This window comes from Peptoniphilus rhinitidis 1-13, from assembly GCF_000246925.1.
In the GTDB taxonomy this organism is placed as follows: domain Bacteria; phylum Bacillota; class Clostridia; order Tissierellales; family Peptoniphilaceae; genus Peptoniphilus_A; species Peptoniphilus_A lacydonensis.
Genome location: NZ_BAEW01000012.1, coordinates 1 through 43,280 on the forward strand (window position 1 = coordinate 1; position 43,280 = coordinate 43,280).

44 protein-coding genes, 1 tRNA gene and 1 pseudogene are annotated in these 43,280 nt (G+C 26.2%); 3 read left to right on the forward strand and 43 right to left on the reverse strand.

Going from position 1 to position 43,280, the window contains the following annotated elements; genetic code table 11:
- Positions 1-94 precede the first annotated feature (94 nt).
- The 28 genes and pseudogenes from RH95_RS06970 to RH95_RS07105 form a co-directional block, all read right to left on the reverse strand.
- Positions 95-171 (reverse strand) — tRNA-His (locus RH95_RS06970).
- A gap of 68 nt (positions 172-239) precedes the next feature.
- Positions 240-824 carry an RdgB/HAM1 family non-canonical purine NTP pyrophosphatase gene (gene rdgB, locus RH95_RS06975; RefSeq protein WP_010247159.1) on the reverse strand — a complete coding sequence of 195 codons (585 nt, stop codon included), beginning with the start codon at positions 822-824 and terminating at the stop codon, positions 240-242.
- Entirely contained in the window at positions 821-1,537 is a 717-nt protein-coding gene (rph, locus tag RH95_RS06980) for a ribonuclease PH (RefSeq protein WP_010247162.1), read from the reverse strand. Before rph ends, rdgB begins: the two co-directional genes overlap by 4 nt.
- 11 nt (positions 1,538-1,548) lie before the next feature.
- The gene (locus tag RH95_RS06985; RefSeq protein WP_010247165.1) at positions 1,549-2,895 is read right to left on the reverse strand and encodes an N-acetylmuramoyl-L-alanine amidase; all 1,347 of its coding nucleotides are present in this window, start codon (positions 2,893-2,895) and stop codon (positions 1,549-1,551) included.
- A gap of 69 nt (positions 2,896-2,964) precedes the next feature.
- Positions 2,965-3,951 carry an AIR synthase family protein gene (locus RH95_RS06990; protein WP_010247168.1) on the reverse strand — a complete coding sequence of 329 codons (987 nt, stop codon included), beginning with the start codon at positions 3,949-3,951 and terminating at the stop codon, positions 2,965-2,967.
- Between the two features lie 26 nt (positions 3,952-3,977).
- Complete coding sequence (locus tag RH95_RS06995; RefSeq protein ID WP_010247171.1) at positions 3,978-5,252, reverse strand: RNA polymerase beta'' subunit family protein; 1,275 nt, start codon at positions 5,250-5,252, stop codon at positions 3,978-3,980.
- Between the two features lie 3 nt (positions 5,253-5,255).
- Entirely contained in the window at positions 5,256-5,987 is a 732-nt protein-coding gene (locus tag RH95_RS07000) for a prepilin peptidase (protein WP_050992402.1), read from the reverse strand.
- A complete protein-coding gene (locus RH95_RS07005; protein ID WP_010247177.1) occupies positions 5,977-6,354 on the reverse strand; it encodes a prepilin-type N-terminal cleavage/methylation domain-containing protein in 378 nt (125 codons plus the stop codon). Before RH95_RS07005 ends, RH95_RS07000 begins: the two co-directional genes overlap by 11 nt.
- A gap of 11 nt (positions 6,355-6,365) precedes the next feature.
- Positions 6,366-7,535 (reverse strand): type II secretion system F family protein, encoded by a 1,170-nt coding sequence (locus RH95_RS07010; protein ID WP_010247178.1) that lies wholly within the window; start codon positions 7,533-7,535, stop codon positions 6,366-6,368.
- Positions 7,532-8,212 (reverse strand): annotated as a pseudogene (locus RH95_RS07015) (GspE/PulE family protein); the annotation flags it as partial. The gene RH95_RS07010 and the pseudogene RH95_RS07015, both read right to left, overlap by 4 nt.
- A gap of 48 nt (positions 8,213-8,260) precedes the next feature.
- Positions 8,261-9,718: a recombinase family protein gene (locus RH95_RS07020; protein WP_010247184.1), complete on the reverse strand. Its 1,458-nt coding sequence runs from the start codon at positions 9,716-9,718 to the stop codon at positions 8,261-8,263.
- An 18-nt stretch (positions 9,719-9,736) separates the two neighbouring features.
- Positions 9,737-11,365, reverse strand: a complete 1,629-nt coding sequence (locus RH95_RS07025; protein ID WP_010247187.1) for a recombinase family protein — start codon at positions 11,363-11,365, stop codon at positions 9,737-9,739.
- On the reverse strand, positions 11,366-12,991 hold the full coding sequence (locus RH95_RS07030; protein WP_010247191.1) for a recombinase family protein: 1,626 nt from the start codon (positions 12,989-12,991) through the stop codon (positions 11,366-11,368).
- Between the two features lie 105 nt (positions 12,992-13,096).
- On the reverse strand, positions 13,097-13,495 hold the full coding sequence (locus tag RH95_RS09645) for a hypothetical protein (RefSeq protein WP_010247193.1): 399 nt from the start codon (positions 13,493-13,495) through the stop codon (positions 13,097-13,099).
- A 269-nt stretch (positions 13,496-13,764) separates the two neighbouring features.
- A complete protein-coding gene (locus RH95_RS07040) occupies positions 13,765-14,166 on the reverse strand; it encodes an RNA polymerase sigma factor (RefSeq protein WP_010247195.1) in 402 nt (133 codons plus the stop codon).
- A gap of 335 nt (positions 14,167-14,501) precedes the next feature.
- Positions 14,502-15,200: a 4'-phosphopantetheinyl transferase family protein gene (locus RH95_RS07045; protein ID WP_026038611.1), complete on the reverse strand. Its 699-nt coding sequence runs from the start codon at positions 15,198-15,200 to the stop codon at positions 14,502-14,504.
- A 142-nt stretch (positions 15,201-15,342) separates the two neighbouring features.
- On the reverse strand, positions 15,343-16,314 hold the full coding sequence (gene aroF, locus RH95_RS07050; RefSeq protein ID WP_010247201.1) for a 3-deoxy-7-phosphoheptulonate synthase: 972 nt from the start codon (positions 16,312-16,314) through the stop codon (positions 15,343-15,345).
- Between the two features lie 117 nt (positions 16,315-16,431).
- On the reverse strand, positions 16,432-17,781 hold the full coding sequence (locus tag RH95_RS07055; RefSeq protein ID WP_010247204.1) for an MATE family efflux transporter: 1,350 nt from the start codon (positions 17,779-17,781) through the stop codon (positions 16,432-16,434).
- Positions 17,782-18,005: 224 nt separating this feature from the next.
- Positions 18,006-18,986 (reverse strand): radical SAM protein, encoded by a 981-nt coding sequence (locus tag RH95_RS07060; protein ID WP_010247207.1) that lies wholly within the window; start codon positions 18,984-18,986, stop codon positions 18,006-18,008.
- Between the two features lie 18 nt (positions 18,987-19,004).
- Entirely contained in the window at positions 19,005-19,310 is a 306-nt protein-coding gene (locus tag RH95_RS07065; RefSeq protein ID WP_010247210.1) for a phosphopantetheine-binding protein, read from the reverse strand.
- Positions 19,311-19,331: 21 nt separating this feature from the next.
- Entirely contained in the window at positions 19,332-20,009 is a 678-nt protein-coding gene (locus RH95_RS07070) for an MBL fold metallo-hydrolase (protein WP_010247212.1), read from the reverse strand.
- Positions 20,006-21,664 (reverse strand): AMP-binding protein, encoded by a 1,659-nt coding sequence (locus tag RH95_RS07075; RefSeq protein ID WP_010247214.1) that lies wholly within the window; start codon positions 21,662-21,664, stop codon positions 20,006-20,008. The genes RH95_RS07070 and RH95_RS07075 overlap by 4 nt, the downstream gene beginning before the upstream one ends.
- 48 nt (positions 21,665-21,712) lie before the next feature.
- On the reverse strand, positions 21,713-22,822 hold the full coding sequence (locus RH95_RS07080; protein ID WP_036743319.1) for a zinc-dependent alcohol dehydrogenase: 1,110 nt from the start codon (positions 22,820-22,822) through the stop codon (positions 21,713-21,715).
- Between the two features lie 29 nt (positions 22,823-22,851).
- Positions 22,852-24,153 (reverse strand): AMP-binding protein, encoded by a 1,302-nt coding sequence (locus RH95_RS07085; RefSeq protein ID WP_081498006.1) that lies wholly within the window; start codon positions 24,151-24,153, stop codon positions 22,852-22,854.
- 38 nt (positions 24,154-24,191) lie between these two features.
- Positions 24,192-25,517, reverse strand: a complete 1,326-nt coding sequence (locus RH95_RS07090; protein ID WP_010247220.1) for a radical SAM protein — start codon at positions 25,515-25,517, stop codon at positions 24,192-24,194.
- The gene (locus RH95_RS07095; protein WP_010247222.1) at positions 25,514-25,771 is read right to left on the reverse strand and encodes a phosphopantetheine-binding protein; all 258 of its coding nucleotides are present in this window, start codon (positions 25,769-25,771) and stop codon (positions 25,514-25,516) included. The genes RH95_RS07090 and RH95_RS07095 overlap by 4 nt, the downstream gene beginning before the upstream one ends.
- Before the next feature lie 20 nt (positions 25,772-25,791).
- The gene (locus RH95_RS07100) at positions 25,792-26,508 is read right to left on the reverse strand and encodes a thioesterase II family protein (protein ID WP_010247224.1); all 717 of its coding nucleotides are present in this window, start codon (positions 26,506-26,508) and stop codon (positions 25,792-25,794) included.
- Positions 26,509-26,525: 17 nt separating this feature from the next.
- Positions 26,526-27,161, reverse strand: a complete 636-nt coding sequence (locus RH95_RS07105) for an O-methyltransferase (RefSeq protein WP_010247225.1) — start codon at positions 27,159-27,161, stop codon at positions 26,526-26,528.
- 230 nt (positions 27,162-27,391) lie between these two features.
- Between RH95_RS07105 and RH95_RS07110 the strand changes: the two genes are divergently transcribed.
- From RH95_RS07110 to RH95_RS07120, 3 genes are all read left to right on the forward strand, one after another.
- Positions 27,392-28,249, forward strand: a complete 858-nt coding sequence (locus RH95_RS07110; RefSeq protein ID WP_010247228.1) for an AraC family transcriptional regulator — start codon at positions 27,392-27,394, stop codon at positions 28,247-28,249.
- A 419-nt stretch (positions 28,250-28,668) separates the two neighbouring features.
- Positions 28,669-29,037 carry a hypothetical protein gene (locus RH95_RS07115; protein ID WP_010247231.1) on the forward strand — a complete coding sequence of 123 codons (369 nt, stop codon included), beginning with the start codon at positions 28,669-28,671 and terminating at the stop codon, positions 29,035-29,037.
- The gene (locus RH95_RS07120) at positions 29,037-30,407 is read left to right on the forward strand and encodes a relaxase/mobilization nuclease domain-containing protein (protein ID WP_010247234.1); all 1,371 of its coding nucleotides are present in this window, start codon (positions 29,037-29,039) and stop codon (positions 30,405-30,407) included. Before RH95_RS07115 ends, RH95_RS07120 begins: the two co-directional genes overlap by 1 nt.
- Positions 30,408-30,465: 58 nt before the next feature.
- Here RH95_RS07120 and RH95_RS07125 read toward each other — a convergent pair whose 3' ends face one another.
- The 15 genes from RH95_RS07125 to RH95_RS07190 all read right to left on the reverse strand — a co-directional run bounded on the left by RH95_RS07125 (position 30,466) and on the right by RH95_RS07190 (position 43,132).
- On the reverse strand, positions 30,466-31,212 hold the full coding sequence (locus tag RH95_RS07125; protein WP_010247237.1) for an ABC transporter permease: 747 nt from the start codon (positions 31,210-31,212) through the stop codon (positions 30,466-30,468).
- 14 nt (positions 31,213-31,226) lie between these two features.
- Complete coding sequence (locus RH95_RS07130) at positions 31,227-31,919, reverse strand: ABC transporter permease (RefSeq protein ID WP_010247238.1); 693 nt, start codon at positions 31,917-31,919, stop codon at positions 31,227-31,229.
- Position 31,920: 1 nt separating this feature from the next.
- The gene (locus RH95_RS07135; RefSeq protein WP_010247241.1) at positions 31,921-32,835 is read right to left on the reverse strand and encodes an ABC transporter ATP-binding protein; all 915 of its coding nucleotides are present in this window, start codon (positions 32,833-32,835) and stop codon (positions 31,921-31,923) included.
- A gap of 14 nt (positions 32,836-32,849) precedes the next feature.
- Positions 32,850-34,007 carry a metalloprotease gene (locus RH95_RS07140; protein WP_010247244.1) on the reverse strand — a complete coding sequence of 386 codons (1,158 nt, stop codon included), beginning with the start codon at positions 34,005-34,007 and terminating at the stop codon, positions 32,850-32,852.
- Between the two features lie 3 nt (positions 34,008-34,010).
- Positions 34,011-35,318 (reverse strand): radical SAM/SPASM domain-containing protein, encoded by a 1,308-nt coding sequence (locus RH95_RS07145; protein WP_010247247.1) that lies wholly within the window; start codon positions 35,316-35,318, stop codon positions 34,011-34,013.
- Positions 35,319-35,392: 74 nt separating this feature from the next.
- The gene (locus RH95_RS09570; protein ID WP_153604660.1) at positions 35,393-35,557 is read right to left on the reverse strand and encodes a hypothetical protein; all 165 of its coding nucleotides are present in this window, start codon (positions 35,555-35,557) and stop codon (positions 35,393-35,395) included.
- A gap of 382 nt (positions 35,558-35,939) precedes the next feature.
- A complete protein-coding gene (locus tag RH95_RS07150; protein WP_010247250.1) occupies positions 35,940-36,371 on the reverse strand; it encodes a hypothetical protein in 432 nt (143 codons plus the stop codon).
- A 12-nt stretch (positions 36,372-36,383) separates the two neighbouring features.
- Positions 36,384-36,647, reverse strand: a complete 264-nt coding sequence (locus RH95_RS09825; protein WP_010247253.1) for a hypothetical protein — start codon at positions 36,645-36,647, stop codon at positions 36,384-36,386.
- Positions 36,641-37,210 carry a phospholipase A2 family protein gene (locus RH95_RS07160; RefSeq protein ID WP_010247256.1) on the reverse strand — a complete coding sequence of 190 codons (570 nt, stop codon included), beginning with the start codon at positions 37,208-37,210 and terminating at the stop codon, positions 36,641-36,643. The genes RH95_RS09825 and RH95_RS07160 overlap by 7 nt, the downstream gene beginning before the upstream one ends.
- An 80-nt stretch (positions 37,211-37,290) precedes the next feature.
- The gene (locus RH95_RS07165; RefSeq protein ID WP_010247257.1) at positions 37,291-38,952 is read right to left on the reverse strand and encodes an ABC transporter transmembrane domain-containing protein; all 1,662 of its coding nucleotides are present in this window, start codon (positions 38,950-38,952) and stop codon (positions 37,291-37,293) included.
- Positions 38,945-39,211 carry a CXXX repeat peptide modification system protein gene (locus tag RH95_RS07170; protein ID WP_010247260.1) on the reverse strand — a complete coding sequence of 89 codons (267 nt, stop codon included), beginning with the start codon at positions 39,209-39,211 and terminating at the stop codon, positions 38,945-38,947. Before RH95_RS07170 ends, RH95_RS07165 begins: the two co-directional genes overlap by 8 nt.
- Before the next feature lies 1 nt (position 39,212).
- Positions 39,213-41,402: a radical SAM peptide maturase, CXXX-repeat target family gene (locus RH95_RS07175; RefSeq protein WP_010247263.1), complete on the reverse strand. Its 2,190-nt coding sequence runs from the start codon at positions 41,400-41,402 to the stop codon at positions 39,213-39,215.
- Complete coding sequence (locus tag RH95_RS07180; RefSeq protein ID WP_010247265.1) at positions 41,389-41,571, reverse strand: hypothetical protein; 183 nt, start codon at positions 41,569-41,571, stop codon at positions 41,389-41,391. The genes RH95_RS07175 and RH95_RS07180 overlap by 14 nt, the downstream gene beginning before the upstream one ends.
- A gap of 129 nt (positions 41,572-41,700) precedes the next feature.
- Positions 41,701-42,306 (reverse strand): response regulator transcription factor, encoded by a 606-nt coding sequence (locus tag RH95_RS07185; protein WP_010247267.1) that lies wholly within the window; start codon positions 42,304-42,306, stop codon positions 41,701-41,703.
- Positions 42,278-43,132, reverse strand: coding sequence for a sensor histidine kinase (locus RH95_RS07190; RefSeq protein ID WP_235777720.1), 855 nt, complete (start codon positions 43,130-43,132; stop codon positions 42,278-42,280). The genes RH95_RS07185 and RH95_RS07190 overlap by 29 nt, the downstream gene beginning before the upstream one ends.
- Positions 43,133-43,280: the final 148 nt, after the last annotated feature.

The window sequence follows — 43,280 nt, forward strand, 5'->3', positions numbered from 1 at the left end:
CACGATCTTGCGACCGCCAGATTTTGAGTCTGGTGCGTCTGCCAATTCCGCCACTCTAGCAAAAAAAGAAGTGCCCTAGGCACTTTTTATATTGTGGGGTGGATAGTGGGAATCGAACCCACGATCTTCAGGACCACAATCTGACGCCTTAACCAGCTAGGCCATACCCACCACAAACAATAGATACATCTTAACAAATTATAAATTAATTGTCAAGATTTTTTTACAAACTTAAACTCTTAAAGTTCTAAAATTTTATTCTTAAGATTTTCAAGTGCTTTCGCTCTGTGGCTTATTTTATTTTTTTCAGCAACTCCAAGTTCAGCAAAAGTTTTATCAAATCCCTTTGGTATAAAAATACTATCATATCCAAATCCTTGACTGCCCTTTTCTTTTTTTGAAATGCTACCTTCACATATCCCTTCAATTGGAATAATATTTTTGTCTTCATCAATTAAAATTATTTGAGTTTTGAAATATGCACTTCTGTCTTCTTTGTCTTCTAAATTTTTTAAAAGTTTCTCTCTATTTTTTTTATCATCATGCTCTGAAGCATATCTAGCTGAATGAACTCCAGGTTCTCCTCCCAATGCATTTACAAAAAGGCCTGTATCATCAGATAGTACTGCATACTTTGTTCTTTCTGCAATGGCATTAGCCTTTTTTAGAGCATTATCATAGAGCGTTAATCCATCTTCTTCAACTTCAAAATCTAAATCATAAATGTCAGATTTTGCCATGATTTCAATATCTAAATCTCCAAGTATTTCCTTTATTTCTTTTAACTTATTTTTATTATCAGTAGATAAAACTAAAGTCTTCATATATATTTCTCCAAAATATCAAAATACTTAAATATATCACAAATTCCAGTTTTTGCACCTTCTAAAAATTCATTTAATTCATTCATAGAAAAAGTATCCCCTTCTCCAGTACCTTGAATTTCAATAATTTCAAGTTTGTCATTCATAACTACATTTAAATCTACATCAGCATTAGAATCTTCTTTAAAATCTAAATCGACAAGTTTAATTCCATTAACCTTTCCAACACTTATGGCAGCAACTTTTGAATTTATTGGATCTTCTTCAATTTTTCCATCTTCTAAATATTTTTTTATTGCCAATCTAAGAGCAATATAAGATCCTGTTATAGAAGCTGTTCTAGTTCCACCATCTGCAGAAATCACATCACAATCTAACCAAATAGTTCTTTCTCCTATTTTATCCAAATCAATACAAGATCTTAAAGCTCTACCGATTAATCTAGAAATTTCGCTGCTTCTACCATCAATTTTACCTTTAGAAATATCTCTAATTTTTCTTGTAGGCGTTGAACCTGGAAGCATTGAATATTCACTTGAAAGCCATCCTTTATTTTTTCCTCTCAAAAATCCAGGGACTTTATTTTCAATCATAGCTGTACAGATTACTTTTGTTTCTCCACATTCAATTAACACTGAACCATCTGGGTGCTCCAGATAATTCGGTGTTATCTTAATAGGTCTTATTTCGTCATTTTGTCTATCTTCTCTCATATTTCCCTTTCTTATTTTACGACATAATTATCCATATAATTTTCTATTCCATTGTAAATTCCTTGTGCCAATTTATCGATATAAGCTAGATTTTTAATTTCTTCTAATTCACTTTCATTTGATAAAAACCCAAGTTCAACTAAAGCTGACACATTTTTAGTTTTGTTAAGAACAATTATTGCTGGTCTATTTTTTATTCCACGATTTGTTGCTCCTGTTTCTTTTATAAGAGCTTGTTGCAAGCAATTTGCAAAGTTCTTTTGTACTGTGTCCTTTATCTTAACATTTTTTTCTGAAGCATAGAGAACTTCTATGCCCTTTGCATCTGTATTATCAGAACTATTGAAGTGAATGGATAAAAATAAATCTGCGTTGCTATCATTTGAAATAGAAGCTCTGTCTAGTAACTTTACATATTCATCTCTAGTTCTTGTTATAGTTGCGTTTATATTCGGATTCGTATTTAATTTTTCCATCAAATTTTCTGCTACTAATAAATTTACATCTTTTTCATAAGTTTCGCCATCTGCTGCAATAGCACCTGAATCTTTTCCGCCATGTCCTGGGTCAATTACTATATTTAGTTTTCCATTTATTTCAATTTTATCTTTTATAACTCTATTTTCTCTATCTTTTAATTTAAGATCTGCTTCTTCAAAAATTTTATCTTCTTTTCCGTCTTTAATTTCATTTTTTATCTTATCTGTTTCTTTTTTTTCAACATTTGACTCAAAATAATTATTATCAAATATTGAATTAGATTTGCTATCTCTGTCCTTATTTTTTTTATTATCATTTACATCAGTCTTCAATTTCTTGTCTGAGTTTTTTGTAGATTTAGATTCATTTTTTTTCTCTAAAGTTGATTTTGAACTAAAAGTACTTATTTCTGCTCTAACTTCATCATTATTCCAATCAACATTATAGCCAAAAGTTTCTGAAATAAACCTTAGAGGAACCATGGTTTTAGTTTCTTTTCTAGGACTTTTATAGAGTGCAAGTTCTGGTGCTTGAGCCTTGTCTAAATTGACTTTTTTGTTGTTTACATAGACAACTGAACTGTCAATTTGCATCTTAATAACATCGCCATTTAAAGCAATATTAATACTTTGATTTTTCCCATTCCATTTTACATCTGCACCTAATTTCTCTGTGATTTCACGTATTGGTACAAAAGTTCTGCCTTCTTTTATGTATGGGACAAACTCAGTCTTCAAATTTTCATCATTTACTGTTACGCCTGCTTCTTTAACTTTAAAATTACTTCCGCTTATGCTTACATTAAAAATATTTGTCGCAAATACTGGTGTTATTAACACGAGCATAAATAATAATCCAATTTTCAAAAATTTTTTCATTTGATTTCACCTAATTAAAGTTTATATATCTTAAATTTGTTTGTCAATATTGTTACCTAATTGTAATATTTAAGAAATAACTTTGTATAATTCATCAGAATCAGGCTCATTCAAAACTATTTCATCTTTATCTTTTATAACTATACATTTTTTATCTGCGGTAATTTCACCTATTGATGTAACTTTGATATTTTTAGTTTCTGCTTCCTCTTTAAATCTTTTAAAATCGTCTTTATTAAATATCATAAGCATACTTCCACTTGAAATTAATCTGCAAGGATCAATATTATAAAATCTTGAAATCTTTTCTGTAATTTCTAATATAGGTATGTCGCAATAGTCTACTTTTATCCCATGATTTATCGCTATTGTTGTTTCCCATAAAGCTCCAAAAAGTCCACCCTCTGTTATATCGTGCATATGTTTTACATTATATTTGGATGCAATTTTCGACTCTTTTAGTACAGAAATTTCTTCTGAGAGTGAATTAGCAAAAGAAACTTCTTCTTCATCTAAAATCTTATTAATTTCATCTTTTTCATTTGAAATAATGCTAGTTCCTTCTATTCCAATATATTTTGAAACTGCTACAATATCTCCCTTCTCAACTTTTTTAACATCAGGTCTTTTATCTCTACTAACTCTTCCCAAAACTGTGGTAGAAATTATTATTTTATTTACAGCATCTGTGATTTCTGTATGACCTCCGACAATATCTAATTTTAATTTTTTACAAGTTTCATTTGCATCTTCTATTATTTCTTTTAAATCATTTATTGTGGCACTTGGAGGAATCAATACAGTTAACAAAACTCCAACAGGATCAGCACATTGACAACTTACATCATTTACTGAAACATTTATTGCTAAAGATCCTAAATTCTTAGATGCTCCTGTGATTGGATCTGTCGATGCTACGATAAGGTCATCTCCAAAATCTAAGAGAGCATTATCGAGCCCTGTACCACTTTTTAAAATAACTTCATCTCTATTTGAACTTAATTTATTAAAAATATATTTTTCTAATAATTCAGTTTTTAACTTTCCAATTTCCAAATTAACACCCCAAAAAAATTTTACTATTATTTTATTTGCATTTCAAATTTGTTGAATCCATCTTCTATATAAAAACCTTTATTTACAATATCAAAATCTTTGAAAATTTCATTAAAATAATTTTCATCCTTAACTATTCCTTTAACAATTATCTTTCCATCTTGAAAGGAATAGGCGGTTATAATTAGCTTATCATTTTCAAGCTCCTGAATTTTCGAAATTTTTTCTAAAAATACTTTATTTCTTTCTTGAAATTTATCGCTAGAATTATCTTCAGATTCGAGTTTAGTATTTTTTGTAGTTAAAATATTTTTTTCCGTATTTTCTACCATTCTTTTAAGATTTGAAAAATAAATTAAATTTGCCATTACTATTCCTAAAGAAAAAACAATTAAAAAAAGATTAATATAATTTACTTTCTTAACTTTTTTCTCTTTTCTTTCAGAAAATTTTATGTGTATATCTTCATCTAATAAATTCCACTTTAAACTACTATAAGTTTTTAAAATTTCTTTTATAATATCTGAATCACAAATATTTCCAAGAAAATAAATTCTATCTCCTTCTGCAAACTTTTCCATTTCATAGATATCATTTATAAAATAATTTTTAAATTTAAAATTAAAGTCCTCATCTATCTTTAATTCTTCTGGATCATATCGAAGATTAATAATATTAAAAGCATTTTTTTCTTCTAGATTATTTTCTTCTACTAATTTCCTTATATTTTCATTATAAATTTTTTTGTAAATATTTACTAAATTATCTTTTACAAAAATGTATTTTACATAGTCAACAGAAATTTCTATATATTTGCCATTTTTTTCAATAGATTGTGCTTCTGGAATAATTTCAAAATTCTCTACTCCAATTTTATCTAAGATTTCTTTAAACTTTAAAATAATTTCTTTTAAAACAAGGTCAATTGAAAGATCTAATATATCTTTCTCCTCCTTATGTCTATAAAAAATCTCATAATCATCAAGTTTAAAATCTCCATAGTCTTCAAGCTCTAGCTTTAAGAAATTCTTTATTTCACTTTCTTTAATTTTAGGAATTTTATAATTTATATGTATAGTTGAAGTGGAGTCAAAAATTAAAATTATGTTATCCCTCTTATTGAAATCAATATTTTCTAGAATCTTATCAAATTTGTAATAAAAATGATGATAGTCTAAAATTTTTCCATCTCTATATATTCTATAAGGAATTGGAATTAATTTGGATTTTTGATTACTCTTATCTTTAAATTCTATATAACCATCATTTATTTTTAACTTTATAATATTTTTATCAAACATAATTCACCTGCATAAAAGGAAAACAACAATAGCAATACTTATAAAAGGTCCAAAAGCAATTGAATCTTTTAGACTTTTTTTATTAAGTATAATTAAAACTAATGAAAAGACGGCAGCACTTATAAAAGAATTTCTAAAAAGTGCAAAAGCGTCAAATAAACTTTCTGCCAGAAATCCCATTACAAAAGAATAATATACATCTCCAAAACCCATCATACCAGTTGTAAAATACAAAAGATAAAAAATAGAACCCATTCCCAAAAAGTATTTTAATGAATTAAAAATGCTCGCTCTTTGAAAAATTTTAAGAACAATTACAAGAATAAGCAAAATAACCAAATCAATATTATAGATATATCCACTTTTGTAATCAATAATCCCAATAAATATCACAACTGTAATTATTCCAATAACCAAGAAAGTTTCAACACTTAAATCATATTTTAAATATATCAAAAGTGACAATATTGACACTGTAAATTCTGTAATAAGTTTGTCCTTTCCGATTTTATTTTTACAAGACGAACATTCTCCTTTAAGAAATATATAGGAAAAAACTGGAATGAGTTCATAAAAATATAACTTTTTGTTGCAAAAATCACAATGACTTCTACCATTTATAAAACTTTCATTCCTTTCCCTTCTATAAACAAATAAATTATAAAAAGAAGAAAAAGTCCCCCCAAGGAAAAATATTAATATCCCCAATAAAACTTTATACAAATTAATTTCCATTATCTAGAACTAAAGATTTATTTTCAACTTTCAAAATTCCTGGACTAACTTCTACGTCACCATCATCTTTTGCGGTTACAGTAAATTCTGTTGCGCCTGAATAATGTTTTGCTGGTTTTGGAACTTTATCTCCTTCTAAGTATGGCTTTAAACTATCAACTGATATACTTCCCCTTGTATTAGGATTATCTATTAGATATAAAATACCTGCACTTTTTAATACCTTTACATTTGAGTTGTGAGCTGCAGCTTCTGCGGCTAAATTCGTAGTACTATATCTCATAGCAGCAATGGAAATTAGAATTGCAATAATTGCAATAACTATTACAAGTTCAATTAATGTAAAACCTCTTTTTTTCTTTTTCATTTTAATACCTCCTAAAATTGATTTACCATATCAAAAATTGGGAGTGCAATTGATAGCACTATAAATCCAATTATAATGGACATAATTATTATTAACACTGGTCCGAGAACTCCAAGAAATTTTTTATTGTGGCTACTCAATTCTTCATCATAAAATTTTGACATTGTAGAAAAAATTTCTTTTAAATTAGAAGACTCTTCTCCAACATGAACCATAGATATTAAAATCTGTGGAAATACTTTAGTTTTTTCTATACTTTTAGAAAAACTTTCTCCAGATTTTATATCCTTTAAAATTTTTTCATACTTTTTCTTTAATATCACATTCCTTTCCATATTTGAAATTATTTTTAAACTCTTATCTACTGTGAGCCCTGCACCAAGCAATAAATCCATATTAAATGTAAACTTTAAAGTTTCTTTCATCCTATAATTTTTAAACTTTAAAAAAATTTTATGGAAGAATTCTGGATTTTTCTTATGGTAAATAAATGCAATTAGTATTATCAAAGCTATAATTAAAATTATATGAATATAATTATTATTCAAAAAATTAGAAAAACTTATTAGTATTCTTGTTGGCTTTGGAAGAATATTGTCATTTGAACTAAAAATTTCCTCAAAACTTGGAATAACATTTATTATTAAAAAATTAATTACAAAAACTGCAGTTATAAGTAAAATTATAGGATATGCCATTGTCTCTTGTATTTTTGAAGACATTTCTTTCTTTTTTATGTAATAATTTGATAAATTCTCAAAAATTTTCCCAAGACTCGATGTATTTTCACCCACATAAACCATATTTATTACAAGAATTGGGAAGGCTTTAGTATTTTCCATAGATGAAGAAAGAGATATACCCTGTCTAATATTTCCCTTAATATTTAATAATATTTGCTTTTTTTCTTTTGAGAATTGAGAACTTAATATTTCAAGGGAATTTTCTATATTTATTCCTGAATTTATTAAAAGTGAAAGTTCCCTAAATAAAATATAAAGTTCTTCACTTTTAAATTTTTCTCCAAATTTAAAAGTATTTGCTGACTCAATATTTTCTTCTATGTTTATCGGTCTAAGTCCATCTTTTTTTAATTTTTCTTTAGCTTCTTTAATATCTTTAGCATCAACATTTCCCTTTACTATTTCCTTCCCTTTAAATGCCTTATACCTATAAATCATAATTCACCAACAGTATGAACATTTTTATAAAATTCTTCAAAGGTCGTTTCTCCATTTTCTATTAAATTTAAAATTTCATGAGATAATGTATTCATTCCCTTTTTAATTGAAACTTCTTTTATTTTTGCTACACTTTCTCTATTAGTTATCATCTGTCTTATTTCACTATCAACTATCATTATTTCAAATACTGCAATTCTTCCACTATAACCAGAATTACACTTTTCACATCCAGAAGCTCTGTAAACATATTTTGAATTAACAAGTGGATTCGTATTTTTAATTTTTTCTTTGCAATGTGGGCAAAGTTTTCTAATTAATCTTTGTGAAATTACTCCAATAAGACCAGCAGAAATTAAATAAGGTTCGATTCCCATGTCAATTAGTCTTCCAATTGATGCCGGAGAACTTTCAGTGTGAAGTGTAGATAAAACTAAGTGTCCTGTTATTGAAGAAGATATGGCAATATGTGCTGTATCTTCATTTCTAATTTCACCAATCATTACTTTATCTGGATCCATTCTTAAAATTGCCTTTAATCCCTTTTCAAAAGTAAGCCCTGTATTTGGATTTACTTCAATTTGATTTATTCCATCAATTTTATACTCAATAGGATCTTCAATTGTCATTATATTTATATCATCTTTTTGAATCTTTCTAAGAATAGTATATAAACTAGAAGTTTTGCCCTATTGTGTCAAGTTATTGCTTATAATTATATCACATTATTTATAGACAATTTCTATGTTTTTTGAGGCGTCTACTATAATCTCTTTTATGTTATTTTCAACGATTTCATTAGTTAATTTTAAGTCTGTATTACACATAGTAATATTTTCTAATTTATCTTTAGTTTCAGACTCCTTTTTTAAACTACTTAATTGTTCATTTATATTATTCTTAATTACTAGAAATTCTTCTCGTGTAAGTTTAGAATCTAAATATAACTCATAGTTCTTTTGTATTTCAAATTTTAGTGCATTCACTTTTCCTTGATCTATTTTTTTACTTTTAATAGTCTTTCTTTCTTCTAATTTTACACCTCTTCTTTTTAAACTCTCCAACACATAACTTTCGACTGTGTTTGAACTAATGGAATTTGACTTTGAATTTAAGCTACATACTCTACATCTAAATCTACAGTCATATTTCTTTTCATTTTTACCAACAACTGCTCTGTAATCAAACTTCATTTTATGGCCACATACACCACATCTTACTTTTGACCTAATAGGGCTATCCACATCTCTTGCATCATTATGAGCCGGAAACGATCTTTGATTTAATATATCTTGAACTTTATTAAATTCCTCTTTGAAAATAATTGGTTCAAAAGCATTTTCTATTCTGCCCCATTCTTCTTTAGGTCTTGGTATACTTTTTCTTATTGGAGTTTTGTACGTTTTATTATATAAAAATACTCCTGTGTAAGATTCATTTCTTAGAATTCTACTTATCTGTCCTGTTGTCCACAAAATCTTTTTATAATTTTCTAGACTTTCTCCTCTTAATACTCTCTTTCTTTCAGATCCTGTAAGATATTTTTCCTTATTAAAATTTTTAGCTATACTTCCCTGGGAATGTCCTTCTAATATCATATCAAAAGCTTTTCTTACCACTTTAGCAGATATGTCATCTTTTATGATTTTGTATTTATTTTTTGGATCTTTAACATAACCAAAAGGCGCCTCGTTAATTATCTTTCCCTTTGACTTTAGTGAATTCAAAGTAAGCTTTATTTTTTCTGAAAGTTCTTTACTATAATAATCGTAAAGTAATGATTTAAATTGAGTGTCAATTTCAATGGTTCCATTACAATTATCTTTACTATCAAATCCATCATTGATAGAAATAAATCTTATTCCTAAAAACGGAAAAATATTTTCTAAATAGTTTCCAGTTTCAATATAGTCTCTTGAAAATCTAGATAAATCTTTTACAATAATACAATTGGTATTTAGATCTCTTATATCTTCCATTAATCGTTCAAATGCAGGTCTATTTGTATTCATACCTGAATAACCGTCATCTATATATTCAATTTTATTATCTACACAAAAATCAGAAAAATTTTTATCAATATATGATAGAATTAATTGTCTTTGATTCTTTATGCTATTACTTTCCTCATTTTTTTCATAATCTTCTTTAGATAATCTCATGTAAATTCCTATTTTATACATCTTGATTTCCTCTGACTTTTAAAGTGTAAAAGTAAAGTATACGTCTAATTTTTTATCTTTATGAACAATAATCTTGTCAATTAAATTCTTATAATATCCAGATTGTTCCCTGTCAAGTTGGTATAAGTTCTTTGAAAACTCAATTCCTTTTAAATACTTATTCTTTAATTTGGTTAGTTGATTATCAACTATTTTTCTTTCTCTTTCAATTGTTTTCTTTTGATTATTTTTAACTTCTCTGATTTTTTTATAGTAATCAATTTTAACTTGTCCTTGACAATATTTTTCATATGTTTTTAATATTTCATATTCAAGATCTTTTATTTTCTTGTCCATAGATTCTAAGGACTTCATCTTATTTTGCTTTAAACTTTCATATTTTGATTTAAGAGTTTCTTCAACCCATTCAAAGCTAATGTTTTCTTCCATTAATTTTTTTATTTCTTCATTTAATATGCTTTTTAACTGTATCTCTGAAATAACCACATGGTTATTACTCCTATCTTCTTCTAGATTTCTACAACCATAGTAGTAATATCTTCTGCCACAAGAAACAGAGTAATATCTATATAATTTATTTCCACATATACCACAAAATAGCAATCCGTAAAAGCAATCTTCTCTTCCCTCATATTTTGGTATCAAGTATTTTCCGAAACTCTTATCATATTTATCTCTTAATAGTTTTTGAACATTTTGAAATACTTTTTTGTCTATAATTGCTTCATGTCTATCTTCAATTCTTATCCATTCTTTTTCTGGTCTTACTTTATTCCTACTACCATCCTCTAGCATATTTGTATATCTACCTTGAACTAAATTTCCAATATAAGCTTCATTTTTTAAAATTCTTTGAATAGACCAATTTCTCCATCCAGGATTCGTTTCTTTGTCTTTATATACTTCTCCTGTTTTGTAATAAATGTTTGGCGGATTATATCTTTTTTTATTTAATTCTCTAGCTATTGTTACCATACTTGCTCCATTATTAGCTAATTCAAAGATATAAACTATTTCATCTCTTACTTTTTCATCAACTTTAAATACACTTCCACCTTCTGCTTTTACTGATATATATCCAAAAGGTGGCTTCCCGCCAATATGGTATCCTTTCTTCATTAATTCTTTTTTAGAACTTCTAACTTTTTTTGATATGTCTTTTGAATACATATCATTCATGATATTTTTAATTGTTACTTCAAAGCTTTTCTTATCATCAAGCCCATTTAAAGAATCTACTTTATCTATAACAGATATGAATCTAACTTTTAAAAATGGGAATATATTTTCTATATAGTTACCTATTTCTAAGTATTCTCTTCCAAACCTTGATAGATCTCTTACTATAATACAATTAATTTCTTTTGACTTAACATCTCCCATCATCTCTATAAATCCTGGACGTTTAAAATTTGTGCCTGTGAATTCATAATCTTCGTAGATTTTTACTACTTGTATATCATTTTCTTCTGCATACTTTCTTCCTATTTCTATTTGGCTATCAATAGATTCACTTTTATTCCTATACTTTTCTTTTCTATCTTGAGATAATCGTGTGTATATTCCTGCTCTATATTTAGTTTCTTTTTTAGATAATAAAGCTACTTTGTTATCTTTATTTAAATATCTTTTACTAGTTCTAGCCATTTAGCTTATCCTCCTAGCTGAAGAAATGTTTTTTAAAGAATCTAGCTCCTTATCATTTGCTATCATTTTATTGAGTATTTTAAACTCTTCTGCATGATTAAATACTACTTGGATTTCTTTATTCTCTCCAATAACGATCTTATTTACCAACATAACTAATGATAATCTGTCGATTTTATTTAATTGTTTATTTCTCTTAATTTCATTAATCCATTTTTTGTTTTCTTCTAGAAGTTTATACACATTAGATTTTATATTTTCTCTATTTTGTATTTCTTTATCAATTTCTTTAATTTTACTTTTATAAGCTTCTCTAAACCTATTAAATTCATTTTTTGTCAATATTTTATCTTCTAAATCGCTATATAGACAAGATAGTATAGCTTCGTACTTCTCTTTTTGTCTTATTAACTCACGTCCTTCATAATCAATAGCAGATAATTTTATTTCTTTATTTTTAATCTTCTTATATAGCAACTCTTGAAAAGATATATATTGAGTAAATATCTCTTTAATTATTTCTAAAAGTTCTTCTTTTTTTATAGCATGTCTAGTGCAAGAACCATTTTTGTTATAATTTGAGCATATATACTGAACTATCTTTTTGTCTCCACTTTTTATTTCTCTTCTTATTAGTGGTGATCCGCAATCTTTACAGAACATTAAACCAGCAAAAATATCTGGAGTTTTATTTCTAGCTTGCCATACATCTCTATCTAATAAATTATTTGCTATATTAAATATCTCTTTTGATACAATTTCTTCATGGCAATTTTTAACTATGACCCAATCATTAGGACCTACACAAATTTCTTTTTCGCTTTTGTAGTTTAATTTAATCCTTTTTCCTTGTTCCATATAACCGATATATACTCTATTTCTGATAATCCTATTTATAGAGTTAACTGACCACTTTCCACCTTTGATTGGTCTAAATCCCCCATTAAAATTTAATCCTGATTTTTCCTTATAAATTAATGGAGAATCAATTCCAAGATCATTTAAATGGTATGCTATAGAATTAGAAGAATATCCTAACAATTTCATTCCAAATATTCTTTTTACTACTTCAGCAGCTTTTTCATCAATTTCTAATTTATTCTTATTTTCTTTGCTCTTCTTATATCCATATGGAGCAAAAGCGCCTATATAATCTCCTTTTTCCCTCTTAACTTTTTGAGCACTTCTTACTTTATTTGATATATCTCTACAATAGCTATCGTTTATGAAATTTTTTATTGGTAATATAAGGTGTGTATCATTCATATCTGCATTTTGGCTATCATAATTATCTGTTATGGATATAAATCGAACCTGCATATCTGGAAATATTTTTTGAATATATCGTCCTGCTCCTATATAATCTCTTCCAAATCTTGATAAATCCTTTACTATCAAAGTGTCGAATTCTTTATTTTCAAGACTTCTTATCATTTCATTAAATTGTGGACGATTATAAGTAGCTCCTGAATAACCATCATCAACAAATTCTTTTAAAATTTTTATTCCTTGCTTATTTGCATAGTTATGAATTAATTCTCTTTGATTTGATATTGAGTTGCTTTCTTCTACATCTCCATCTTCTCTTGATAATCTTAAATAAATACAAGCTTTACTTTTGCACATAAAAAAGCCCTCCTTCATTTTATTCTTTAGATACAAAATTAAATGAAGGTTAGGCTTCCACAACCAAAGTATAACGCTCCTTATTTTTTATTTCAATACTCTTTATTAAAAAATAAATAGTTTTTCTTCTATATATGATTCTACTATATCGCTTAATGTTAGACCTGTATCTTTAAATGTAAATAGTACTTTGTAGCCATCTATGTCGTAAGTTTTATCACTTGTTTTTTCTTCTTTTTTCAAGCTTTCATTTTGTATACCTTCTTTTATTTTTTGTTCATCTAAATTTAAGTTATTCATACTTCTAAGCTCCTTAAATAAACAGTTAAGTTTTATGACTTTGGTAGGTGTCTTGGCAGACAGCATAGGAATTTCACCTCCGCCTCTTTTTAGATGAGCCGGCATCAACTTTAGAAGTATCATTATCCCCAAGTACTTCATAGCACAGAAAGCCATTTCTGATTTACAGGTACTATTTGTCGCTCTCTTTCTTTTATCCTTCAATTCTTTTTTGAGTATCCATTTAAACCTAATCTTTTAAGCAGAAAGATCTTGGCGTAGTTTGTATCGCTCCATACTTGGTTAATGTCCTATCGTGGTCTATGCAGTTGTCAAGGTTCAATTTTTTTATCTATATAAATCGAGTGATAAAAAATATCCCTCTATATATAAACCTTAATTTTTAGGTCTCTTGTTTCCATTTTTTTAGAAATTTTTTTAATTTTTTTACAAAAAATAGAGAGCAAAGACTGCTCCCCGTTGATATCTTCTTATTATTCTCTTTCAATTATTTTCTTTAGTTTTTGTAATATTTTATTTCTAAGGCTAAATATTTTCTTAGGAGACACTTTTTCTTGTTTCGCTAAATCTCTAATGGTTCTTCCTTCAAAATATAGGGCAATAATTATTCTTCTCTCATATTCGTTTAATTTATCGAGTGCCCTATATAGATCTTCTAACCTCAGTTTAGTTTCTATTATTTTTTCTATATCTACTTTTTTGTCTTCTATGTTTTCTATGGAATCGTTTACTCCTCGAAAATTATAGTCTATATATTTTCCATCTATTCTTTGTAGATATTCTTCATGATTTTTAAGTTTTTTATATTCTTGATATATTTCATCACTTACATATACTTTTTTCCCGTTTACATAAATATATTTTTCTTCAGACATATTATCCTCCTTCTTATTCTCAAATTTATTTTTGAAAATAAAAAAGGAGGACTACGGCATTTTGATATGCCAAGTCCTCTTAAATATAAACAGTTAAAATCTATTTGGCTTTTCTTATATTCGGATTTTAATTCTTTAAAAAGGACGTGAAGTTAAATTAAACCCTATTCTACAAATACATACAATAAATCTACCATATATTCTTATTAATAAAAATATTCTATTCATACTTACTTATTTCAAATAGTCCTCATCAAAAATCAGTTTAAAATATCATTTATGAACAATTAATTCTTAACTATTTTTATCCTAATATTCATCTTTTAATTTAATATTTATACTTTATTTTCTATACAAATAGTACCAAAATATTCATATGGTATTAAACTTAATGTTAGTAAATACCTATTCACTTTTTTTGCATTGTCTTTAATTTTTATTATTTCATCATTCGTATAAATGATTTCTATTTCTCTTGGATTTCTTATAAAACCACAACCTTCACATTTTAAATAGGCTTCTTTTATCGTCCAATATCTAAAAAACTCAACTAAATCATTTCCTATATTTTTAATTTCTTTATTTGTAAAGCAACTTTTCAATATGCACTCAATATCAAATTTATAATTTACTTTTTCAACATCTACCCCGATTTTTCTTTTTGAAAAACCAACCAATACATATCCATCCGTATGTGAAATATTGAATTTAATTTCTTCCTTATTTTTAATATACGGTTTATTATATTTATCCTTTAAAATAACTATATTTTCACAATTAGTATTTAATATTGTTTCGTAAGCTTTATTTAAAATACTTCTTGAAACCGCAAAATTTATTTTTGAAACTTCCGATATATATTCATCAACCTTTTTTACATCTTTATGCTTTAAAAAACATTTTAACTCATTTAACTCAAACACGTCCGTCTTAGATTCAACCAATAATACATCGTAAAAATTAAGTATTTTACTTATTTTATTTATATTTTCAAGTTCTTTTATATTTGAAATTTTCATTCTATATATTTTCATATTAATCAATGAATTCCACAATTTAATATCTTTTTATTTATATTCATATTTTTTAATTATTTATATCGAAATTTAGTATATGGATTTATTTATTCATTTCGCTTAGTATTAATAATATTTTTTGCAATTATTCTTATTTTCCCTATTTATTAAATTGAGTTAATATATTTTTTAACATGGGAATACTAACTGTCTGCTCACCATCACTCCAAGCACTCTCAGGATTCAAATGAGATTCAATTATAACGCCATCAGCCCCTGCTACTATTGAAGCCTTTGTTAATGGCTCTATTAACTCTCTTTTCCCTGTAGCATGACTTGGATCTGCAATAATTGGTAGGTGCGTGAGCTCTTTCAATAACGTAATCGAAGCTATATCAAATGTATTTCTTAAATAATCACCATATGATCTTATTCCTCTTTCACAAAGAATTATTCTCTCATTGCCTCCAAGCATAATGTATTCAGCACTCAGTAAAAATTCTTTTATAGTCGCACTTAATCCTCTTTTTAAAAGTATAGGTTTATTCACTTTACCTAATTCTTTCAATAACGTATAATTATACATATTTCTTGAGCCGACCTGTAATATATCAACTTTATCTATCATATATTCTAATTCTCTGACATCCATTATTTCAGTTACTACTGGCATTTCCATTTCTTTTCCGACTTTACAAAGAATATCAACGCCTTCTTTTCCCAATCCTTGAAAATCATATGGCGAAGTACGCGGTTTAAACGCCCCACCTCTTAAAATATCCACTCCTAATTTTCTTATCTCAAAAGCAATTCTTCTCAAAACGTCTTCCGATTCAATAGAACACGGCCCAGATATTATTATCGGATTATCCCCACCTATTTTTAATTCTTTAATGTAAATTATTGTCTTTTTTTTATATTTTTTAGTTACTAAGTAACCATTCTCCAAAGATAATTTTTTTGACTTTAAAAATGTTTTTTCTTCATTTTCAATTTTTTCTTTTATACTGGCATCAAATATGTTAATAATATAATATTTTTTAATATGATATGAGTCGTATTTTATTTTTTTCGAAATCAAATAGTTCTTACATTTTTTATAATAATTCTTATTATCGAATATATAATGCATTTTATATCATCCACTTTCTATTTTGAAACAATTTATTTAATTACCCAACATTGTAATCAAATCCTTCAATTAGAATCATTTTTCCCTAATGTACATTAGAATATTTATACAACAATTTTAGGATTCTATTTTATTTTCTAATAATTTCTTATTAACACTAATAGCAAAAGGAATCGTAATTATTGTTGTCAATGCATCCGATATTGCTTGAGCATATATCACACCATCTAATCCAATCATTTTGGGTAATAGTAAAATAACTGGTATAAATACAATGCCTTGTCTTAGGGAATTTAAAAAAGCTCCAGCTAAGGCTTTACCTATTGCTAAATATAATGTTGCGTAGGTAAATTGAAATCCAAATGTTATAAACATTATTACCCCAGCTTTTAAAGCTGGAATTGCTATCCTCAGTACATCCTTATCTTTTCCAAATACTGATAATATACTTGGTGCAAATAAATATATAATAGCTGTCCAAACTATACAAAATAGAGTCGTCCATTTTATGCTCGCTTTTATCGCTTCTTGTACTCTTTCATAATTTTTAGCTCCGTAATTAAAACCTGCTATAGGTTGTAATCCTTTCATATATCCTGCTACTACATTTGTACCAAGAGTTACTATTCTAAGAACTATTCCCATTGCTGCTATTGCTTCCTCTCCATAAAAAGAAGCCGCATAAGATATTTTACTTATTGCTATGGTTTGCAAAATCTGAAGTATTAATAGAGATATTCCTATTTTTAGTATTTCTTTATAAATTGCAAGTGTAGGTTTGAAGTTAGGTATTTTAATTTTAATTAAATTTTTATCTCCAATAAAGTAAATAAGATACATTAAGCTAGTTATAACTCTAGCTATTAGTGTTGCAATTGCAGCACCTTTCACTCCCAAATTTAATTTAAAGATGAATATTGGATCTAAAATTATGTTTGATAAAGATCCTACAATCATTGCTTTCAAGGAGATTTTAGCTGCTCCCTGTGAAACTGCTAAATTCCCTAGAGTAACATTCACAGCTCCTAAAACTCCACCTATTATAAACAGACTAGTATATGTTTTAGCAAGTTCCATAATAACTGGAGTCGCTCCCATAAACTTCATCACACTATCTAAAGAGTAAAATAACACAATTGCTATTATTATCGACATAATAGCGCTAGAAAATAAAGAAACTGTAGCTACAATATTTGCTTCTTTGTTATTTTTCGCTCCTAATAATCGTGAAATATAAGAGCCTGCTCCTGCTCCAAATGTTAATCCTATTCCTAAAAAGATAAGTTGAATTGGAAATGCAACTGAAACGGCAGCTACAGCTTCTTTCCCAAGTCCCGAAACAAAATAGGTATCTACAACATTGTATAACGCAGCTACCAATAAGCTGATAACCATAGGAATCCCAAGCTTAAAGAGTGCTTTATCAATATTTTCTTCTTTCAATATTTTTATTCTATTTTCATTCATTCTAACTTTTCCCTCTTTTTACTTTTTATTCTTCTATAATCATTTAACAAAAATACTACTAACAAAGCATTCCTATAATTTTTTATATCGTGCTCTATTTCCTATATAAACACAATATCAAATTATTCAAAATAATTATATGCTATATATCCTACCACAATATAATTTGTATTTTATATTTGTATGTTTTAAATAAGTAAATCTATATATTAAAACAATTCATTCTAGATTAAATGATCCGTTTCCATCATCATAAAATTATTTGTTTGTTTATTTAATTCTTCTCTTACTTCTCTATTAAAAGGATGACAAATCCATTCAAAGTTTGTCTTTTTAAAGCGCTCATCTTTACATCCACATACTGATAATGTTATATCATATTTTTTACATAATTCATGAATTTTTTCTATTCTTTTTACCTTATTTTCAAAAGGAATAGAATATAAATCTTGTCCAGAAATAGTCGGCGTTTTTTTCGTAAGAAGCTCTGTAACCTGTCTAGTATATTTATCATTTGACCATTTATTTTTAATATCTTTAGTTAATACTACATATCCAGCAACTATCTCGTTAACCCCTAATACGCTAATATCTTTTAGTATTTTTTCAATATTTTCATTAGTATCATCAATATTAGGCAATAAAGGATCCATTCTAACAACTAATGATCCTAAGCCTTCTATTTTTGTTAATTTTTTAATATTATTAATTCTTTGAGTATAAGAAGGTGCTCCTGGTTCTATTTTGTTGTTCCTATGATCATCATAATTGGAAACATCAATCTGTATATTCATTAAATTAGGTCTTTCTCTAACTATGTCCAAAATAGAATCGTCAAAAATACCTTTAGTGATAAATAATACATGGACATTATTTTCCAACAATTTTTTTAATACTATTTTTGCTGATTCTTTAACGTTTTCATTTCCCAAAGGATCTGAAGAGTAGCACATATATACTGATGGTGGAAATTCTTTCCTCTCCAAAAATTTTTCTAATTTTAATGTTAACACTTCACCTTTATAATTAGGATTGTGTAATGTATATACCTTTAATTCTAATGGTGAAAATATACAATATGAACACTTATGAGAACAACCTAATGATAAATCAATTACGTATCCTTTACAGGCATTATACTCATACCTTATATCTGCTTGTAAATCTCTTGAAATTCCCCAGTTAATTTCCTTATTACTTTTCATATTATTCCCCCCCATTAATCATAATAATTTTTCAAATTCATCAATAAAACTAAATATTGATTTCACATAAATATCGTCTGTATCAGCAAAGAGAAATAGAAGTAACTTTTCTATGTCTATATTTTTTTCAATAATATCTTCATCGCCTTTTATAAGTTTTTCTCTTATTTTTAATAGTAAATCCATCATTTCTATAGAATCTAATCCTAAATCATTTGTAATAGACGTTTCTACACTAATTTCATCAACTTGTTTGTTTGGAGATACCTCCAATAGACATTCTCTTATAATATTAAGTTTTTCTATATTATTATAATTTTTCATATGCTCCTCCAATTTAACGCATTATTTGTATTCAAATTTTAAAAATATATTTCTTTTATCGTTAATATATATTAGCTTTTTAAATGTAGATTTATCAGTAATATTTAAATAGATGTTTCTTTTAAAATAATCAGTCTTTTCATATACATTTTCTTTAAAACGATGCCCCGGATATATATTTGTATCTATAGTTAAATGTCTTTTTATTTTTACCACGCTATTAAACATATCATCTACACTTCCTCCTCTACAATTACAAAAACCGCAACCATTTGTAAAAATAGTATCTCCAGTAAATATGTTGTTTCCTATTTTATAACACATACTTCCTATTGTATGCCCTGGAGTCAGAAAACACTTGAATTTCAACTTTGCTACTATTATTTCATCCATGTCATCTAACTGACATAAATTACTGCATCTAAATTCATAGTAATCTATTTCTTTTTTTGACATATAAACAGGTATTTCATATTCAACAGCCAATTTGTCAGCTAAATTTGTATGATCTCTATGAGAATGAGTTAGCATAATCCCTTTTGGTACTATATTCAAATCATGAACATATCTGTCTATTTTTTCAAAATCCCACGCTGGATCTATTATTACACATTCGTTATTTATTACATTTATAACTATATACATGCAATTATTAACATCTCCAACCTTTAACTCAACTATATTATATGTTTTATTCAATCATTTCCTCCAAAATTATTAACCAAATAATTTTTTAATTCAAAGCGTTTAATCTTTCCACTAACTGTTACAGGTATATTTTCAATTTGTATAAAATATGCAATTCCTATTCCTAATTTATTCATAACATGTTTTTTTAACTTCTTCTTAATTTCGTTAAACTCTCGTTCATCTTTGCTACATTCAACAAAACAAAAAATCTTCTCTTTATCGTCTTCTGAATTCTTTAATTCACAAATAGCTACCTTTGAAAATCCTAATGAGCTGAGTTCATTACAAATACTTTCAATATCATAATAATAATAATTTTCACCATTAACAAATATCAAATCATTTTTTCTGCCAGTAAGTACTAAATTATTACCATTAAAAAATCCCAAATCACCAGTGTTAAACCAACCATCTTTGTCGAAAGATTCTAAATTTGCTTCTTGATTTCTATAATATCCAGATGTCACCGAGTCGCCTTTAATAAATAATGTTCCTACTGTACCCTTCTCTAAAATATTTCCAAATTCATCTACTATCTTTGTCTCAAAATTATCTAAACAAGAACCTACCTCAACAAAACTAATTGTATCCTTGCCTTTTTTATTACATTTTATAATTTTATTTCCTATATTAAGACTTTGCCTTTTTACAATAACTTCTACAAATTCTTCATTTTTACTTGATGTTGACACTACTAAAGTCGCTTCTGATAAACCATATGAAGGCTTTAATGCACTACTCCTCATTCCAAATCTTTTCATTTTTTCTATAAAAAGCCCACACACCAATGCGGATACAGGTTCTGCACCGTCAATTATTAGCCTAATTGATCTTAAATTTATATCTATATCATCTTTTATATCAAGATAATTACAAACATATCTAATCCCAAAATTGGGAGAAGCAGTAACTGTAATTTTATGTTCATCCATTTTTTTTAGCCATACTAATGGTTGCAAAACAAAAACTTTAGGTGACATAATATAAAAACTACATCCAGCTAAAAGAGGTGTTAAATATGTTCCAATCATCCCAAAACTATGTGTAAGAGGTAGCCAACTTAAGTAAACATCATTTTTTGTCACATCCATAGCTCTGATTGTAGCGTTAATACTTGAAATAATATTTTTATGTGTTATGATCACTCCCTTTGGATCACTTGTTGACCCAGAAGAATACTGAATAAATGCTATATCATTTTCATTTGGGGCTTCTATATTCACATCTATAAATCCAGAAGAATTCCCTAATTTATCTATAGAGATACTCTTTCTCACTATATGTTTAAATTCATCATTCATATTAAGTATTTCAATCGTACTAATGGTTGAAACTAAAAATGGATTTTTTAGAATTCTCCATATTTTTAATATCTTATACTTCTCATCTCTCTTCTCCAAGTATGTATATGGTATCGCTATAAAGCCACCCAAAATGCATGCCCAAAAAAGTTTTATTAACTCAATACTATTATCTAATTGAAATAAAACTTCATCCCCTCGTTTTATCCCTAACTTTTTCAGATTATATAATATTATTTTTACACTATCCTTAAATTCATTTGAGGTTACTGTGATTTCATTGCCTAGATGTTCTATAAAAATATGCGGTTGCTTAAAACTTAAAAATCCCTCATTTAATGTTTTGTAATCTAATTTCTCCATAAAAATTACCTTATAATTTTAAAATATTTCAATATTATATTATTATACTTATTTAAGTTTCACAATTGCTTTGCAATTTCTATAAATAAAATCACTTGTTAAAAAGTCTTTCAACGAATTCAAACCTACTAACTCTGTAGTAATTACATGATTTAAATCAATTATTCCCTTTGAATACAATTTAAATATTTTAAAAAAAGCTCCTCCTAAATGTCCACGCGAACCAATAATTTTTATATTATTAGTTATCATATGGTCAACATTACTTAAATTTAATTCTCTACCACTTCTTCCTAATATGACAACTCTTCCGTTTGGTTCTAATAACTCAAATACATTATTTATATTTTCTAATTCACCAGATGCTTCGATAATTATATCTATATTTTTTACATTATTTTTTATATCATCAGCTTTCTCATATACATTGTCTGTCCATTTCTTTAAAATACTTCTTCTAAATTCAACTGGTTCTACTATATAAATTTCTCTAGCTCCAAATATTTTTCTACTAAGCATAGCCACATAGGCTCCTATTGGACCCCCTCCAAAAATAACTATATTATCTCCTGGCTTAATATCCGCATTTTCACATGCTACAAAAGCAACCGCAGCTGGTTCAACACAAGCCATAGCTTTCAAATCTTTTTCGCATTTAATATAATTTGTCACATCATGCGCAATGCTTACATCTACATCTACAATATTTCCCATTAATCCATCTGTTTCAAACCCTAATAATTTAGAATTTTTACATTGATTGTATTTGCCACTTTTACAACATTCACAATATCCACATGTTATAATGGATTCCAATGTCACTATCATGCCTACCCTTATATTTTTAACGTTCTTTCCTACTTGTAGTACTTCTCCTACACCTTCATGACCAATAACCCTTCCGTCTATAGGAATATCTACTGGAGCAGAACTTCTTATATATCCAGTCTTTTTGTTATTGTTAACTAGATGCAAATCAGTTCCACAAATACCTACATATATCATTTTTAATCTTATTTTATTATCCTCTATTTCATCACTTAATTTTCTTTTTTCTACTGATAATAAAGGATTTTTGTAAAGTTGATTTGGCAATAACCTTTTACTATCTGTTAACGGAGACTTCTCCGCTTTAACTTTCAAAACATCTGTATTCATTATTAATTCTCCCTTTACATTTAAATTCATTACTTCCAAGTTATATTTTCCGTACTAGACAGTTCTTTTACTCTCTTAAAATTTTTAGGTATTTCATAACTTGATAAATGTCTGGATAAAAAGCAAATAATATCATTTTTGTCTAATTCAATGTCGCTTGTATATTCACACACGAGCTCATCTATATTGTGGAAATTTTCCGAAAAAATATTGACTTCTTTTATATGATTAATTTTTTTAATACACTTTTTAACTGATTCCTTATCTATTTTATTTCCATTAATTATAATTATGTCATCACCTCTTCCTAACACTTCTATACCTCCAGAATCAATCACTCTGCCTATATCACCCATTTTATACACGCTTTCATCCAATCTTTGTATTCCATCTTTTGTAAGATATGCCCCTATTGTTGCTGGAGTATTAATATATAAATATCCTTTTATTCCATTATTAACATTAACTTTTACTCCATTAAAAGGCTTTCCAACATATCTAGCATTTGTTTCTGAATATCCTATGCTCAAACTCCCTGTTTCAGTTGATCCATATTGTTGATATATTTTTTTATCAAATCTATCAAAAAATTGTTTTTGAATTCCATTTTCTATTGGACCTCCTGAGGATATAATATACCTTAATTCAGAATTGAATTTATACTTTTTTGGTAATTCGAGCATTTTTTTATAAAAATATGGTAATCCTAACATAATCGAAGCTTTATTTTTATTACTAATATTAAGTATATTTCTTGGAATTAGATTATCATATAATATTAAATTTAATCCAAAGTTTTTACTTAATAACATGCCTGATACAAATCCAAATGAATGATTAAACGGAACAAGCGGAAAAATCACATCTTTTTTAGTTATTTTTAAAACCCCCGCATATCTATTCAATTCTTCTTCCATTTGAAGTTTTGTCCTCAAAACTAACTTTGGATAACCAGTCGAACCAGATGTTACATGAATAACCGATCCAGCATTTAAATCCTCTGATATACTTGTCTCACAAATATCCTCATTAAACAGAAATAAATAAATTTCATTATTTTTATATTCAACAATTGCTCTAATATTAATTATCTTTCTAAATCTTAGAATATCATTTTCTGCAGTTTCTTTATATATAAATAATGGTACTAAACCCATTCTGAGACATACTTCCCACTGTATATACACTCCTAACTGAGAATCCGACTTACAAATAACTATCTCATTATCTCTAATGCCTTTTTTAATTAATAAACTACATGTATACAATATTTTATTTTCTATAAAAGTTTTGTTTAATAATCCGCATTTATAATATAAATTTTGTTCCATATTTATACCTTTGCTTTCTCAGTACTAAATCTCACTTATTAAATATATAATATTTTCGTTTGCCTAGTAACTCTTTCTTTCTCCTCATCTTCCAAAAGATAATAGTATATATTATCAATAAAGCATTTTCCCTCTTCAGTTATACTAAATCCATCCAACGACTCCTCTAGCATTCCATTTTCCAATAATTTTTTTATTTTATAATCATATCTTTCTGCACCGTTCATAGTTAATTGTTTTTTTGATAGATATAAAACTTTAGGAAATCCTACTACATTTAAATTCTGTAATTGTATATCATTCAACTTTTTTAATTGTGAAAATTTCATTTTCTTATTTATAAGATATGCATTATATGAATTATTTCTGTATTTATATCCATTTATAAAACCAAAAGCTCCAGACCCAATTGCTATACAATCAGGTACATCCTTAATTCCACCGTAATAAGAGGACTCCATAACCATAATATCTGAATTTTTTTTGGTATATCCATATGATGCTTTTTGCTCATATCCGTTTTTTTTCATAATATTATTTACAGTTTTTATAACATTAATTATCTGGTGTTTATTAGGTAATTTCAGTCTTTCATTCTTAATTCTTTTTTCCAAATTATTGCAATAAGGATATAATTGTCCAAAATCAATTGCATCTATATCTAACTTTATGGCCTCATTAATATCGTTAAATGTAATTTCAGCTATATTCCCTATTCGAAAATCTGGAAAGCCATACATAATATCAATTCCAGTTTTTATTTTATTATCTTTAAGTTTATTTAATGTTAGATAAACTTCATCTAAAGTCGCCTTAGATTTATATTTTTCTCTTAATTTTGAATTAAATGTTTGAACACCAACGCTAACTTTTGAAATATTATTTTCCTTTATATATTCAATAACTTCATCTTTATAAATTGTTGTTGCAGATCCTTCTATATTAATAACTAAATTATCTGTAGTATTAAAATACTTTTTTGCTGCGCCCAGGATTTCGTTAAAAATTTTAGGTGGTAATATAGTTGGGGTCCCTCCACCTATATGGATAACATCTATTTCTAAATTTTGTATATAATTTTTATTTGCATAATATTTGATTTCTTCTATAGCAATATCTTTATATTTTTCCATTTCAGACGTATTTTTAACTTTATCAAATCCACAAAACTCACATCTAGAATCACAAAACGGAATATGTATATATACAGAAGCCCTTTTCTTTTTCTTTGCAATCTCCAAACTTTTAAAAAATTCTTCTTCTTTTCTAATAGTACTTTTATCTTCTACAAGGTCCATATGCGGATAATAGTATTGATGTGGCAACAAAATTTTTTTATTAAACATACCAATAATTCCTTTCATTTTACATATTTGCTTATAAGTTGCATAAATTTATCAAAGCTTTTTACATTTTCTTCAACTAAATCTTCATTGTTGATTTCTATATCAAATTCACTTTCAACAGTTGTAATTAGTTCAATAAATCTTATTGAATCAATATAACACAAATATTCTTCTACATTTTTACATAAACAAAAATCATTATCTTCAGTATCATCATGTGAAGTCATCAAGCTAATAATTATATTCTCTAACTTTTCTTTTAAACCCTTCATTTATTATTTACCTCCATATTTTAAAATTTTTCTAGTGTTGCATTAATTATTCTGATTACCGACTTTTCATTAGTTTTTAAAAAATCGTGACTTCCTTCAACCACAACATTCTCAACATTCCCTATAGTAAAATCTTTCCAAGACTCAATATCTCTTTGACATAAAGCAAAATCTTTATCCCCTCTAATTAACGTAATATTACAATTTAATAATTCTATATCCCCTTTAAAAATATAATTGTCCACCATTTCTCGATCTAATTTCCATACATCATAAAAAGTTTTTAAATACGGTTTTTCTTCCAATAGCTCTTTACTAATTCGACTTTTCATGCACCATTCAAGTATTAATTCATCCTCACTAATGTTTCTTTCGTCAGTGTCTTTTTTAATTAAATTTGGAGGAGAATATGCACATATAAAACAATGTTCTGGTTCAGTTAATTTATTTTTTCTAATAAGTTTAAATAACTCATATAATACAATAGTTCCTACACAATAAGCAAAAATAACATATCGTTGATTTTTTATTTCTCTTTCTACCGTATCCCATATAGAATCAATAAGATCTGATACTTTATCACATGGTTTTTCTTTAAATCTTAAACCCCTACCTGGAAACTCAATTGGTATAATTTCAACATTTTCTTTCAAATACTTTTTCCAATGAGTATAAAATAATGCCGAACCACCTGCGTAAGGTAATAATAAAAGTTTTATATTGGTTTTATCTTTCATTTTATATCCTCTACTTTTTAAATATCATTATTTTTAACTATAAGAGTTATTCCATCGTCTAAAGGAATTAATACACTATTAAGATCTTCCCTTTTGCTAATCTCCACATTAAATTTATGTAAATACTTATTACTCATTTTGAAAATACTTCTATTTTTAGCAACAGGAAAAAGCGTATCATCTGCTATTAATAGTCCATTATCATCTAATAAATCAACACAATAATCTAAAACACTCAAATATACTTCATTATATAAATCCAAAAAAATCATATCAAACTTTTCGGTTAAACTTGGCAATATTTTTGTTGCATCCGCATTAATAACATTTATTATGTGTGAAACTCTATATTTCTCAAAATTTAATTTTGCTTCTACAGCAATATCCTTATCAAATTCAATTGTTGTTATTTTCCCTCCATATTTACTAAGACTTTGAGCCATCACTGTTGTAGAATACCCTATACTAGTCCCTAATTCTAATACTCTTTTAGGTTTTTTTATATCAATAAGAACTTTCAGAAACATGGCTACAGTAGTATCGATAACAGGGCAATAACCAGTAATTTTAGTATCTTTTTCATATGTATGCTTATCTAAAAAGTTTTGATACTTACTCATAGTTCCAACATAATTACTAATAATACTATCCATATGCAACCTCCTTTTTATAATTATTTTATAAAAGTAATACTATTCATCCAAGAATTTGTTTGCTTTATATTAGTATTTTTTTGCTATTATATGAATTTATAGGTAGAAATTAACCCAACTCATAATTACTTTATATAGAGACTTGTCTCTTCCATTTATAGTATTTCTTTGCTATTCATGATATACTTAAGACAATTAAAAATTCAAAAAATTTTGTATAGGAGGATTTCATGGAAAAAAATGATAGCTACTATTGTAAAGAAATGCCTAATAAAAGTTTTTGTGTTGATATTGGATTATCAGACCCCTGGGAAAAAGGTAAAAATTTTAAAGAACACTGGCATGAACATCTACAAATTTTTTATGTTACTGCTGGAGAAGGTTTTATAAGATGCAATACCAAATTATATAATGTGACAAAGAAAGATATAATAATAGTTAATGTTAAGGAAATGCATTATCTAGAAAGTTTAAATGATAAATTTACTTTTTTCTTAATTCGTATAGATATGCCATTTTTATTTAGTAATCAAATAGATTTGTGCCAAACTAAATATCTATCCCCACTTTCAGAAAATTCAATTCTTTTTAAGAACTTAATACGTAATGATCCTATCGTAAAAAAATGTATTGATTTAATCATTGAAGAATATTTCAAAAAAGATATTGGTTATGAACTTGCTATAAAATCTCAATTTTACGAATTATTCGTATTATTATTACGAAATTATATGGTTAAATTTCTAACTAACACTCAACTGGATATGAGATTAAATAATACGAAAAGATTTTATGATGTCTTTGAATTTATAGACAAAAATTACGATTCTAAAATTTCACTTATAGATCTTGCCAACATCGCTTATGTTAGTAAATTCCATTTTTGCAGACTTTTTAAAGATATGACTGGTAAAACAGTAACAAAATACATAAATGATATAAGACTAAAAAAATCTATAGAATTATTAAGGACTAATACATTAAATATAACAGAAATTGCCATAAAATGTGGTTTTAATGATGCAAATTATTTTAGTAGAATTTTTAAAAGAAAGTTTGGGGTTAGTCCATCAAAATTCGAGTTTTAAGTAAGGATAGAATCTATTACTAAATCAAGCAAAATTTCTTAATTATATTTAGTTTTGAGCTTAAATGGCTTATGTAGCTTATGTAGCAAGCACAGTAAGTGCATATGCACTTACGAAAAAATAGATTAAATCAACTATATAGCTACTGTTTGTTTTAATCTATTTTGCTTGTTGGGGAATATCCCCAAACCCCTAATTTTTTTTAACTTGCATTAGCTATCCTTATAAAAAATATTTACATTCTCTCATATACGAAATTTGATTATTCTTTTTAAAGGTGATAAAATATAAGATAATTAGAAGCAAAACTCAGGAGTTTTCTTAAAAAATATATAATAAATTAAACCTGTAAAACAAGTTGCTATACTTGCTTTTACAGGTTTTTCTTTTTTTACTTAACTATATAAAGGAGGTAACCTATGGCAAATAGAACTAGAAATAACGGGATATATCTAATGCTATCTGATGAAGAATTAGAATTATTGAACAAAAAATATAAAGCATCTAAATGCAAATCTCTTAGACAATTTATTATAAAATGTGTTTTAGAAAAAGATATTTTTATTCTAGATATGGATGTTTTTCGTGAAATGTCAACAAATATAAGTCGTACTTCAAGTAGTATAAATCAAATTGCAAAAAGAGTAAACTCAACATCCCTTATATATAAAAATGATGTAGATGATTTGAAAAAATCATTAGAAAAACAAGCAAAAGATATTTTATCCATGCGTAAAAAAATATACTCTCTTACCTATTCCAATAGTTTTAATACGGAGAAAAAATAATGGCTGTTACTAAAATTCATCCTATTAAATCTACCTTAAAAGCTGCCCTTGATTATATTATGGATAGCAATAAAACAGATGAAAAAATTCTAATTTCATCTCTAAATTGTAACCCTACAACTGCTCATTTAGAGTTTGAACAAACAAAAATAGAATGTAATTCTAAAGCTAAAGTTTTAGCTAGGCATTTAATTCAAGCTTTCGCACCTGGAGAAACTACACCTGAAGAGGCTCACAAAATTGGAATTGAATTATGTGAGAAGGTACTGCAAGGAAAATATGAATACGTAATAACAACCCATGTTGATAAGGAGCATATTCATAACCATATTCTATTTAATAATGTTTCTTTTGATACAGGTAAAGCCTATCAAAGCAATAAAAAATCTTACCATCAAATTAGAAATTATAGTGATGACTTGTGTAGAAAATATAAGTTGTCTGTTATAGATGAAGACTATATGAAGTTTAAAAATAAATATAAAACTAATGGAAAATCATATAAAGAATATATGGAATTTAAAAAAGGGACATCTTGGAAATATAGACTTCAAATATCTATTGATCATGCTATTCAAAAGTCTAATAGCTATGATAATTTTTTAAAAACTATGGAAGAATATGGATACGAAATCAAATTAGGCAAGTACCTATCTTTTCGTCATAAAGAGCAAGGAGAAAAAGGACGATTTATTCGTGCTAAAGAAACTACTCTTGGAAAAGATTATACCAATGAAAAGATCAAGGAAAGAATCGAGAATAATATGAATAAAAAGTTCGTAAAAATTGATTTTGATTCTTCTACGAAAGCATACAAAAAAGTTGACAATCTAATAGACTTAAAAAATAATAAAAAGATACAATCTTCTAAAGCTTATGAAATATGGGCAAAGAAGCACAATATGAATACTATGGCTGACACTTTAAATCAACTCAGAAAGTATGGGCTGACATCTAATATAGATCTAGAAAATAAAATTCAAAAAGAAGCCATTAGCAGACAAAAAACTTTAGATAAAATTAAGGATATAGAAAAAGATTTGAACGAAATCTATACTGCAATTGAGGCTTTAAACACTTTAAAAATAAATAAATCTATTTATGAAGTCTATAAATCAAACTCTAAAGATAAAGAATTTTATACAGAATATAAAACTCAAATTATCACTTACGAAAAGTCAATAACTACTTTAGACAAAAACAAGTATAAAAATTTAAACATACAAGAATTATCAAATATTTACGATGAATATAAAAGTAAAAAAGATGTCCTTATGGTAGAATATTTCAACAAGAACAACTTGATATATAACTTGGCCCAATTAAGGGAAAATACTGATAAATATATTGATAATGAATTGAATTATTAGGGGTAAAGTTTTCTATCTGCGTCCATAAAGAATTTTCATCATTTTGCAACAACACCTTTTACTTCAAGTCCTGTCTTCTAAATATGATTTTTGATAATAATAAGAAAAAAAATAATAGCATTATACCACTCACAAAAGATATAATTTCATTAAATCCATTCATATCAGCATATAGAATATCCCTTATTTGTTGAATTGGAATATAGTTTAATATAAAAATCTTATCAAATAATCCCATAGGCTTTCCATATGCTATTAATAATGCAAATGAAAAAATATATACTATAGATAATGATAATGATCTTGCGATATCTTTAAAAACAAATATAAAGAATACGCAAACTGAATACATTGCACTATTTAATATTATTGAAAAGAATGCTATTTTAACAATATGTTCAATATTCAAGTATAAATTTAAATCATATCCAAGACTTAACCCCATTCTAATACATCCAGCTATAGGATATATCAATATCATTAGGTTATAAGCAAACATATAAACAATTATTTTGCTCCAGAAAATACTACTTCTGGAGTTTCCTATATAAACATCATTATTAACCGTTCTATTTTTAAATTCTGCTCCCATAATTGATGTAATAATTATTGTAACTAAAATTACAATTACAGTTGAATCATAAACCATTGCATCAAAAATTCCTATAGCATCTTTTCTTGAATTTAAATCCACTAAATACCCAGAAGAGCCAAAAATACCTAGCAATAAAATAGCCACGAAAGATATTAGTAAGAATCTATTATGTTTTATCTGATAAAAATCTTTTTTCATAATATTTTTCATATTTACCTCCATTATCATTTTAAATCACATTTTTTAAAATACTTTATTGTTCCTATTAAAAAAACAAAAAAATATACGTTAGCTAAAACTATTGCTTCCATCAAATTAATACTGTTTTCTATCAGCAATCTACCTTGTCCCATTGGAATAAAATGAGCCAATTGAACTGCGTTATTAGAATTCAATAAAAAAATCACAATGAAATAAATCCCAACAGATGAAGCTAAGGTCTTCCCTATATCTTTAAACAAAAAGGCTAAAAATACAGTGATGACTAAAAAAGATGTATTTAATAATAATGTAACCAGAAATATTTCTAAAACGTTTATATTATCTGCTCCATTACCATTTTTTATCATACTAATTATGGTGACTATTGTTGGTTGTAACATCAAAATTAAATTAGAAAATACAATCACAACAAATGTCTTGACTATAACAATATTAGTTCTATTATGTCCACTTACAATGTATCTATTAATTCTTCTATCTAAAAAATTACCCCCTATGTAAAGAGATATAAAAACATTAACAACAATAAATAACAATGGCATATTATAGAAACTATGGTATATCATTTCTGATGTGTTTTTTATATTCTTGTCAAGCAATAAAACAGATTGTAATATAATTGATATAATAAGTAGAATCAGATATTTTTTATCTCGTATAAATTCATATAATTCGGACTTTAGTATATTCTTCATATTACATTCTTCCTATTTTTTCAAATACATAATCTTCTAAAGATTCTCTTTCTTTCTTCATTTCTCTAATTTGAATTTTGTTGTCTGCCAATAAGGAAGACAATAAATCTATATTATCATTAAAATTTCTTATACATACAAATTCATTTTCTTTATTAATCTCTATATTAGGAAATTTTCTCTTAAATATATTTATAGTTTTTTCATTATCGCTTGTTTTAATATAAATATATTCTGTTTTATGCTTTGATAATTCTTTTTTTGTAATAGTTTCAATTATTTTCCCATTGTCTATTAAGATAAAATCGGTAACTGTATTTTCAAGTTCTTCTAATATATGACTTGAAATTAAAATTGTTTTATTTAGATCTTTATTAAGATGATTAATCAATTCTCTAATTTGCTTAATTCCCTCTGGATCAAGTCCATTTATAGGCTCATCCCAAATTAAAAGATCTGGATTTCCAACTAAAGAAAGCCCTATTCCTAATCTTTGTTTCATACCCAAAGAAAAATTACGAGTCTTTTTCTTACCAGTATTTTCAAGATTTACAAGTTTTAAAATCTCTTCAATTTCATTTTCATCATTTATACCTTTTTGAATTTGCTGACTCCTCAAATTTTCTTTTGCAGTCATAAATGGATAAAGCGTTGGTCCTTCCACTAAAGCTCCAATCTTCTTTCTTGAATTTTGTAAATTTTTCTCTCCTTTGTTTCCAAATATAGATATCTCTCCACTAGTTGGAAAAGCTAAACCAGTAATCATTCTAATTAATGTAGTTTTTCCTGCTCCATTTTTTCCAATAAATCCATATACTTTTCCTTTTAATATTCTTAAATCAACATTATCTAATGCAGTATTATTTTTATATTTTTTTGTTAAGTTTTTTATTTCTAGAAGAATTTCATCTTTCATATTAACCTCCAGCATTATTTTTGTTTTCTATCAATAATTCGTGAAAAAACCATTAAAACTGCCAATATAAGATACATCCAAATTTCATTCAAGCCTTCAAATATATTATTATTTCTTAAATAAGCTAAATAAAAATTATATATAACTTGAACTATTGGTACTACGATAATATAACATAATATAACTATCGAAATAAAGTTGTATACTATATAAATGACCCTCTTTTTAAAAGTTTCTTCCTTAAATATTTTTTTTAGTCCCCCAAATGATTTTTTTCTTAAATTTGTTAATTGAAACAAAGTGGTTAGTATATAATATCCGTCTAGTGGCAAAAATGGTATAAAATTTGTTACTACTAATCCTAAATTAGTGTATGCTAACAATAAAAAAACTTTACTAACTGTGCCTGTAGTATAATTTTGGATGATTACTGAAATAAAAAATATAATTAAATTTGATAATATTCCAACACTCCAGACAATTATTCTTTTTCGCTTAGAAAGCGTATAAATCCCATTAGTTTTTATATATGCAATTGGATTTAAATATAAGTATAATACTATTTCCATTTTATTTGGATTTAATCCATATTTTTTAGAAAAAATAGCATGTGAAAATTCATGTACAAGTACACTTGCTGTTGTTAAAAACAAAGATAAAATCAAGCTCAAAACTGAAGAGTCTAATGTTTTATAAATGTTAAAATACAACAATCTTGATAACATTTTTGGTATCAAGGGGAATGAAAAAAAAGCAGCAAATATCAATACTATTAAATATAATCTAGAATACTTTGAAAAAAAATAAAATAAATTTGATAGCTTATCTAATGGTATAGATGCTATCTTAAGACCATATCTTTCAAATTCATTTTTATTTAAATCAACTTGTTCATTTTCAAGTAATCCTGCTTCCAATAATAAGTTATACAACTTATTAATATTTAAATCTATATTTTCTATTTTCTTAAGCTTTTCATTAATTTCCCCTATATCGTTAGTCCCATCAAAATACTTAATAGATTTCATTATAGCATTCTTTTGTTCTTCTTTAACTTCTATATATCTGTCTTTCTCAATACTACCTATACAATATATATCTTCTTTATTTTTGTTCTCAAATAAAATATATTCATTAATATCATTTACTGCTTTAGGTCTATTGTTCTTCATATATTAACTTTCCAAAACAGAGATAATAACCTCTTCTGTCAATTTTCTCATAAATTCACATTCTTCTTCTGCCGATTCAAATATATTTCCAGTTGTATACTGGTTTATTCCCATACATCCATGACATATTGTACGGTTAAAACATTCATTACACTTATCATATTTAAACCTATCATACTTATAATATTTACTCATTGGTCCTTCTTGTATATCCCAAAATTCATCAGTTAATGAATATACATTTCCCAATTTATATTCTTCACAATCATTTAACATAAAACATGGATAAATATCTCCTTTAGCTGAAACTGAAAATACGGTCGCGCCTGCACCACATATTTTATTTGAAATTTTTTTGTTAAATAAACTATCTAATATTTGATTTACAAGCATATATTTTACTTTTTTATTTTTAAAAGAAGATGATACCGCATCAAGAAAAGTTTCTCTGTTTTTTAACCTATAAGATGCATGTTCTTTTGCACTAACAGGGACTACATGAATCGCCTTAAATTTAAATTTATCATACAAATAATCAACAGTATCCTGAACACTGATACCTTTATTTATGTGCCATTGTGTAAAAGTTACTTCTGCTGCGATCGGTTGATTTGTCTTATTTCTCAACTTTACTATATTATTTTCTATAACATCTGCCGTCTTATATCCCTGTCTATTTAGTCTTGTTTCGTTAGTTATATCCTTATTGCCATCTAAACTAACTGTTACATCAATATTATATTTATTAATCAAATCAATAAAATAATCTGTTGCGCATGTTCCATTAGTGGTAATCGTATAGTTCGGAATTTTACTTATTCTATTTGATTCGTATAAACGTTTAACATATTCACATACAAACTCAATAGCGCCTAAATTTAATGTGGGTTCTCCTCCAAAAAATTGAATACACTCAATACAATCAAATCTATTATAAAATGTATCAATTGTTTGCTTGAGCGTTTTATTAGAAATAACACTACTGGTAGAATTGTAAGTTCCTCCATTGGCATAACAATATATACAATTAAGATTACATCCATTTACTATATGTAACGCTAATTTTGATATTTTCTTAACTTTGTCTATATTTTTTGGTACTTCGATAATTTCTTGATTTATAAGCTCAAGAATTTTCTCGTATTTTTCAAAATCAATATTATATTTATCGACAATTATCTTTTTATCAATCCCTTTTTCAATATCTAAAACTATATTTTTTACAGATTTACTAATTTTAAAAAATCTACATGTATTTGGCAAAAATAATATAAATTCTCCATTTTTATTTTGTATTATGTGTGTTTTCATTTTATAATCCTACAATCACTAATCAAAATTTCCCCTTTTCTAGCATCAGAAAAGGGGAAATTTTGATTCAATTATTAATGACAATAAGCGCCAAACCATCCATGTGGACATGAGAATCCAAAACTAGGAGTTGTAGCTTCTTCTAATACTTCACAATCATCTAAATCAATTTTTTCACTATTGAGTTTTTCTTCAATTTGTTCATTAAAGTCAATTTCTTCAATCTTAAAATCTTTCATATAATGTCTCCTTATAAAATTTAAATTATTTCTCTTTTTTAGTTACAATTCAATCTAAGTATATTTAATATAATTGCTCTATATCACATAATGAAATCCCCTCCCATTTTAAACTATTTATATACTATAAAACAGTATTTAAAACTGTAATAGTATTCTAATATAAAAAACTATTAAACTTATTATTGAATTACTTGTTCATTACTTCTGTGATTTAATTTTATATAATTTCACCAATAAAATCAGCTAACTTTTGTGAATACTTTCCGTTTTAACCTATCAATTTTACTTTTAATAAAATTTTCTTCTGTTTTTTAAATTATGTAGATGTGCCAAGCTATATAAATATTTGTTAATCGTTCCTAATTATATATGCCTTTAATTAAAATTTTTGAATGTCCTCAAATTCTATAAGTCTTATTTTATTCTCTTTAATCTCCAATATACATGGTATGCTATTGATACCATAGTAATCTAAGATCCTATTAAGCTCAGTATTGTTAAAATATTCACCTATGTCTAAATCTACGACATTCTTAGATAAATCATGTTCCTCACTTTCTTTTTTTACTAGCTCTATTCCATTGCTTATATAATGTAAACAATAAGGACAATCTTTTGATGTTAATAGATATATACCATCTTTTTTACCTATATCTTCCCATTCTATTTGATTCAGCTGCCTTTTCTTTATTTCATAATTAGATAATTGATAAAAGTGCTCATAGTTACTAATATTAAATTTGAAAAGTTTAAATATTGCCAAAACAATAACTACTACATATATGCTTTTAATTACTTTTCTGTTCTTCACTTTTTATACCAGCTATTTGAAAAGTAAATTTCCAATGAACATAATAATTGGAAAAGATAATACCAATAACAAGTTCAAAAAAACAAAAATTATAGATTTTCTTTTTATGGATGATATCAAACCAATTATTCCAAGTATAGGACATATAAAAATCGTACTTATTCCTAAAGGTTTCAATTCTGTAATTTTATTTAATAAATCTACAGGAAGAATATATGAAATAACAAATATTATTATGCCGAGTACAAATGTGTATTTTTCTATATTTTTTAGCATCCTACTTGACCTACAGTATTAAAATACGTTCTGATTGCCCATGCTACTTTAGCCATTGATCCTGACATTTCACTTTTATGTTCATCGATATAATCTACCAAGTCTTTATTACACTTACAATTTTTTCTTAATGTTAATGACCATTTGTAGCATTGATCATGTCTTTTACATCCTTCATCTAGTATATCAGTAGCTGGTTTATTGGAATCTTTCCCTCCATAACCCGGTCCACAATAGTTCCCCCATATTGGTAAACCTATTGAGCGAGTTCTGTAAACTTCTGTATTAAATTCTGCATAATTTGAACTAACTGATTCTAACAATAAGCCTTGTTCTATAACTTCTGAACTTTCGTTATTATTTTGTGCATTTTGATAGTCAAAATATAGTCTATCATTATCTACAATGATATATTTCTTAACTTCATCTCCTATTTTTTCAATATCACTATAGCTTAGACTTTCTCCATGTGATGCAGATACATTATTATTTGGTAAGATAAGTACACAAATAGCCAATACAAAAATTAACCCAAAAAATATTTTTTTTAATTTTTCTTTCATTACATATCTCCTTTACGCTACTAACGCTTTTACTGCCTTATTTCTAATTTAATTTTATAGTAGTTAGAAATTTATTTCAGCTAACTTTTGTGAATGTTTTTGTTTTTTATTAAAGAATTTTTATCAGGCATTAAAATTATTTCATTACATACTTTTTGTATTTCATGGTCATGAGAAATTATTACTATAATTTTATCTTTACTTCTTTCTTTTATTATAGAAATTACTTTTTTCTTCATTTCTTTATCTAAACCAGATAAAGCTTCATCTAATAAAATCAAAGGTTGCTTACTAATCAACAGCCTCGCTAACTGTATTTTTTGTTGTTCTCCTTTTGATAAAGTGTCTTCTAAGTTTTTAGTCTTATGCGTTTTTATTTTCTCTAATTCTAGAAATCTAATTATTTTATCTAAAAATAATTCATCGATTTCATTTTTCCCAAATAATGTGATATTGGGATTCAGATTTTCACGTAATATAAATGGTTTGCTTTCTATAAATAAGACTTCATTTCTTAAATCTTCATCTTTATAGTTTCTTATCTCCTTACCATTTATTAAAATTTCTCCTTCGTAATCAGTATAAAGTTTACTAATTAAATTAAAAATTGTTGTTTTACCAGAACCATTTTCTCCAACTATCGCATATAAACCAGGTTTCGATATTTCAAATGAAAAATCTTTCAATATGTATTCGTCATTATATTTGAACGAAACATTTTTAAATTTAAGGCTAGTTACTTTTGACAATTTCTTTCCATCAATTTTCTTTTCACTGTCATAATCCATAATTTTCTTATATCTCTCTAAATCAACAATAACTTCATTAAAAGATAAGTTTAAATCACCAATATTTTTAATTGACGAATGTAACTTTTCCATATAACTACTAAAAGCAACTATATTTCCCAATGTCAAATTTCCTAATATTATTAATTTTGCTGAAATGAATAATATTAGAGAACTTAAAATAATGGTTATCAAATCTTGTAAACTCGTTACAGTCATCTTTATCTTCAAATTAGACATAGATACATTTTTTAAATCCTGAAGCTTCTTCCCATAATTTCCTTTAAATGTTTTTTGTAAATTATTTAGTTTTATTCCAGTTAAATTCGAAATCGTATCTACTAGATAATCTGAATATGCATCTAAATTTGCAATATAGTCTCTTTGTTTACTAATAATAGTACTTTTGAATATATAGTTAATTCCGTAAGTCAATGGAAGTAATATAATCGCAATTACAAATAATTTTAATGATATCCTAATCATAATATAGGCAGATATAATGATGCTAAACAAAATCATTATAATGCTTGAAAAAAAATCTATATAGAAACTGACTATTTTATCACCTGTATTTTCTATTCTACTTACAAGTTCTCCTTCTCCATACGAATTTAAAAATTCATATCTTGTATCTAATATTTTAGAAAACATCGCTTCTTTTATACTGTTTGAACAATCCACTGATAATATATTGCCAAGCCATTCCTCTAAAATACTGCTTAAACTTTGAAATATATTTAAAAATAGACTTATAAGAATAAACTTTGAAACTAATTGCAAATCTTTTATTACTATTAAATCAATAATTTTCCCAAATATATAAGGAATCGCCATACTTGCAATTATTCCTAATAATATGATTATTATTAAATATATAATCTTCTTTTTCTGTGGTAATATAAATTTATCAATTATTTTTTTATGTTCACGCCAATCATACATATTATTCATCTACTAAATATACTTTCCTAGATTTAAAGTCAATTGACCAAAAAGAATTGTCAGTGCTTTCCCAAATATATTTATCGGATGTATCTCTCCACCATTTTTCATATTCTTCTACTATGTTTTTATAATCTCTATCTACTTTTTTATAAATTTCTTGACTTTCAGATAAAATTTTCAATAAGTTTTCTAATGCTATTTTCTTTTCAAGAAACTCTTCTATATTACTACATTCTTCCTGTGTTAATGTTCCAACTTCTTTCAACTTAGCTATCCTCCAAGTATTTTTTGTTTAAAATTCCATTTACAGGATTTTTTTCTAAAACATCAATAAATGGATCTAAATAATTTAATGGTTTTATATGTCTATCAAACTCCATTAATTTCGCCAGTTTTTTCTGTAATTCATAAGATACTCTATATTCAATACTAGATTTTACACATGAATTCTTAGACGGTATATTAACTTCATTTGTATTTATATAATTTTCGAAACTACAAGAATTACAATGACAAATACTGCATTTATTGCAAAGTGGAGAATATTTTTCTGAGTATAAATATCTATTGTATTTCTTTTTTATTCCATCTTTTAAGCTTCCGATATAATCCAAAGGAAAATTAAAGTAAAATTCTGGACAAACATAAAACTTTCCGTTGCTAGCAAGGGTATAAGAATTTAATCCACTATCACATAATTCTTTTTCCTCCATAAACAATTCATCAGTTATTACATTTAGTTCTTTAATTATTCCTTTATTTACATATTCGTAATAAATATAATCAGAAATATTCTTTAGTTGTTTTTCATATAGGATAAAATCAAATTGTTTATCGAAATCTAATATATTTAGATTAATCCTGTTAGTCTTATTGAATAATTTTATTATTGAAGTCTTCATATCACTTAAAAATTTAGATGATATATTTAGTATTATATTTTCTTCTAGCTTCATATTTCTTACAAACCCTTCGTCATTAGGATATTCAATTGTAAGAATATAGTTATTAGTTATTTTTCTTATACTATCTTGATCTCTTACCGAGCAATAGTGAAAAATATTATGTCCTTTTAAGTCTATCTCTTTGAAATTTAAATTTATACCATAATTGCTATGTATGAATACTGGTCTTAGAAAATTATTTTTAGCATATTCTAACCCTTGTTTTATAGTTTCATTAGACATAATAGAAGAATCACTTCTATTTTCACTACTAGCACAAGTTTTTACAGTCGAATTAGACAATAAAAAATAAAGTTTATCTCTTTCTTCGATATTAATCTCTCTTTCAATTCCATACCTATTATGTAGTTCTGCAAAGTAGTAGTTATTTGCTCTTACTCTTGCTTTATGCATTTTACAAATATACTTTGCCTTTTGAAAATTTGTGTTACTATCTGCAGAATCATAATTATGACCAAAACATGAAGTGCATCCGCTTGCAATCCTGCAGTTAAGACACTCCTCATCAGATTGAAGTTGCGTATTTATCAGATAATAAGGTCTTATTTTATCAAAATCTATACCATTTTCTACATCACCGATTGTAATTTCCTTTTTATTGCTAAGTGAATAATCTTTATATCTCATACATGGATACAATGATCCATCAGGTCCTACTGCTATCATCTTTCCAGCACCACAAGAAGCTGTTTCTAATATTTCTCTACTATTCGGAAAACCTATAGATTCATCAAATAAAGTACAAGAATATTTATCAAATAGTCTATTTTCCAGGATATAGTCTGCCAATTCAATTAACTGTTCTTCAAAAATTTTTTCATCTCCATCTTGCCAAACATCTTCAAAAACCACATTTGCTGCTACATCAGATATTCCTAATTCCCATAAATGAATAATGCTATCTTTTAAATATTTCAAATCTTTACTTGCAAATGTTACTTTAGTCGAAGCTTGAAATTGATTTTTGTACAATTCTATGTTTTTTATTATTTCATCATAAGAACCTTTACCATTGAGGAAAATTCTATGCATATCATGTTTTTCTTTAGTACCATCTAACGTAATTGCAATTTCAAGTTTTCCTTGATTTTTCTTTATAAAATCTTGTACCTCTTTACTAGCATAATTAATCCCATTTGTCGTTATATTAATCCTATAATCCCAAAACCATTCATCATTTAGTAGATATGTTTTTAATTTGAAATAGTCGCATATTTGATCAATTAGTTTAATTTCAAGTAGTGGCTCTCCACCTATAAAATCTAATATAACTCCATTTGGTCTAACTATTTTTTCTGAAAGTACATAATCAATAAATTTCTTAGCTACATCAAATGACATTTTTTTATTTGAAGATTTGTGTGTAATATAACAATAATTGCATCTTAAATTACAATCCTCAGTTACAATAAACGTTAATGTTTGAGCAGTACCTTCTTTCCAAATATCAAATTCTTTTCCAAGTTTGTAATTTGTATTATTTTTTATCATCTTTATTTAAATTATTATTAAATGTGCTATGTGAATATTTTGGGTGTTTAGCAGCATTCTTTGCTGTACAACTATACCTACAAGTATTAGTACACGATAATTTACACACATTAAAAGGAGTAATTTCTCTTCCTATCATATTGTCTTTTAGTTTACTTGAATAATTCATCACTTTATCACCTCTAAATATTATTAATTCTATACTTTATCTTTAATTTTATATTTTTTTAACTTCCGTTTCAGCTAACTTTTGTGAATAAAAAAAGCATTAGAATTTTTAAATCCTAATGCTCATCTATCAAAATGAATCTACATAACCTAGTTCTCTTACCTTGTCTATCATTTCTTGATAATTTCTAACATTTAATTTTTGATATATTCTAGATAAAGATACCGCTAAACTTCTAACATTTGTATTAAGTTCTTTAGCTAGTTCTTTCCTAGACATACCATTTGAATACAATCTCACTATTCTTAATTCATATTTTGTCAACGATTCTAACATATAATTTTCTTCAGGAAATATTATTTTATCTTCTTCTACAATACTTTTAATATATTGTATTAACTTTTTAGTATCCTCTTCTTTAGAAATAAATCCTCTACATCCTATTTCTTTAGCTCGTTTTATATAAAATTCTAATTTATATGCAGTTAAGATAACAATTTTAATTTCCTTATACTTTTCTATTAATTTTTCGGCTAGATCTAAGCCATTTACTGTTCCTTCAATACCCGTTAAGTTAATATCTATAAGTAATAAGTCATAACTAAGAATTGATTTATCTGTATTAAGTTTTTCAATACGGTCTATTATATCTACAGAAATAGATTGTTCTGTTTCTAAACTCATTTTTAAAGAAGTAGCTACCATTTTATGATCTTCTATTAACAAAATTTTCATTCACAACTCTCCTATCTAATGGAATTTTTATTTTAAATTGCAGGTACGATTCTTCTAATTCTTCATTATTTTTAAATATTTCATATTCAAATACCCCTCTGTATTGTTTTAAATTCAGCTTTAGGATATTTAATCCTATATTGCCTTCTTTAATTTTATTTTTATCTTTTATATAATCTCCAACGTTTGTAACTGTTAAGTAAATTATATTTTTTTCTACTTTCAGATTAATATTAGTGTTGTAACCTTTAGAATGCTTAAACGCATTTATTAATAACTCATTAATACACTTATATACTAGCTCATCATAAGGTGATGAAAGTTCAATATCTTTTTTACATTCAAATTCAATAAGCATCTGTTTACTTAAATACATATCTTCTAGATCTGATATAAGTTTATTATATGCATCGTACAAAGAACTGTACTCTTTAATCTTAGGATTAAATGAATCAATTTCATGTCGAATTAAATCATTCAATTTATCTAAATTCTGTAATATATAATTTTTGTCTGAACCTGACAAATTATCTTCAATCCATCTACGTATAGCTATTATAATTTGAAGTATATCATCATGTAAGAATGTCTGAATTTTTAAAGTATTAAGTCTTTCAATTTCTCTGTTTCTATATATTTCAACATAATAACTATCTAGTAATTCATCAAAAGTAACACTTTGATGTTTCTTATACTCCTTATAACTTCTAAATTCTGCTAAATATATAAAAAAGTAAAAAGATAATAAAGTAATATCTACTACAGAAATACCCACTAAATATAGCATTACAAATAACACAATATAACCTAAAAATAGGTTCCTCATGGCTTTGATAAATAATGCTAATCCTTTTCTTACATCCGTTATCATAATTTTATATAGTAATACCGACTCCATTGATATAATTGATAATAGTAGGTACTCACTAATTGAAACATTTTCAATACTATTGATTTTCTTATACACAGTACGT

What these genes read in the sequence shown, in the direction of transcription:
- RH95_RS07040 (WP_010247195.1), bottom strand. Translation starts at nt 14,166, where the DNA reads ATGTCTGAAGAAAAATATATTTATGTAAACGGGAAAAAAGTATATGTA.
- RH95_RS07105 (WP_010247225.1), bottom strand. Translation starts at nt 27,161, where the DNA reads ATGGATAGTATTATTAGTAATTATGTTGGAACTATGAGTAAGTATCAA.
- RH95_RS07175 (WP_010247263.1), bottom strand. Translation starts at nt 41,402, where the DNA reads ATGATAAAAAATAATACAAATTACAAACTTGGAAAAGAATTTGATATT.
- RH95_RS07020 (WP_010247184.1), bottom strand. Translation starts at nt 9,718, where the DNA reads ATGTATAAAATAGGAATTTACATGAGATTATCTAAAGAAGATTATGAA.
- RH95_RS07080 (WP_036743319.1), bottom strand. Translation starts at nt 22,822, where the DNA reads ATGAATACAGATGTTTTGAAAGTTAAAGCGGAGAAGTCTCCGTTAACA.
- RH95_RS07130 (WP_010247238.1), bottom strand. Translation starts at nt 31,919, where the DNA reads ATGAAGAATATACTAAAGTCCGAATTATATGAATTTATACGAGATAAA.
- RH95_RS07030 (WP_010247191.1), bottom strand. Translation starts at nt 12,991, where the DNA reads ATGTGCAAAAGTAAAGCTTGTATTTATTTAAGATTATCAAGAGAAGAT.
- RH95_RS07095 (WP_010247222.1), bottom strand. Translation starts at nt 25,771, where the DNA reads ATGAAGGGTTTAAAAGAAAAGTTAGAGAATATAATTATTAGCTTGATG.
- RH95_RS09570 (WP_153604660.1), bottom strand. Translation starts at nt 35,557, where the DNA reads ATGAAAGATTTTAAGATTGAAGAAATTGACTTTAATGAACAAATTGAA.
- RH95_RS07160 (WP_010247256.1), bottom strand. Translation starts at nt 37,210, where the DNA reads ATGAAAGAAAAATTAAAAAAAATATTTTTTGGGTTAATTTTTGTATTG.
- RH95_RS07025 (WP_010247187.1), bottom strand. Translation starts at nt 11,365, where the DNA reads ATGGCTAGAACTAGTAAAAGATATTTAAATAAAGATAACAAAGTAGCT.
- RH95_RS07085 (WP_081498006.1), bottom strand. Translation starts at nt 24,153, where the DNA reads ATGGAACAAAATTTATATTATAAATGCGGATTATTAAACAAAACTTTT.
- RH95_RS07000 (WP_050992402.1), bottom strand. Translation starts at nt 5,987, where the DNA reads ATGGAAATTAATTTGTATAAAGTTTTATTGGGGATATTAATATTTTTC.
- RH95_RS07125 (WP_010247237.1), bottom strand. Translation starts at nt 31,212, where the DNA reads ATGAAAAATATTATGAAAAAAGATTTTTATCAGATAAAACATAATAGA.
- RH95_RS07140 (WP_010247244.1), bottom strand. Translation starts at nt 34,007, where the DNA reads ATGAAGAACAATAGACCTAAAGCAGTAAATGATATTAATGAATATATT.
- RH95_RS07180 (WP_010247265.1), bottom strand. Translation starts at nt 41,571, where the DNA reads ATGAATTATTCAAGTAAACTAAAAGACAATATGATAGGAAGAGAAATT.
- RH95_RS07065 (WP_010247210.1), bottom strand. Translation starts at nt 19,310, where the DNA reads ATGAAAAATTATAATAATATAGAAAAACTTAATATTATAAGAGAATGT.
- RH95_RS07010 (WP_010247178.1), bottom strand. Translation starts at nt 7,535, where the DNA reads ATGATTTATAGGTATAAGGCATTTAAAGGGAAGGAAATAGTAAAGGGA.
- RH95_RS07100 (WP_010247224.1), bottom strand. Translation starts at nt 26,508, where the DNA reads ATGAAAGATAAAACCAATATAAAACTTTTATTATTACCTTACGCAGGT.
- rph (WP_010247162.1), bottom strand. Translation starts at nt 1,537, where the DNA reads ATGAGAGAAGATAGACAAAATGACGAAATAAGACCTATTAAGATAACA.
- RH95_RS07115 (WP_010247231.1), top strand. Translation starts at nt 28,669, where the DNA reads ATGGCAAATAGAACTAGAAATAACGGGATATATCTAATGCTATCTGAT.
- RH95_RS07060 (WP_010247207.1), bottom strand. Translation starts at nt 18,986, where the DNA reads ATGAAAAGTAATAAGGAAATTAACTGGGGAATTTCAAGAGATTTACAA.
- RH95_RS07120 (WP_010247234.1), top strand. Translation starts at nt 29,037, where the DNA reads ATGGCTGTTACTAAAATTCATCCTATTAAATCTACCTTAAAAGCTGCC.
- RH95_RS07075 (WP_010247214.1), bottom strand. Translation starts at nt 21,664, where the DNA reads ATGGAGAAATTAGATTACAAAACATTAAATGAGGGATTTTTAAGTTTT.
- RH95_RS07190 (WP_235777720.1), bottom strand. Translation starts at nt 43,132, where the DNA reads ATGAGGAACCTATTTTTAGGTTATATTGTGTTATTTGTAATGCTATAT.
- RH95_RS07055 (WP_010247204.1), bottom strand. Translation starts at nt 17,781, where the DNA reads ATGAATGAAAATAGAATAAAAATATTGAAAGAAGAAAATATTGATAAA.
- aroF (WP_010247201.1), bottom strand. Translation starts at nt 16,314, where the DNA reads ATGCATTATATATTCGATAATAAGAATTATTATAAAAAATGTAAGAAC.
- rdgB (WP_010247159.1), bottom strand. Translation starts at nt 824, where the DNA reads ATGAAGACTTTAGTTTTATCTACTGATAATAAAAATAAGTTAAAAGAA.
- RH95_RS07135 (WP_010247241.1), bottom strand. Translation starts at nt 32,835, where the DNA reads ATGAAAGATGAAATTCTTCTAGAAATAAAAAACTTAACAAAAAAATAT.
- RH95_RS07090 (WP_010247220.1), bottom strand. Translation starts at nt 25,517, where the DNA reads ATGAAAGGAATTATTGGTATGTTTAATAAAAAAATTTTGTTGCCACAT.
- RH95_RS07005 (WP_010247177.1), bottom strand. Translation starts at nt 6,354, where the DNA reads ATGAAAAAGAAAAAAAGAGGTTTTACATTAATTGAACTTGTAATAGTT.
- RH95_RS07110 (WP_010247228.1), top strand. Translation starts at nt 27,392, where the DNA reads ATGGAAAAAAATGATAGCTACTATTGTAAAGAAATGCCTAATAAAAGT.
- RH95_RS09825 (WP_010247253.1), bottom strand. Translation starts at nt 36,647, where the DNA reads ATGCTAAAAAATATAGAAAAATACACATTTGTACTCGGCATAATAATA.
- RH95_RS07165 (WP_010247257.1), bottom strand. Translation starts at nt 38,952, where the DNA reads ATGAATAATATGTATGATTGGCGTGAACATAAAAAAATAATTGATAAA.
- RH95_RS07185 (WP_010247267.1), bottom strand. Translation starts at nt 42,306, where the DNA reads ATGAAAATTTTGTTAATAGAAGATCATAAAATGGTAGCTACTTCTTTA.
- RH95_RS07145 (WP_010247247.1), bottom strand. Translation starts at nt 35,318, where the DNA reads ATGAAAACACACATAATACAAAATAAAAATGGAGAATTTATATTATTT.
- RH95_RS06985 (WP_010247165.1), bottom strand. Translation starts at nt 2,895, where the DNA reads ATGAAAAAATTTTTGAAAATTGGATTATTATTTATGCTCGTGTTAATA.
- RH95_RS07045 (WP_026038611.1), bottom strand. Translation starts at nt 15,200, where the DNA reads ATGAAAATATATAGAATGAAAATTTCAAATATAAAAGAACTTGAAAAT.
- RH95_RS06995 (WP_010247171.1), bottom strand. Translation starts at nt 5,252, where the DNA reads ATGTTTGATAAAAATATTATAAAGTTAAAAATAAATGATGGTTATATA.